Source organism: Paenibacillus sp. 598K (assembly GCF_003851045.1).
GTDB lineage: Bacteria > Bacillota > Bacilli > Paenibacillales > Paenibacillaceae > Paenibacillus_D.
The window spans coordinates 36,824-94,494 of sequence record NZ_BFBX01000001.1; the positions used below are offsets into that span (position 1 = coordinate 36,824).

Genomic DNA, 57,671 nt, shown 5'->3' on the forward strand with positions numbered 1-57,671 from the left:
GTGCACGACCAGCGACAGCCGCCGCTCGAGCAGCGGCAAGCGATCGAAGGCTTGCTCATCCACGGGAGAGACGACGAAGCCAAGCTCCAGCTGTCCGTTCTGCACGAGTCTTTCGATCGTTTTGGCGCCTTCCTCGACCATACGGATGTCTATACGCGGATATTGCTTCTGGAAGCCTGCGACCATCCGGGGGACGAACACCGAGCTGATGACAGGCGGCAGCCCGATGGTCAAGATTCCCGACTCCAGGTGCTCGAGCTCCTCCAGCTCGCGGCGCAGCTCGACCGCAGCCTCGACGATAATCTGAAATTGACGGACGGCAGCAAGCCCGCTGTCCGTCAATTTGAGCTGTTTTCTCGACCGATCGAATAGCGTAACGCCGAGCTCCTCCTCGACATTTTTGATGATTTTGCTGAGGGTAGGCTGCGACAGATGCAGATGCTCGGCGGCTTTGGTTATGTTTTGCTGCCGGGCGACCTCCAGTATATAATTCAGATTCCTCACATCCACCGGCAACGCTCCCCTAGTTAGGCAATATACAGCGTCATGACAGTATGGCATGGCTGGCATGTCGCATTTGAATTTTTCGTCCGGCCCGATTCCCTGTATCGTTAATATGGAAACGGTAACAATCCGTTGCGTGCTTGAAGCTTCGGATTCATTATACCATGACCAAGACAGGGAGTTGAGCAATTCATTATGGACAAACGATACCCTTCGGTTCGGGAAGCGGTGCAAGCCATCCGCGACGGCGATACGATCATCGTCGGCGGGTTCGGCCTGTGCGGCATCCCCGAGCATCTGATCCTCGCGCTGCGAGAGCATGGCGCCAGTCAGCTGACGGTCGTTAGCAACAATTGCGGCATCGACGACTGGGGACTGGGTCTACTGCTGGAGAGTCGGCAGATCAAGAAGATGATCTCCTCTTATGTTGGGGAGAACAAGACGTTCGAGGCGCAGTATTTGAGCGGCGAGCTCGAAGTCGAGCTTGTGCCCCAGGGCACGCTGGCCGAGCGCATCCGCGCAGGCGGAGCGGGCATCCCCGCCTTTTATACCGCTACAGGGGTAGGGACGTCGGTCGCCGAAGGCAAGCCCCATAGCGTATTCAACGGACGCATCTATGTGCTGGAGGAGGCGATCGTCAGCGATGTCGCGCTCGTCAAGGCATGGCAGGCTGACACGTCGGGCAATCTTCGCTACCGCAAAACGGCGCGCAACTTCAATCCGCTTGCCGCAGCCGCCGGCAGGCTGACGATCGTCGAGGCGGAGCACATCGTCGAGACAGGCGAGCTGGATCCGGACGAGATCCATACGCCGGGCATCTATGTGCAGCGCATCGTACAGGGCGGGGCGTATGAAAAACGGGTCGAGCGGCGCACCGTTCGGCAGCATGAGGAGGCAGGAGCATGAGCGAAGCGCGCACGCGTATTATCCATCGGGCCGTCCAGGAGATCGAGGACGGCATGTATGTTAATCTGGGCATCGGACTGCCGACGCTGATCGCCAACATCATCCCGGACACCTGTCAGGTGATGCTACAGTCCGAGAATGGCCTGCTCGGGATCGGTCCGTATCCCGCCGAGGAGGAGGTCGATGCCGATCTGATCAACGCCGGCAAGGAGACCGTCACCGCGATCGCTGGCGCTTCGTACTTCGATAGCGCCGAGTCGTTTGCCATGATCCGGGGCGGCCACATCGATCTGGCGATTCTGGGCGGCATGGAGGTGTCGGAGGACGGCGATCTGGCGAACTGGATGATCCCGGGCAAGATGGTCAAGGGGATGGGCGGCGCGATGGATCTCGTCAATGGCGCCCGGCGAATCGTCGTCATCATGGAGCATATGAACAAGCATGGCGAATCCAAGGTCAAACGCGCCTGCACGCTGCCGCTAACAGGCAAAGGTGTCGTTCACCGGCTCATTACCGACCTGGCCGTCTTCGACGTTACGCCTAGCGGCATGGTGCTGACAGAGCTGCAGCCCGGGGTGAGCCTCGATGAGGTGCAAGCGAGCACGGAGGCGACGTACAGCGTCAGCCCGGCACTGGCAGGTGAGCGGATATGAGCAGAGCAGCGGTTATCGTCAGCGCCGCCCGCACCGCGATCGGCAGCTTCCAAGGCGCCCTGTCCGGAGTGCCAGCGATCCGGCTCGGTAGCATCGTCATCCAGGAGGCGCTGCAGCGGGCCGGCGTAGCGGCGACGGCGGTCGACGAGGTGCTGATGGGCCATGTGCTGCAGGCAGGGCTGGGCCAAAATCCGGCTCGGCAGGCGTGGCTGAAGGCCGGGTACGCCGATGCGGTGCCGGCGACGACGATCAATAAGGTATGCGGCTCCGGTCTGTCGTCGGTCATGCTGGCGGCACAAGCGATCCGGGCGGGCGATGCAGATATCGTCGTCGCCGGCGGAATGGAAAATATGAGCCGGGCGCCGTATCTGCTGGAAGGCGCGCGTGCCGGACTGCGGATGGGCGACTCGCCGCTCGTCGATTCGATGCTGCGCGACGGGCTATGGTGCGCAACCTGCGATGTCGCAATGGGCGTGACGGCCGAGCAGATCGCGGACAAGTATCGATTGAGCCGCGAGGCGCAGGATCGCTTCGCCGCATGGAGTCAGCAGAAGGCGGAGCAGGCGATGGCCGCCGGACGCTTCGACGAGGAGATCGTGCCGGTGTCCATCCCCCAGAAGAAAGGAGCTGACCTGCTCGTCGATCGAGACGAGTATCCTCGGCCGGGGACAAGCGCGGAGACACTCGCGAGGCTGCGTCCGGCCTTCCGCGAGGACGGCACCGTGACGGCAGGCAACGCCTCCGGCATCAATGACGGGGCTGCCGCGCTGGTCGTCATGTCTGCCGACAAGGCGGAGGCGATGGGACTGCAGCCGCTTGCCACGATCCGCGGCTATGCCAGCACTGCCCTCCATCCGCAGTGGATGGGGCTCGGACCGATCGCCTCGATCCGTCAGTTGCTGCAGCGGACCGGTCTGTCGATCGCAGATATCGACCTGTTCGAGCTGAACGAGGCGTTCGCGGCTCAGGCGCTTGCCGTCAGTCTGGAGCTGGGCGTTCCGGATGACAGGCTTAACGTTAACGGCGGCGCGATCGCGCTCGGTCATCCGATCGGCGCCAGCGGAGCTCGCATACTCGTGACGCTGCTGCATGAGCTGGGCAGGCGGGACGGCCGCTACGGCATCGCTTCGCTCTGCGTGGGCGGCGGCCAAGGCGTGGCGCTGCTGATCGAGCGGGGCTGAGGGAGGGAGGCGATTGCTATGAGCAAGCTGCTTTTGGGGAAGACGGCCTTGATTACAGGCGCGAGCAGCGGGATCGGTCTGCAACTGGCACAGAGGTTCGCTCAGGAGGGGGCGGCCATCGTGGCAGCGGATATTACAGCGGCCAAGGCTCAGACAGCGGCAGCATCGATACAGGCAGCGGGAGGTGAGGCGATCGGCGTCGCCTGTGACGTCACCGACGAGGAGCAGGTCCGCATTGCGGTGGAAAGGGCTGTCGAAGCCTTCGGTACGGTTCATATTTTGGTCAATAATGCGGGGCTGCAGCATGTATCGCTCATCGAGAATTTTCCAGTCGAGCGCTTCGATTATATGCTGCGGGTGATGCTGATCGGCGCTTTTATTGGCATCAAGCACGTCATGCCGCTTATGAAGAGCCAGGGCTATGGCAGAATTATCAACATGGCCTCGATCAACGGCGTGGTCGGGTTTGCCGGGAAGTCGGCTTATAATAGCGCGAAGCACGGTCTGATCGGTTTGACGAAGGTGGCCGCATTGGAAGGAGCTATGGACGGAATTACGGTCAACGCGATTTGCCCTGGCTACGTCGATACGCCTCTCGTGCGGGGGCAACTCGAGGAGCTGGCGCGAACCCGTCAGGTATCGCTGGATCGGGTGCTGGAGGACGTGATCTTTCCGTTCGTACCCCAGAAGCGGCTGCTGGATGTGGAAGAGATTGCCGAGTTCGCAGCATTCATCGCCAGCGACAAGTCGAGAGGGATCACAGGGGCTTCCCTTTTGGTGGATGGTGGTTATACGGCGCAGTGAGGGTGAGGAGTTTCAGAGTTATCATAGGCCAGCAGGAACGACTTCGATTCGGAAGTCGTTTTGTCGATGGATTGACGTTCAGCAGAAAAGGGGATATCCTAAGCGACCGCATACGCCCGTCTGATTTCAGACGGGTCTTTTTTTGCAAGCTCGCACCGCAAATTCCAAGTATAATGGAGGTATGATGTCGATAGAGGGGGATACGAATGAGAGCGAGCAAGGATGTTCTGGATGTGTGGCGGAGGTTTGACGATTTCCCGATGGAGACGATCACGAAGGCCTGGTACAGCCAGGTGGATGCAGTGCCGAAGCAGAGGAGCATCGAGCTGATGCGGCTGCATCGGGAGCAGTACGGCACATCGGGCAATTGCTTTGATCTGGCGATCTGGCTGATCGATGAGTTCAGGCAGCAGGAGCTGCACAGCTACGCCATTCTGACGCCGCATTCGCATGTGGCTGTAGTCGCAGTAAGCGGAGAGGGCAAGAAGTATCTATGCGATCTGGGCGATCAATGGATCGAGCCGATACGAATTGACGCTGACGATGAGGCGTACACCGAGCAGTTTCTGGACGGATTCTTCCCGGGGGCTGCGGTTAAGCTGAACGTTCAGCCTGACCATCTGGAAGTGCACTACAAAAGGCCCAACGGGAAAACAAGCGGCCAAACCTTCTACCTGCGTCCGGCCTCAGAGGCCGAGCTGTTCGCTGCCGCAGAAAAAGCACAGCGGACGCTGAGGAGGCCGCTGGTCGAGAAGCGTTTGTTCCTACCTGAACAGGTCGCGCACTGGGAATTCGATGCGGACAAAAGCTTCGTCAGCTACCAGGATGGCAGAGAAGAGGAGAGTCAGTTGGACTCCATCGAGGCATGGGCAGAGCGGATCAGCGGCAGGAGCGGCATCGCTGAAGACGTCTTACGCCAGGCCTTGCGGATCTACGCAGAGAGGTCCCAATGATCCTGTACGGCGGAGACGAGCATCTGCTGGCGATCACACCCTCCATCGACGCGACCAGCCACAAGCACACCTTCCTGCAGCTGACGCTTGGCCTGGAGCAGCCTGTGAGGATGGGGATCGACGACGAGTTGGTCTCTGGGCACGGCTTCGTGCTTGGGTCGAACGTGACCCACAGCTTGTCCGGCGGTCCGGTGCTGCTCTTGCTAGCTGACCGGGCGTCGGTGCTGGGGGATATGCTGCGACGTTATGCGGCGGGGCAGTCGATGCGGCTGTTAGATGACAGCAGTGCAGCAGAGGCAGGGCGATACGTTGCCGAACACTACCCGCACGTGCGCGGGCCCGAGGACTACAGGACATTCCTGATCGAGCTGCTGCGGCGACTGGGCTTCAGCTATGAGATACCCCGGCTGATGGACGCGCGTATTGTCGCCACGCTGGATAGCTTAAGCCAATGCGGCCATAGCGAGCATCCGATCGATGAGCTGGCGCGAGCGGCGAGCTTGTCGAGCAGCAGGCTGTCGCATCTGTTCAAGGAACAGACCGGGATAGCGCTCGGCAGCTATCTGGTGCTGCACAAGCTGCAAAAAGCCTATTACAGCATCTTTGACGGGATCAGCATAACCGAGGCTGCGCTGGCAGCCGGCTTTGACAGTCCCTCGCACTTTGCCGCTGCCAGCAGACGTTTGCTCGGGATGAGCGCGGCGGATATTCGCAAGGATAGCGTCTTTTTGAAAGTTTCCCGTTTCATGTAGCCCTATACTGGAATCAGGAGGTGCTTCAACCATGAAACAGGACTACACAGCCGTTACAGCTTTGCTGGATTACGAGCATCCCGCTCTCCGCGCCTTGGCCGCTGCGAAGCGCTGGGACCGTCTGGACGAGCAGGGCAAAATATTGGCGATCTACAATTATGTGCGCGATGAGATCAGCTTTGGCTATAACAGTGGCGATGCCATCCCCGCATCGCAAGTATTAAAGGATGGCTACGGCCAATGCAATACGAAGGGCGTGCTGTTCATGGCGCTGCTGCGGGCGGTCGGCGTCCCTTGCCGAATGCATGGCTTCCGGATCAACAAGCTGCTGCAAAAGGGAGCGATAACCGGCATCTATTACCGTCTGTCGCCCGAAGAAATCCTGCACAGTTGGGTCGAGGTATACTATGAAGGCAGGTGGGTCAATCTGGAGGGCTTTATTCTGGATCAGCCCTATCTGACGCAGCTGCAGGCCAAGTTCCGCTCGTGTACCGGTTCGTTTTGCGGCTATGGGGCGGCTGTAGAGGACCTTCACAATCCGCCGATCTACTGGGAAGGCGGGGATACGTATATCCAAAAGGAAGGCATCGTCGCCGACCTCGGAATCTACGACGCTCCGGACGCGTTGTTCGCCGAGCATGAGCAGCAGCTCGGAGCCGTCAAGCAATGGCTGTACAAGCATGCGGTCCGGCATCTCATGAACCGCAATATTCGTCGCATCCGTGAAGCAAAGTAACATTACGAATCGGTGACTTTCATATATTCAAATGCGAACATTTGTGCTATAATTTAAAGAAATGAAGTCCTTTGAATAACCGCGACGATATAATAAAGAATAGAAACCGATGGGAGCGAAGCGTTTGAAGCCCGATGATCGCGAGGAAACGATACACCAGCGACATGATACATCGTATCGCTTTCTGCTTTCCAGCAAGAAACTATTTGTGGAATTACTCCTTTCTTTTGTCCATAAAGGATGGGTGCAAGATATCGACGAAACTAACGTGCAGGAGATTCCGCATTCCTTTGTCCTCCAGGACTTTAAGCGTCAGGAAGCCGATTTGGTTTACCGGGTCAATTTGAATGGCCAGGAAGTTGTGTTTTATTTACTGTTGGAGATGCAATCCAGCGTTGATTATCGGATGCCTTATCGTTTATTGCTTTATCAGGCGGAGATTTGGCGATACTTGTTAAATGATGACAAACAAGCTCTAGACAACCGAAAAACGTTCCGCCTGCCCCCCATTGTGCCGATTGTGCTGTATAATGGAAAGAAAAGATGGAGCGCTGCGCGGCAGTTCCGAAAATTGCTGAACCATGAACAGATGTTTGGTTCTGAATTATTGGATTTTGAATATTTACTTATTGATGTAGCTCGATATACCGAAGAAGAATTGCTGTCCTTGTCCAATACCATTGGTTCTGTTTTTTTACTCGATCAAACGGAAGATCAGGCTCAATTGTTGGAACGACTCGGCAAGCTGATGCATACGATTCAACAAATGCCGGAGGATAGCCAGCAGAAGTTTACGGCTTGGATGTCGAATGTTCTGAAACAACAGTTGCCTGAAGGCACATCATATATTGAAGAGCTTGTGAAAAACGGGAAGGGAGGCGCGGCTATTATGGGTTTGGAACAAACATTAAAAAAGATAATAAAGGAAGAAAGATACGTAGCCAAAACCGAGGGCAAAATCGAGGGCAAGATCGAAGGCAAGATCGAAGGCAAGATCGAAGGCAAGATCGAAGGCAAAGAAGAAGTAGCTAGACGTATGATTGATTTGGGAGTCGATGCCGCAGTCATCGTTGCTGCTACGGGCTTCTCTCCTGACAAAATCGATCAGTTACGGGAAAAGTCACATGGAGTGGAATGACGACCGTTCACACTGAGCGGTCTTTTTTGTTTGATTTAGGACAACCATAAAAGCCCTGTCGAATAGTGCTTGTCGAATCGTCTGTCGAACCGTATACTTGGTACACATATGGTTCTCCAATCAAAGGTGATCGACAGCCAGCGGGGGTGTAAGCGTGTTCAAAGGCATACTACAGAGCATACGCGCGAAGATGATCGCGAGCTTCCTCGCCGTCATTACGTTACCGCTGCTATTGTCCATTTTCATCTCCTACCGGAACTTTGCGTCGGAGTTGGAGCAGAGCTACATTGCTAATAATACGGTGATCCTGCAGCAGCTCGTCCATCGGCTCGACGATTATTTTGTTCAACTGGAAAACGACGGCCTCTCCTTTTACTCCGACCTGCTGTTCTCGCCCGAGTACCAGCTGGCGAATACCGAGTTCATCCAGCATAATATGAAGCTGCGCAAGCTGATGGGGCTGTATCTGGCGCACAAGGAGACGAACTCGGTGCTGTTCTATACGCCGCTCAATCAAGAGCTGTATGTGATCAACAAGGCGCTGAACAGCTCGTTCCCGGCGGCGCAGGCGATCGAGGGACGCGACTGGTATCGGCATGCGGTCGAAGCGCCTGATGAGCTGATCGTCGAGCCGCAGCATCGGCTGACCGACTACCCGGCAGAGTACAGGATCAGATCAAGTGTCCCCGTCTTCTCGCTCACCCGGCAGATCAAGGGCTATACGCCCGAGGTGGGCGTATTAACGATCAATTATGAGCTGACGCGGCTGCAGCGGATCAGCGAGGGCGGGATGAGCAATCCCGATGAGGAGATTGGTCTGTGGACGGCGGAGGGACAGCTGCTCTACAGCTCCAATCCGGAGACGACCGCACTTTCGCTCGAGCTACTGACCCGCATGCAAGCGGAGGACGAGGAGAGCGGTTCGTTCGAATACAGAGGGTCGGCGGGCGACGAGGCACAGCGCCTCGTCTATGCCCGCTCCAGTCATAATGGCCATCTGGTCGCCAAGCTAATCCCGGTCCATGTGATCGTTGCCCAAGCTGAGAAGACGCGTTTGATTAATCTGCTGATCGCCCTCGGCATCGTCCTGATCGTGATCGGTACAACAGCCTTCATCTCCATCCGCCTGACGGGTCCTCTGCTCAAGCTGAAGCGCCATATGGTGCGGGCGGGAGAGGGTAACTTCCAGATGCCGATCGCCGTCTCCCAGACCGATGAGATCGGCGAGATCTCGCGGGAGTACAACCGGATGATCCAGCAGATCGATGCGTTGATCACGGACAAGTACAAGCTCGGCATGGCCACCCGCGAGTCGCAGTGGAAGGCGCTGCAGGCGCAGATCAACCCGCACTTCATGTACAATACGCTGCAGACGCTCGGCAGCGTGGCGCTTGATGAGGGAATCGACGAGCTGGTGCGGATGACGCATGCGCTGTCGGATATGCTGCGCTACAGCTTGAAGGCAGGCGACCAGGCCAAGCTGGCGGACGAGCTGCGCAATGTGGAGGATTATCTGTTCATCCAGACCTGCCGATTCGAGGACAAGCTGACGACGCACATCGAGGTGCAGGACGAGGCTCGGCAGTGGATGGTGCCCAAGCTATGTTTGCAACCGCTCGTCGAGAATGCGATCCTCCACGGTCTGGAGCCGTCCAAGCTGCCGGGCGTGGTGAAGCTGCAGTGCAACGTGGAGGAGGACAAGTTGTATATACGGATCTCGGATAACGGAGTAGGCATTGCCCCTGAGCGTCTGGCAGAGCTGCAGGCTGCGCTGGAGGCGCCCGATATGCTCGAGCGGGGCCAGCAAGACCGGATCGGTCTGATCAATGTGCGCCAGCGGCTGCTGCTCATGCATGGGCTAGCGGCTGAGCTGCGGCTGCATAGTGTGGAAGGGCAAGGGACGCAGATCGAGCTCAGAATACCGGCAAGTCAGGTGGAGTCGGATAGGGATCCGTCGCAAGGAAGGAGGGGCGAGATAGATGGGTTATCGAGCGATCGTAGCGGATGATGAGCGGAGAGTGCGCAGCGCCATCATCAAGCAAGCCAACTGGGAAACGCATGGGATCACGCTGATCGGAGAGTGCCAGGATGGCGACGACTTGCTCGAGACGGTCGCACGCGAGCGTCCCGAGCTCGTCCTGACCGATATGCGCATGCCTGGGCTCAGCGGGGCGGAGCTGGTGCGGGAGCTGCGGGTGCTGTATCCGGAGATGCAGCTGATCGTCATCAGCGGCTATGACGACTTCGTCTACATGAAGCAAGCGATCGCCTCGCGCGTCGTCGATTATCTGCTCAAGCCTGTGCGCCGGGAGGTGCTCGATGAGGCGCTCGGACAGGCGGTACGGGAGCTGGAGGCGCGACAGCGCGAGCGGGAGCAGACGCTGGATGTGCGGCGCAGGCTCAATGAGAGCCTGCCGCTGCTCAGCGAAGATCTGTTCCATCAATGGATGACCGGCACGCGAGCCGACGAGGAGGCGCTGCTGCGCAGTCTGGACTTGCCCCATCTGCCAAGCGGAGCGGCGTACGCCGCTGTGGTCTGTACGATGGATAATCTCGCCGAGATTGCAGGCCGCCGCTTCGATGCCAATCCCCATCTGCTGCTGTATGCGATCGTCAATATCGTCAATGAACTATTCGATGGACAAGGTAAATGGTTCCGCAGTCGGCAACAGGAGAGCGAGCTGATCGCGGTGCTGTACCGTCCGCTTGACCGCGAGCTGCTCGCCAAGCTGCTGGAAGAGCTGGAGCGCCAGCTGCGGCAGCTGCTAGGAATTGCTGTGCGGATGGGCGTCGGGAATTGGAGGGCCAGCCCGCAACTGGTCCGCGACTCGCTCCATGAAGCGCGTGCCGCCTTGTCCTGGCTCCATGCGGGCGACCACCAGGCGCGTACAGCGTACTACGATCAACGGCAAGGTCTGACGCGTCCGGGCAAGGATCAGACCGGGGGGAGCGAGCGGCGGCTGGCGGCAGCGGTCGACTCCGGCAGCCTCACCGTCATCCGCCAGACGGTGGAGGCGGTGTACGCCGAGGCCGAGCAGTCGGAATATTTGAGCATCGCGAGTCTTCGCAAGCTTAACAGCGATCTGCTCTATCAGCTCGAGCGGCTCGTGGATCAGATGGAGGATCAGCGGACGTTTTTTGCCGAGCTGGCGTCGCTCAGACAGCAGGTTGTCGGCGAGTTGAGCCCGCCGTTTGTTCAGGCTTGCGCGATACAGTTTCTGGATTCGATCTCCAGGCTTGATCGCAAGCAGCGCAAGGAACGCAAGGTCATCTATGACATTCGCGATTACCTGGAGCGCGATTATCGACGCAAGCATTCGCTCAAGGAACTATCGGAGCGTTTTTACTTGAGCAAGGAGTATATTTCCAAGATGTTCAAGGAAGAATTCGGCGCCAATCTGTTCGAATATTTGGCTGAGCTGAAGATCGATCATGCCAAGCAGATGCTCATGAACCGCGACGTCAAGCTGCGCCAGATTGTGGACGAGCTAGGCTTCAACGACGAGAGCCATCTTAGCAAAGCGTTCAAGAAGCATACCGGCTGCTCGCCCAAAGCGTACCGGGAACAGATCGGTTCACGATAGCTTGGTACATCATAACCTGGTACAACCGTATAGCCGGATAGGAAAACGAATTAAGCTCCGCATGACGGAGCTTTTTGTCGTTTTTACAGTTTTTGTCGTGTAAACTGTTCAATACAGTACAAATGCAGCGCAAGATGGTACATGGTTAACCCTTATGAAAACGCGTACACTACCAATAAGAGCTGCTGGCGGTCAGCCCGACAACAGATTCTCATCTAAGTATGCAAAATGGGAGAGGGGTCTACAGGATGAAAAAGGGATTAAAGCCGGTCATACTCGTGTCAGTCGCATGCATGCTGCTATTATCCGCCTGCAGCTCGGGGGAGAAAGGGAGCAATGCCGGGGCTCCAGATGAGCAAGCGGCCGAGCCGGTCAAGTTGAAGTTCCTGACCCAGGTCGTCGACTATCCGAAGTATCAGGATGAGATCAATGCAGCGCTGCACAAGACGTATCCGAACATTACGGTGGAGTTCGACCATGTATTCGACAACTACGATTCGGTATTGAAGACGAAATTCGCTACGAAGGACGCGCCTGACCTGTTTAACTATGCCGGTTATCTGGCGATGAAGCCGTTCGCCGATGCGGATCAGTTGCTCGACCTGACGGCGGACAAGATCGAGGAGGCGATCCTGCCGAACTTCCGCGAGGGAGGCAAATACAACGGCAAGACGTATGCAGTCTCCACGCAGGTGCTGGGATACGGGTTGATCTATAACAAGGAGGCGTTCCAGGATGCGGGCATCGCGGCGCCGCCGAAGACGCTGAGCGAGATGAAGGAGGCGGTGGACAAGCTGAACCAGGCGGGCATCACGCCATTTGCCTCCGGCTTCAAGGATGTCTGGCTCAGCTACCATATGTTCTGGGCGATGCAAGGCGCGACGCTGGACGACTTTCAACAATTCTATGACGAGATGAACGCCGGGACCGTGAAGACCAAGACGGAGCGGCTAGATCAGGCCTTCGAGCTGTTCGATCTGTACAATGCCAACGATGGCGATAATCCGCTGTCGAGCGACTTTTCCAACATGAGCCACCTGGTCGGCACCAAAAAAGCGGCCATGGCGATCCAGGGCGTATGGTCCTATGAGGAGATGGTCAAGCTGGAGCCCGATGTCGAGCTTGGACTGGCGCCGATTCCGGTATCCGAGAACCCTGAGGATGCGACGATGCTGGCGGACGGGGACGGGTTTATCTATATCTCCAAGGATAGCAAGCATCCGGAGGAAGCGAAGCAATTCCTGAAGTGGATGGTATCCAAGGAAGGCGCGGAGGCGACCGTCGGCTCGATCCTGAAGCAGCAATCGACCTCGGCGAGCCATCCGGAGGCGGAGTTGAATGCCTTGAGCGCTGATGTCGCGCAGTATATCGCGGATGGCGGCAAAACGCGCGGCTTTGTGATCAACTTCTGGCCAAGCGGATTGGCCGATATTATCGGCAAGGAGATGCAGGATTATATCGGGAAGGTGAAGACGCGGGAGCAACTGTACGACAATATCGACGCCGCCTGGAAAAAGCTGTACAAGCCATAAGCAGTGGCGCGCCGTATAACATCTCTCGTATACAACGCACATAACCATCGTCAATCCGGGGCGGTGCGGGAGCAGACCCTGCCGCCCTTGCTTGACTCTGCTCGAAGGAGGACCTAACCGAGATGAACAGCATACGTCAGCGCAGCGGCAAGAGCACGGCTTCCTTGCTCTTGTTTACCGCGCCTTTTCTGCTTGTGTTCGCTGTCTTTTTCCTGTATCCGCTTGCTCGCGGCGTGTTGCTGTCGTTTACCGATTGGAACGGCATCCAGCGGACCGCCAGCTTCAACGGGCTTCACAACTACATCGAGCTTTTCACGGACGATCCGCGATTTCTTTATTCATTATGGATTACCTTTATCTTTACCGCATTGACGGTTATTGTATCCAACGCGCTGTCTCTGGTGCTCGCTGTGCTGATCGAGAGCGTCAAGCGTTTTAAAAACACCTTGCGGACGTTGTTTTTCCTGCCTTATGTATTCAGTCTGGTAGTAGTCGGTTTTACATGGAAGATTATGTATATCGAAGTACTTCCCGACATCGCCAAGCTTAGTCCGTTGCTGGAGTTTCTCAACCTCGACTATATCGGTCATCCGCAGCTGGCCTTATATGCGGTCATCGTGATGAATATTTGGTTCAGCCTCGGCTATTACATGATTATCTATCTGGCAGGCATCCAGACAATCGATGCGAGCGTCATGGAGGCGGCCTCCCTCGATGGAGCTACCGGCTGGACCCGCTTCCGCGCGATGACGGTGCCGCTTTTGATGCCGTCGATCTCAATTTGCATCTTCACCAGCATTACGAGCTCGCTCAAAATTTTCGACGCCATCTTTGTATTGACCGGCGGAGGTCCCGGCTACGCCACAGAGTCGATTGCGCTCAACATTTATTATGAGGCCTTCGGGACGGCCAATCGGTTCGGTTACGGCATGGCCAAGTCGGTGACGCTGGGCGTGATCGTATTGCTTGTCTCATATCTTCAGCTCAAGTTTTTCAAGTCAAGGGAGGTGGAGGCATGATGCGCACATCGAAGGCTTCGCCTCTGATCGGAATACTGCTGCTGCTCTTGCTGGTCGTGTATTTGTTCCCGGTCTACTTGATCGCCTTGAATTCCTTCAAGCCTTTCCGGGAAATTTTCGACTCGTTCCTGGCCTTGCCGCATGCGCTGTATGTCGACAATTACGTCCGGGCCTGGTCCTCGACCAACTTCGCCAAAGCCTTTGTGAATAATATCATCATTACGGCGACTTCTGTCGCAGGGGTCATCCTCGTGGCTGCGCTGGCGGGCTACAAGCTGTCGCGCGACCGGAGCCGTCTCAGTTGGCTCATCTATTTGCTGTGCACATTTCCGTTCATGATTCCGTTCTATACCTATATGATTCCGCTCGTCCAGCTGTCCAAGACGCTCCACATTACAAACAACCCATTGGCGTTGTCATTGATCTACATGTCGACAGGCAGCTTTGCGGTGTTTCTCATTCATGCCTTTGTCAAGAGCATCCCGCGCGAGCTGGACGAATCGGCATACATGGACGGCTGCTCCGAGCTCGGGTTTTTCTTCCGGATTATATTTCCGCTTCTGAAGCCGGCGATCAGCAGCGTTGCCATACTGTACGCGCTCTGGACTTGGAATGATTTCCTGCTGCCCTTCCTGTTGCTGACAGACAAGGAAGCGGCGACGCTGACGATCAACATCTACAAGCTGTTCGGGAAGTTCGGCAGCGACTGGGATATCATCACGGCGAGCCTGATTTTGTCCTCCTTGCCGATTGTAATCTTGTATATCGCCTTGCAAAAATATATTATTAGCGGTGTCGCGGCAGGTGCAGTCAAAGGATAAGTGGTGCGTCTAACGACACCTCTGACATTGTCTCAAGGAGGTAATTCGCATGTGGAGTCCAGATCAATTCCTGTCCAGCTTGTATGATCGAACGCTGAAGGAGAGTCTCAGTCGGCGCTTAAGCGAAGGTCAAGTAAAGAGAGGAAATCGCCCTACTCCAAGTCTGCCTGAAGGGCAAGGGCGATTGCGCGAAGCGGTGGTAGCTGCTACCGGCATGCGGAGCGAGCTGTTGGCTCAGGAGCGGGCGCCGCTCGAGCCGGAGCTGCTGGAGCGCACCGAGCAGGGAGACCTGATCGTCGAGAAGCTGGCTTATACGACCTATACCGGACTACGTGTCCCGACCTATGCGCTGTATCCTCGTGACCGGACAGACCGGCTGCCGGCGGTGCTCGCATGTCACGGCCACGGCATCGGGCAGCGCGCGGCGCTTGGCCTGGACGCTGCTGGAGCGGTAGCGGACGAGCCGGGCATTCATAACCGGTTTGCGATCGAGCTGGCGAGCCGCGGCCTGTTCGTGCTGGTGCCGGAGATTATCGGCTTTGGCGACCGCAGGCTGCAGGCCGATCTCGATGCGGACCCGTTGGCTTCGACTTATAGCTGTCTGCCGATCGCGCTCCAACTGCTGCTATGCGGTACGACGCTGGCGGGCCTCCGGATCAACGAAGCCGCGATCGCGCTCGATTACCTTGAGACGCGCGAGGAGGTCGATCATCGTCGGATCGGCGCCTTCGGCTTCTCCGGTGGCGGGCTGATCGCCTCCTTGACGGCTGCGGCGGACGCCCGGGTCCGTGCGGCTGTGCTGTGCGGCTACGCCAATACGTACAAGGGCAGCATCCTCGATCGACCGCATTGCGTAGACAATTACGTCCCGGGTATGCTGCAGCTGGCCGAGCAGCCGGATATCCTCGGTCTGATCGCGCCAAGACCGCTATTCATCGAGTCGGGCCTCAGCGACACCGTATTCCCGATCCAATCGACGCGCGAAGCGATCCTGCGGCTACAGACCATCTATGGCGAACATGGAGCAGAAGGGCTGCTCGACTACGATCTGTTCCCCGGCGGCCATGAGATCAGCGGCCGACGCTCGTATGACTGGCTGGCGAGCCGCCTGTGGGCGGCTGACGTATCCGATCTGCCGCCTCAGTCGATGTCGATCATCCCCTGATAAGCTCCGGGGAATGAATCGGGGATGACGGTCGCGCCTACCGCATGCTCGTAAAACGCCTGCGCGTCCTCGGCCCAGCCGATGATCGCGTAGGCGTAGCCATCGGCACGCATCGCGTGCAGACATTCCAGCAGCAGCGCCTTGCCGACCCCCAGACCGCGACAAGCGTCGGTGACCCCTGTCGGGCCGAAGAAATTGCGCACGACAACGTCGTAGCAAGCAAAGCCGATAATCTGTTTGTTCTGAACCGCCAGGAAGATTCCCGAGGGGAGGCGGGCGAACGCATTCTGACAGGAATTGCGCCAGCTCGCGTTGAAGTGCTCCTCCGCGAAGGAGACCGCACGATGCATATCCCCCGACATTCCCCGCTTGATCACGATGCCTTGCTGCGCCAGCCGTTCGATGAGCGGCTGCTTGTCCGGCAGCGTATACAGCTTCACCAGCATATCAGGCATGTTCATCCTCTCCTTCCCCGACCTGCAAGGTCGGCACGACCCCATCGACAATCTCCGACAGATGCTGCTCGTATAACTCGAACCGATAGAACCGCGACATCAGATAGACCTCTCTCATCTCGGGGATGAGCAGGGCGTCAAGCGCTGCCTTCATCCTCTGCTTCGCTGTCTTGAGCTGCGCATAGCCGGACCGATGACGCGCTCTCAGCCCCGTGGCGATCTCCTCGCTCCCACCCCCTTGCACCGCTCGGAACAACCAGGTATACAGCGGGAACTGACGGTATGCTGGCAGCTCGTAAGCGATCATGGCGGCGATCAGCTCGGCCGTCTCCCGATGGTCGCGCAGATGTGGGAGCAGTCCGGGCATCAGCTGATAGTAATCGCTGTTCGTATAGTCGCCCCAGCGATCCGGCGCGTCCTCCGGGCGCAGGCCGTGATAGTGCAGCAGGAAGCGCTGCAAATAGTCGGAGACGTCGCCCCGGCTGTTCCAGCTCCGGTCAGCGGAGTAGTAGGCGGGATAACGCGACGTCTCGAACAGCCCGTAGGGGCTGCCCAGCGCAAATGGACATGCCCAGTTGGTCGCGATGACGCCATCCAGCTGCTCCGTCAGCGCCAGCTCGCGCCAGGCCTCGATATTGGCGATCCGGTTGTGGATGACCGGATAATTCTGATCGCCGCTATCGTCCCAGCAGCGGACGGCGGAAGCGCCGAGCACCGCCACGCCTGCCTCCCGCAGCGAGCCGATCATGCGCCGGGCGTCGGCCTTCATTTGATGCCCGCCATACAGCCAGATGACGACGATAACCTCGGAATCAAGCGTCCGCAGCTCCTCCGGCGTCGCATGCATCAGCATGTCATGCCAGATCATCGGTCGCTTGCCGAGCGAGCGCACATGCCGGGCGAGCAGATTGACGAAGGCAATGAATGCCGCCTCGCGGCTCATGCCGGAGCGACGACAATCGTCGCATGTGCCGAGACTCCACACCTCGTCGCAGCCGATGTGCAGGTGTGTGCTGTCTGGGTGAAGCGCGGCGACCTCGATCAGTATGCCGGCCATCAGCTCGTAAGCGCCCGGTCGGTGCGGGCACAGCTCGCCGACGGTATCCGGCGTCTCGCGCAAGCCCAGATTGGCTGGATGCTTCAGAATGTACTCGAGATGACCGAACGACTGCTGCTTCGGGATGACGGAGATATAGTGGGCTTGCGCCGTCTCCAGCAGCTGGCGATGCTGCTGCTCGCTCAGACAGAGTCTCGGGTGACGCAGATAGGCAAGATCGCCTCGGAACGGCAGCTTGTCCTCGTATTCGATGATCAGCGTGTTGAGCTTATAGTCCGCCAACTCCGCGATATAGGCCAGCATATGCTCGAAGGTAGGATAGAGGGTGCGCAGATCGAGGTAATCGCTGCGCATCGGCACATCTGCCCAGTCCGCAATCGATAGCGCTGGCACATTAGCCCCGGCGCTGGTCGCCAGTAGACGCTCCAGCGTCTTGAGTCCGTAGTACAGACCGGGAGCGGTGCAGGCATAGAGTTCTACCTGCCCGCCGCCGGTGAGCAGGACATAGCCATCATGCCGACTGCGCACTCGCTCGGCGTGAGCGGGGTGGAGGGATGCGCCGCCAGCGGACAACGCATACACGTCATGCTCCCAAGTCTCGTCCTGTACGCTGCGGAACAGCCGAGCGGCTTGGCGGTTAAGTCTGTCGTCGCGCGTCGGGATCATGAGGGTTGCGTCCAGCTCTGCCAGCTTGACGGCGTCGCCTTGCCTGGCCTCGGCGTATTGGGGCTGCGGGATCAGATGTAGCTTCATCGCCTCTGTTCCTATAGCCATCGGACTCGCCCCTTGAACCGCTCGATGAATTGATTGTTCCACTCGTCGCCTCCCGGTACATTGCCGCTCCGCCATACCGGCGCCTCGACCCCTCGCTCCGCAAGCACGGCTGCTGTCGTCATCATAAGCGAGTTCAGCAGGAAGGCGTTGGCGAAGGTCGAGGTCGAGCCCATCTTCGGCTCGATGCCGTCGATCTGAATCGCTGCATCCCCCGGCTTAACTTTGGAATCCAGCACATAATCGCATAGCTCGTACAGGTTGCTGCCGGACGGATGCCTGGCAATATGCGATTTCGGCACGGCGTCCGCATGACCGACCGAGGTGACGGCGACCGTCGTCACGCCGCGGCGACGGGCCTCGAGAGCGGCGTCTACACAGGCGGTATTGATACCGTACGCATTGGCGATAATCAGGATATCGCCGCTCGCCAGCCGGTTATCCTCGATGACGAGCGCGCCGTAGCCGGGCGTACGCTCGACCGCCATGGAGCGCAGCGCGCCGTTGGAGATCATCGTCCCTTCATCCAGGATGGCGCTGATATGCATGAGACCGCCGGCGCGGAAGAACACCTCCGTTGCATTCATATTAGAGTGCCCGCCAGGACCATACAAATACACCAGCTTGTCCTCGGCGATATGATCGGCGAGCAGCGTCGCCACCTCCATCAGCGGCTCATGCGGACTGCTCTCGATCTCGTGCAGCAAGCCTGTGATATACATCAGATAACGCGACATGATTGATTTGTGATCATTCATTAATAAACCTCCAATCTGTAGATGGTTTGAAGGTAACAAAGTGGGCCGGGGCTGTAAATCAACTATTTTGTGCAATAAGACGCTCATTTTTACCTTGTCGAAAAAGAGTAAAAATAGTGTGCAAACAGGTCAGAATTGCGTCTTATGCGGGCTGTGAATGCTCCCTATAATGGGGGTAATCTCACATTCGCAAGTGACAAGGAGGCGAACCCCATTGAATTCCGCCCTTCATCGCGCAGAGCGAACGGCGCAGTCTCCAGCGCGGCGCGGCAGCCGGCTTAGGCGGAGGGAGACGGCGATGGGCCTGCTGTTTGTAGGTCCGATGCTGCTCGGCGTGATCGTGTTTCTGCTGATGCCGCTTATTTTTTCCTTCATCCTCAGCTTCAGCAACTGGTCGTTTGTAACCGGGTTCGACCGCATTACGTTTAACGGCCTGGACAATTATCGACAGCTGCTAAGCGACGAAGTGTTCGGCAAGTCGGTCGTCAACAACTTCGTCATGCTGCTCGCCGTTCCGATCGGCATGGCGATCGCGCTCGTGCTGGCGATCCTGATCAACAGCCGGGTGTATGCCTCAGGCGCCTTCAAGGTCATCTACTTTATGCCGCAGATCTCCAGCGTCGTTGCGGTTGCGGTCGTCTGGCAGGTGCTGTTTCACCCGTCCTTCGGACCGGTCAACTCGTTCCTGATGAATCTCGGGGTCGATAATCCGCCGCGCTGGCTCGCCGATACGACGTTTGCGCTGCCCTCGGTCATGATGCTGATGATCTGGATCGATCTTGGCGTCGCGCTCATTATTTATATCGCCGGACTGAAGAACATCCCGGCCGACCTGTATGAGGCCGCTCGGATCGACGGGGCATCGACATTTGTACAGTTTCGCTCGATTACGTTGCCGCTGCTGACGCCGACCACCTTTTTCCTGCTGATCACCGGGTTTATGGGCAACTTCAAGTCGTTTGCCTTGATCAAGGTGCTGACCGACGGCGGACCTGCCAACTCGACGTCCGTCATCGTGTACGACATGTATCAGACGGCGTTTACGGAGCTGCAGACCGGCTATGCGTCGGCGATGGTCGTCGTATTGTTCGTCATCCTGCTCGCGATCACCGCGATTCAGTGGTTCGGGCAGAAGTACTGGGTGAAATATTGAATCGGAGGAAAGGAGGGGACGACAAGTGCTCCTGTTCAAACGTATCGATTGGCTCAAGGCGCTCACGACAGTGCTCATGGCAGCGGTCGGCATCATCTTCCTGCTGCCGTTCGTGTGGATGGTGTCGGCATCGCTGAAGCCGGAGACGGAGGTGTTCAACTATCCGGTGGAATGGATTCCGACCAGTTGGCGGGCAGGCTTCAATTACAGCTCCGTCTGGTTCGGACAAGCTAACTTCGGGCTGTACTATTGGAATTCGGTGAAGGTCGCGCTGCTGACGACCGGGCTGTCGGTGCTCGTATCGAGCATGGCTGCTTACGGGTTTACGAAGATTCGCTTCAAGGGACGCAATGGGATGTTCCTGCTCGTGTTGGCCACCTACATGATTCCGGTCGAGGCGACCTTGGTGCCGTTGTTCATTTTGTTTCGGTTGCTTGGGCTGTACGACACGCATACCGGTCTTGTTTTGCTGGGCGGCTTCAGTGTCCTTGGCACCTTTTTGCTGCGGCAGTTTTTCGCCTCCGTCTCCGATGAATTTATCGAGTCGGCGCAGATCGACGGAGCCGGCCATATCCGGATCTTTGCCTCGATTATGCTGCCGTTGGCGCGTCCGGCGATTGCCACCTATGCGATTTTGCGTTTTATCTGGACGTGGAACGACTTCCAGACGCCGTTTATTTTCCTAAGCGACAAGGCGCGCTTTACGCTGCAGCTCGGCATGAACGCCTTTGCCGATCGCAACGGCGCCTTCTACTCCCTGATCATGGCTGCTTCGGTATCGGCTATCGTGCCGCTCCTGATCGTCTTCATCCTCGGTCAGAAGCATGTCATCGAGGGCATCTCCGTAGGGGGGGTGAAGGGCTAAGAGACGATACGCAAATGATGGATGGCTGCAACCGGTCGCAACAAAAATGAAGTACACTATGTCCAAGGGGTGGTTAACGAATGAAGAAGAAACTAGGTTCGGTGCTCGTCGGAATGTCGCTGCTGGCAGGTCTGATGGCAGGGTGCGGCTCATCCACAGACAACAATCCTGCTCCATCGCCGACTCCCTCTGAAGGGAACGGTAACGGAGCGGCGCCAGTCGAGGAGGTTGTGCTGCGGGTAGCGCATTGGCTGCCGTCAAGCGAGATGTCCCCGATCATCGATGCTTATGAGAAAAGTCATGCCGGCGTAAAGATCGACTATGTCGAGCTGTCGGATAGCGGCGACTCGGTCGCAGGCATGCAAAAGCTCGACTTGCTGGTCGCCTCTGGCGAAAAGCTGGATGTCACCTTCATGCCGGGCGCGACCGATTATTCGCAACGGGCAGGCCTCGGCTTGCTGGCGTCGCTTAATGAGATGATCGCAGCCGAAGGTATCGATCTGAACGGCACCTACTTGCTCGATCCGTCCATCGACGGCACCGTGTACGCGCTGCCGGATACGCTGGAAAATTATTTCGTCCTGCTCAACAAGGATATGCTGGATGCGGCGGGGCTTGAGGTGCCGACCGACTGGACGTGGGACGAGTATCTGGACTATGCTCAGAAGCTGACGACCGGTACGGGCGCAGCGAAGGTTTACGGCACTTATTTCCATACCTGGCCGATGTACTGGCAGCTCGCTCAGATCAATCAGATGAAAGCGAACAATCTGTACACCGACGGCAAACAGAATGTCGACTCTCCCGAGATCCGGCTCTCCTTGGAATTGCGCTCGAAGGGGGAAAAGGCGGGCACGGCGACGCCTTATGCCGATACGATCTCGCAGAAGCTCGCGTATCGGTCGGAATTTTTCTCCAAGCGCGCCGCGATGATCGTCACAGGCAACTGGATGATCAAGGAAGCGGGCGGCTCCGAGCAATTCCCGGCGAGCTTCACGACGGCGTTCGCGCCGATGCCTTCCAACGGCGAAGGCCAGCCGTCCGGGGTTAGCATCGCCAACGGCAACTTCGCGGCGATCCTCGACAAATCGGCGAACAAGCAGGCTGCGTACGACTTTATCCGCTGGCACTCGACGGAGGGCGGCGAGCTCAAAAACGTATACTCCGCCTGGAAAGAGCAGGATGCGGATCAGTATATCAACGGCGTCAAGTCGCATGCGCTCAGCCCGGATCTGATCGACGAAGCCTCGCTCACCTATGTGATGAAGCACTTCCAGGCAGCGCCGCTGAATGTGCCGCCAGCCTATCAGGCCCAGCTGGAGCAAGCCTACACGGCGCAGACGGAGCTGTTCATCCTCGGCCAGCAGGACCTCGAGACGACGATCACCAAGACGACGACAGAGGTGCAGGCGATTGTCGACGCCAACCAATAATAGGGACTCACAAAGCGGGATGAAATCGGTATAATAAGATTATCAGGATCATAAGACTGTCAAGGCATAGCACAGAAGGAGGATCGATGGATGTCGACACGTTGGCGGCTCGGATTTCGCAACAAGCTGCTGCTCGCTTCTGTGCTATGCCTATTCGTCCCGGCGGCCGTCACGCTGTACATCTCCAACTCCAACACCGAGCAGGTCGTGCAGCAGCAAGTGATCGACAACGAACGGCGCTTGCTCGAGCGCGAGGGCAGCTATGTATCCAACCTGATCAGTACGATGGTGCTGGTGGCGAATTATATCCAGTTCGATCCGGGTATCAACCGCGCGCTCAATCAGAACTGGCAGCGCACCCGGCTGAATCAGACCGATGAATTTACCAACCTGCTCGACTTCAAGGAAATTACGGACAAGCTACAAAGCGTCACGACGATGATGCCCAAAACGTTCGTCACGATTGTGATGGAGGACGGGCAGTCCTTTACCAATTATCCGTACAACGGATTCCGGGCGGGAGAGCTGTACGAGCAGCCTTGGATGCAGGAGGTGCTGGCGCGGCCGGCGTTCGAGCTATACTGGGCCGGCACGCTAGACAACTACATCCCCTCCCTCGTCTCTGCGAGCCCGCTGGTGCTGACGATCGCCCGCAACCTGCGCACCTCTGTGCATGCATCCTATGCGATCATCCTCGTCAGTATGGACGAGCAACAAATCAGCGAGAACTTCGGTCCAGGCGATAACGGGCAGATGACGCTGCTGCTCGCGCCCGACGGCACCGTCGCTGCTGCCCGGGACAAGGCGCAGATCGGACAGGCGTTCTCCTTTGCCGATCGGCTGGGGGCCTCCGGCGAGTCGGTGTTCGTCGAGCATAAGGACAAGACGTATCTGCTGACGTCGCAAGAGATCCCTTATGGCGGCTACCGGCTCGTCAGTCTGTCTCAGTACGACCAGGCGGTCGGGCAGGTGAGCAGCACGCACCGCTGGAGCGTCGCGATCCAGATGCTGACGGCGTTGTTTTTCCTGCTCGTCATGATCGTACTGGTGCGGCAGGTGACCAAGCCGATCGTCCATCTTGGCGGCGTCGCCGCCAAGGTCGAGCGGGAGGAGCTGAGCATCCGCTCCGGCATCCGGGGCTCGGACGAGATCGGCAAGCTCGGACGGTCATTCGACCATATGCTCGATCGACTCGAGCAGACGATCGGCCAGATCAAGGCGGAGCAGGAGCAAAAGCGGCTGGCGGAGCTGGCGATGCTGCAATCGCAGATCAATCCGCACTTCCTGTTCAATATCCTCAATTCGATCCGCCTCCGCTTGCTCATGAAGGGAGACGCCGAGCATGCGGAGCTGCTCCAGACGCTGTCCGGCCTGCTGCGCATGACGATCCAGCAGCGGCAGGAGTTCACGACGCTGCAGGATGAGCTGCATGTCATCCGCAGCTACGTGGAGCTGCTCAATTTCCGGCAGGGCGATCAAGTGCTGCTGCTTATCCACTGTCCCGCCGAGCATCTGGATGCTAGGCTGCCGCGCTTCCTGCTGCAGCCGATCATCGAGAACGCTTATATTCACGGCTTGCGGCAGGAGGGCGGGACGATCGCGATCCGTGTCGATCGGATGGATGGACGGCTGCTCATCGAGATCGAGGATGACGGTGCCGGCATGACGGAGGAGGAGCTTGCGCGCTTGCGCTCCCGGCTCAGCCGGGATGCTGCCTGGACGCCGGCGCAGCCGCGACGCGGCAATCTGGCGTCGATCGGATTGTCCAATGTATGCGAGCGATTGTATTTGACCTTCGGGTCCGATTATGATTTGTCTGTGGAGAGCGTTCCCGACGAAGGGACGCTTTTCCGTCTTAATCTTCCGGATCATCAGTCCGCAGCCATCGAGGAGAGGGAGAGGTGACGTTCGATGTATCGTGTCATGCTGGTCGACGACGATCTGCCTGTGCTGGAATTTCTGAGCAGTGCCATCCCGTGGGCGGAGTTCGGCATGGAGGTGCGACATTGCTGCAAGAACGGCGCGATCGCCCTGGAGCGGGCCATCGAAGAGATGCCTGATCTGGTCATTACTGACATTGGCATGCCAGTGATGGACGGGCTGGAGCTGCTGCGGGAGCTGAGGAGCCGCGATGCGCGCATCCGTGCAGTGGTGCTGTCCTGCATGAATGAATTCAGCTATGCCCAGCAGGCGATCAAGCTCCAGGTCGTCGATTATCTGCTGAAGGAGACGATGACCGTCCCGACGATCGTCGAGCTGCTCGGGCGTGTCGCCGCCGATCTGGCTCAGGAGCGCCAGGAGGCTGTAAGGAGCGAGACCTTGGCGAGTCTGCACGGACTTGGCGCCTCGCTCCGCAAGCGCAGCTTCCTGGAGAACGCAGCTCGCGATGGACGGGAGGACAATGGTTGGGAGCAGGAGGCCGTTGCGCTCGGCTTGCCGGAGCAGGGCGAGATGGCTGTCGCGCTCTGTCGCCTCGACGGACCGGAGACGGCGGACCGGCAGTGGCCCGAACGACTGGAAGCTGCAGCGAGCGATGCGTCTCTGCTCTGTCTGCCGCGCGACGAACAGACCTGTGTGCTGATTGCTTGGGGAGATGCTACTGGCGTACTGACGGCGGCTCGGCTGCATCCGCTGCGGGAGCGACTGGAGCAGGCCGTCGGCGAGCCGGTATCGTTGCTCTCGATCGACGGGATTCATGGCATCGGGCCGTTGCGCCCCGCGCTGGCCAAGCTGCTGGCGAGCGGCCTGGATTACGCCTTTTACCTACCGGATCGCTCGGCGGCGGATCTGAGTGCGTTGCCTCCGTTTGCGAGTGAGGATGTGGTGCTGCTGTGCACCGATCTGGCGCGTCAGATGCGCGAGGCATTCCTCCAGGAAGATGAGGAACGGATCACGCTGCTGTTGCAGGAGTGGATGACGCTGGCCCGCGACCAGCGTATCCTACCTGGCACCGTCAGAGAGTGGACCTTCAAGATGCTGTATGACAACCAAGCGTCGCTGCTGGCCCGCGCGCCGTTTCCGTCGCGATTTTCGCTGGAGATGCTATACGCCTCATTGTCCGCGATTGGCCGGGTCGAGGAGCTGGCGGCTTGGACACGACTGCGCTTCCTCGAGCGGCTGGAGGCGGTGCGCGGCCTCGCCGGCGGATCGGGGCGTCAGGAGATCCTCCAGGCCAAGCGGTATGTCGACCGCCATGTGCATAGCCGGATTACGCTGGAGGAGGCAGCCGGACATATCTCGCTTAATCCCAGCTATTTTAGCCGCCTCTTCAAGAAGGAGACCGGCATGAGCTTCATCCACTATGTGACGCTCGTCAAGATGGAGCGGGCCAAGGAGATGCTCAGCCAATCGTCGGACAGTGTCGAACGGGTATCGGAGCAGCTCGGCTATGAGAACAAGAGTTACTTTGCCAAGGTATTCAAGATGCATACGGGAAAAGCGCCCGGCGAATATCGCCGGGCGTAAAGTACCTGAGGGAAGGTAAAAAGGAGAATCATGAACGTGAATCTAAAGCGAGTAGAGAAGGAATTTGCTCAGGTGCCCATGACGGTATACGGCGTGCATCTGCTCGTGCTGCAGCCCGCAACCGTAACTCATGAGCATCGGGAGCGAGCCACCGAACACTGCGGACTGATTTTTGCTCTGCGCGGAGAAGTCAGTATTCGGGTCAACGGCGCGCGATATAGACTGACAGCAGGCCAAGCGATACATTGCTCGTATGGACAGTACGTGGAGATGAATGTAGGAGCAGAAGAATTTGAAGGTATTCTTGTTCAATACTTGCCGGATGAAGGACCTGGCCTGCTAGCCGGGCTTCAGTATATGTCGCGTTCCTTTTCATTGCAGCCAGGCATAGATGAGGGACTGTTTGAGTTGTTGCGGACACTTTGTCTGATCTCCAGGCAACGGATGCCGGACGCTGCTTTTCGAGTCAAGCCTCTGCTTGAACGGGTGCTTCGAGCGTGTTTTCATCTATGCCGTCGCGAGTCCAAACGGAGCTATGGGGCGGATGTTGGCAGAGTGGGAGAGGATCGTCTTGTTCATGCGCTGGCCGATTTTTTTAATCGGAGCGCCTTTCTGGTTGAGGATGTCATACGACTGGCTGTACGGCCGGGTCAAACGATCGCGCATGGTTCGCTTCCCAAAAGCGGATTTTTGTTTGCTTTTGAGGGGGAAGCATCGATTGCGCTCGACGGGACCGAATATAGATTGCATCCCGGAGAAGTTTGCCACGGCTCCGAAGGAGAGAGACTGGTATTGACTCCCTGCGGCGAGGATCGTTTCGAGTATGTCCTGATTCATTATAGAGTATGCTATTGGCCAGAGAGGGATGGGGAGGCTTTTCCTCGCCATTTTGTATTATGTCCTGGCGAGCGGCCGCGGATCGCCGAACTGGTGGAGCAGCTCCATCAGATTGCGGTTATTCCTGGCAAGCTGACCGCCTTTCGCAAAAAGGAGTTATTTATGTCTGTACTCTATGAGCTATTGTCGGCCTCTCAACATTCCTCGTGGGGCGCAAGTCATCTGGAGGCGATTGAAAGGACCATTTTGTATATTCATGCTCACTATGCCGAGCCGCTCTCCCTCGATCAGCTCGCGCGCTTGCAAGGAATCACCGTCCGCCAGCTCTCCTATTGGTTCTACAAAATAATCGGCATCCGGCCAATCGATTATGTCATTCAATATCGGATTAACAAGGCAAGCGAGATGCTGACGATGAGCCATACGCCAATTGGCGAAATTGCCGCGAGCGTCGGGTACGACGACCCTCAATATTTTAGTCGTGTTTACAGGCGGCATACGGGCTTGTCACCAAGAGAAGCGCGCAGCAAATCCCACCCCGCTCGGGATTAAATAATCGTCCACCTTTAGCGAATTATTGTGTACTCCTATAGAGGCGTATACTTGCTACAATCATTGTTGAGAATGAAATTCATTCTCTATATATGAGGGGGTGGCACATATCCGTCAAAAAGATGCTCGCCCGTCAGCTGATATTTACAGTGGCGGGCTCTATGCTGTTCGCAGGCTGGCAGCATGGATGTCGCGCAGATGGCTTTTGGTCGTCGCTTCCGTTATGCTGTCCATCGTGTCGGCAGTTCTGGGAACAGCTCCTTTTGTACTCGTATATGTGGTCATACAGCGTATACTGGAGCCGTCAGGTGCAGGAGATGCCGTACCGGCCATCCTGTTGGGAGGCGCCGCTATCGCAGCGATTGCGCTCAAGGCACTGACGATGCTTGCTGCTCACAGTCTGGCGCATCGCATCGCCTATGATTTGCTGTACGATCTGCGGCTCAGGTTGGCTCGCAAGCTGACGCGTCTGCCGCTGGGGTATTTTCAGAGGCGGGATACGGGGCGTATCAAGCATACGATGCATGAGCAAGTGGAGCGGATCGAGGAGGGGGTAGCTCACTTAATACCTGATACGGCCTCGGCGCTCGCCATTCCGCTTGTCGCGTATAGCGCTATGTTTGCTCTTGATTGGCGTTTGGCGTCGGCCGCCCTATTGGCCGTCCCGCTCCTGTTTTTGATGTATCGCACCGTACAGCGCAAGATTGGCGTCCACCGCGTTCAGTATGGCGAGGCACAGGCTCTGCTATCGTCTGCGGTGCTTCGGTATGTGCATGGCATGAAGGTGATCAAAGCGTTCGCGTACGCAGATCAGGCTTATGCGACATTCGCCAAGGCGGTATCTGCGAGTGAACGCATGACAGCAGAGCTGCAACTGCACACCTTGCCGTACAAGGCCGCTACCGTCACGCTCTCCAGAGCGCCGCTACTGCTGGTTCTGCCGCTCAGCACTTTAATGTATGCGTACGGCGAGGCGTCATTGGCTAAGCTGGTGTTTTTTATGCTCGTCACGATGGGGATTGGCAAGCCGCTGCTTAAGTTGATGGGAACTGGCGGCATGGTCAGCTTCCGAATCGCTGCTGCTGTGCGCGAGGTAAGCGAGTTGCTCGATGAGGAAGAACTGCCTGAGCCAGCGGAGCCGAGCGCCCCGACAGGTCATTCAATTGTATTGGACGGGGTGTCGTTTGGCTATGGTGACAGGGTGGTCCTACAGAATGTGCACATGCATGTGCCGGAAGGTAAGCTGACTGCCATTGTAGGGCCGTCCGGTGCAGGGAAGACGACGGTTGCCAAGCTGATCGCTCGCTTCTGGGATGTCAATGAAGGGCAGGTGACCATCGGCGGGACAGATGTGCGGCAGATGACGTCCGAGGACCGGATGTCCCGACTGTCGTACGTGCTTCAAGACGAGTTCCTGTTCGAGGAACCAATCATGGAAAATATCCGCAAAGGCCGCGCGGATGCCAGCGATGAGGAGGTTATAGCTGCAGCGGAGAAGGCAGGCTGCGATGGTTTTATCCGACAGCTGCCTGAAGGCTACCAGACTGTGATCAAGCCAGGAAGCACGCTGAGCGGTGGCCAGCGGCAAATGATCGCGATCGCCCGGGCGATCGTCAAGGATTCGTCGATCGTCATCTTGGATGAGGCGACGGCGTTCGTCGATCCCGAGAATGAAGCGAAATTGCGCGGAGCGCTGGCAAGCCTGATGAATGGAGAGCGCCGTATCGGCAGCGGCAAGACCATCCTGATGATCGCGCACCGTCTGTCCAGCATCGTCCATGCCGATCAGATCGTCGTGATGTCCGAAGGGACGGTCCAAGCAACAGGCACCCACGCACAGCTCCTGCAAGCGAGCGAGCTGTATCGTCAGATGTGGGAAGCCTATAACTCCAGTCCGGCGATCGCTTCCTCATCCAGTGAACAGAGGCTTGATGAAGCTATCACATTCAATATGGAGCATGAAGATCGGTTGACAGAGCCTGCTGCAGATGATTGCACGCCGGATGCAGATGACCACGACGGCCTCGATCCGCTCAGCCTTCCGTCCGGCTGGCATCCAGTAGCATGGTGGCGAGCGATGAAGCGGCTTGCTGCCGGCGCGCGCCTTCATTTATTAGGCAGCATGAGATTCGCTATCGGCGAGAGTGTATTCGTCGCCGCATCGCCACTGTCGGCAGCGGCTGCCCTCTACGGCCTGTGGACGGCGGAGCTGTCGATGGCTTGGTGGGGAAGCGGCTTGCTGGCACTGTCCTTGCTGGGGCAAGGGATGTTGTTCTACTTCGGGCACCGTCACACCCTGTGTCTCGAAGGGGAGACTCGGACCCGGCTGCGCGTTTTGCTCGCTCGTCACCTGCGCAAGCTGCCGCTCGGCTTCTATGACAGCTATCCCGCTTCCGTCATTGAGAGTCGGATGCGCGTAGATACACACAACAGCGCTTTGTTTCATTTGGTTGCAATTTCGTCTGTACGCGGGCTGTTGGCCATGCTTTTTGTTTCCGGTATGTTGTTTGCACTGGATTGGCGGCTTGCTTGTATTGCTTTGACTGGAGTTCCGCTCTCACTTGTTGTGACGGCGGTAGCCAACCGCAGATTCGCTGCGCTGCTGGAGAGCCAGGACGAGCCGCGCAAGGAGGCCAACAGGCGAATCACGGAGTACATCTACGGCGTGCCAGTCATCCAGGCGTTTGCTCTCAAGCGCGACCAGCTGAGACCTTTCATGGAAGCGATGAAGGTCTACCGGGATCGCAGTATCGCTTATAATCGTAAGCTGGCCGGTTATATTGCACTGGACAGCGTCATGTTCGAGCTGGGCTTCGCCGCAGTGTTGGCAGCAGGGACCGCCATGTATGCGCATGGTGCGGTCAGTCCTGTCACGCTGGGTTTGATTCTGGTGTTGACGCTCGGGTTGTATGAACCGCTCCCGTTGCTCGAGCTGGCTGGCTTTAGACGGATGCTGCAACGGTCGTTGTGGAACTTGCGAGAGATTTTTGGGGCGGAGCCGCTTCCAGAGCCTCGCGCGGCCGAGGCATTGACTCCGCAAGGTCATGCGATCTGCTTGGACCGTCTTTCTTTTGCCTATGGTGATCGGCAGGTCCTGCACGATATCTCGCTGCGCCTGCCTGAGCGCAGTACGACTGCGGTCGTCGGGCCGTCGGGAAGCGGCAAGACGACATTGCTGCATCTGATTGCCCGCTTCTGGGAGGTACAGCAGGGCAGCATTGCGGTGGGCGGCGCAGATGTGCGTCGTATCCCCTCGGATCTTCTCATGTCGCAGCTGTCGATAGTTTTTCAGGATGTCTATTTGTTTCAGGATACAGTGATGAATAATATCCGATTTGGTCGACCCTCGGCCACGGATGAGCAAGTTTTCGCCGCTGCTCGGGCAGCCCGGTGCGATGAGTTTATTCGTCAGCTTCCGGCTGGTTACGAGACGATTGTCGGCGAAGGCGGCGGCGGATTATCGGGCGGCGAGAAGCAACGGGTTGCTGTGGCCCGAGCCTTGCTGAAGGCGTCGCCGATTTTGTTACTGGATGAAGCGACGGCCAGTATGGACCCGGACAATGAGCAACTCGTCACCCAGGCCCTTCAAAGGCTCGCACTTGGCAAGACGGTCGTCGTCATCGCCCATCGGCTTCATACGATACGAAACGCCGACCAGATCGTCGTAATGGAGCAAGGACGGGTCGCCGATGTCGGCAGGCACGAGGATCTGCTGCAGCGTTGCAGTGTGTACAAGCGACTATGGCATGATCGTCTGCAAGCCGAGATGACGACATGGAATGAATCTGCTACTACCTATTCACCAAAGGAGCCACTACAAACATGAAAATTGCAAAACATCTATCTACGGCTTTAACAATTGTTATACTCGCATCCATGGCGGTTGCTTGCGCACAAAACGAGCCATCCCCTTCTGGAGCTGCAGCTACCGACAGCAACCTGTCGGATCAGGTCGAGACAATCGAGCAAGAGGCTTTATATCCGCGAACGATTACCGACTTCAAAAATAATCGCGTACTGTTAAAAGAGGAGCCAAAACGGGTGGCTGTCACGGACTATGTCATCTTTAGCCATCTTGTCTCGCTGGATTATTACCCTATGGCAGCCAATATGTATCATTCCTACATCTCGATCATGGAGTCGATGAAGCAGACATTAAGCGGCCACAAAATCGAGGACATCGGAGAGTGGGACGCCATCAACCTGGAAAAAACAGCTTCTCTGGATCCGGACTTGATTTTGTCCAGCACTTCAGATGCGGACAAGGTGTATGAGCACTTGAACACGATTGCGCCGGTCATATTTTATGATCCTGCCAAGATGGGCAATTCGGAAACGGACTGGAAGTGGGGACTGCGAGAGGTCGCTAGCGTCATTGCGAGGGAGGATCAGGCGGAGCAGGTCATCCAATCCACAGAGCAGCTATTAGCAGAAAAGAAGGAAGCGTTGGCTGCCTATCAGGACAAAACGGTAGCATTCTTTTTTTATTCGAAGGGGCGTGGAGGGTTTACATCGCAAGCCTACTCGGCACTGTCGGTATACTATGAATTGTTGGGCTTGACGCCTGCGTTTCACAATGAAGGAGTCGAGACGATCACGCTGGAAGGGTTGGTCGAAGTAAACCCGGATTATATTTTTATTTTTGATACAGACGGTACCACGGCCAAGGAGTTGGCTGAGATGGAGCATGATAAAGTATGGCAGCAACTGAACGCAGTCAAAAACAATCATGTCTTCTTGGCTAACTTCTCTATGGCGATTATGTCGCCGATCAATATCAAGTACGGCGCGGAGGTCATCGACAAAGCCTTAAACGGCTAGACGTTGAAAGGATTAGTAACCATGCCGTATCCGTCTCCGATGCCAGGATTGCTCTTGCCTCGGAGACGTACGGGCCTTTGAGAAACGACAATCTCGCGCTACGTCCTTGTAGCAGGGAACGGCCCAGCCTCAATGCTGTCCATCTCAAAGGGAGAGAAGGGGGACGTATAAGCTTCCTCTGGCGTTGCCTCGCGGACGGGCTCCGGACCTGCGATAGCGCGTACCCAGGCCGCGTACCAGCGGCCGAGTCCTCTGAGCATGAGCGGCAGCAGCAGCGTCAGGATGACGCCGACTCCGCCGGCAATCCAGGAGCGATGGGCAGAGGTTAACGACCAGTCTCCCAGCTGATTCAGCCCCCAGCTGTCGGGGAACAGATTGAACTCGAACCATCGCATGCTCACCTCGTAGGCAAGCGGCGAGAGCAGCACAGAGAAGGCGACCACTGGCAGAACGATGGCCATGGTGAAGGCCAGGATGCCAATCGGCAGTTCCAGGAAGCCGAACCCAATCGCCCGATACGATCGACGATCCTTCAGTACGGACAGCACCCACGTCTTCCAGCCTTGCTGGGACGGGGCAGCTGTCTCCTCAGGGAGTGCAGGATATTCCTTGCCCTGCAGCCAGCCCTCCGCCAACCTCGCTTCATCCACCATCATCTTCCGGGCCAGCGACAGCATGCCCGCGAGCAACGGCACGCCGATCAACACGATGGTCAAGGGCAGCCCCGCCGCCAACCCCACCACGACTATGACCAAAGCTCCGATTCCCTTCGGGAGAGCCAGGACAAGCATTTTCCACGCCAATAAAGCACTTGGTTTCCTCATCGTTATCCCACACTTTGCTATATATTGTTGTGTTCATTGTACCCCGCGACACCTGAGCGGATCATCCTCCCGACGGATGAAAAGGGAGCCCGACCCGAGTCCAGGTCGGCACTGGACCTCCAGTTATTCACTTTACTTAATCCAAGTGCAGCTGTTCCGTTACTTCTTGGTATGCAATCGGACAGTTGTTCATCAGCAAACGATTGGCGTATAATAGACACATTTAGAGAAAATGATGGTGACAACAGCGGTCGGAAGAACGATCCCGTGGCCGTAGACTCCGTTTTGAAGGTAGCCTGAAAAATCGCACAAGTAGGGACGCTAACCGCCAGCCGGCCCTGATCTGTGCGATAAATCGCACAAGTAGGGGCGCTAACCGCCCAACCGGCCCTGATTATTGCAATTGAGCCAGCCTAGGCCCACCTTACATCGCAACCTCAACATAAAGGAGAACAATGATGACAACTATAACTCCCTATACTAAAGAAATGCACGAAGCCTTGGTGGACATCTGGGAGAGAGCGGTACGTCAGACGCACCACTTCCTGACGGAGGCAGACATTGCTTTCTTCCGAACGATGGTTCGGGATCAAGCCTTGACCTCCTGTCCAGTGTGGGTCGCTTCGGACGAGGCCGGACGGCCTGTCGGCTTCATCGGCAAGAGCGACAACCGCAACATCGAGATGCTGTTCGTCGACCCCGACCATCATGGCAAGGGGATAGGCAGGCAATTGATGGCCTATGCAATGGCTGATGCGGATTACCCGGTCGCTGTCGATGTCAATGAGCAAAATAGCGGAGCCGTCAGCTTCTATCAGCGACTCGGCTTTCAGACCATCGGCCGATCCGAGCGAGACGGCACGGGCAAGCCATTTCCATTGCTACACCTGGAGAAGAGGCAAAGGGAAGGAGACGAATCGTGAGCCGAGGACAAGTGTTTTTTTGATCTGCCGGGCCCGCAACATCGCCCGCGGCGACCGGGGCGAGACGCAGTCGGAGGAGCAGAGCCGCATGATGGCTGCGGATATACAGTACGCCTATCGCGTAGATACGAGTGTGCATACCCCTGAGCAATGCGCAGCATTGATTATCGAGGCGCTTTTCCAGAGGCAAGGCGCCAAGCTGTAATAATCTTTAATATAGCAATCGATAATAAATCCAGGTCCGCAAAGTCTGTTAGGATAAATGTAAAGGAGCTGATTATTCATGACCATTAAACTAACCCCATACTTGACACTGGAAGCTAAATCGAAGGAAGCGATCGCCTTTTACGAGCAGGCGCTGGGGGCGGAGCTGCTGTACATTGTTACGTATGGAGATATGCCGGACATTCCCGACTCGTCCCCCGATGCTTTGAAAAGTCTGGTGGCCCACGCCAAGCTGCGCGTAGGCGGCTCAGAGCTGATGTTGTCCGACGCGCCGTTAGGAAACGCGATTCCTCAAGGAAAGCAGGTCACCATCTGTATCACCACAGAGGATGCGGAGGAAGGCAAGCGCATTTTCGAAGCCTTGGCGCAAGACGGGAAAGTTAACATGCCTTTTGAGCAAACCTCGTTCAGCCCAGGCTTTGGCGATCTGACGGATCGTTTTGGCGTGACGTTTCAGATCAGTACGGAGGTTAAGGCTTAAGCCTAAATCGTTTGTGCAATCAAGCTGACTTTTTTGGTTTCGATTGCAGCGGGCAAAGCAAAGTCCCGGTGGCGCCTAATGTGGCCATCGGGTTTTTTGTTGAAACGAACGATGAAGCGTGGGTGCCCAGAATAAAATTGACATTTGCATCTGATCATACTACTATGTGTAGTATGGTGGTGAGTCAGGCATGCAAATTAAAAAAATGAATATTGGCGGCGAGGGGCTGAACCGGTTTTTTGGCCCACTGGAGGCCCGGATTATGGATATTCTCTGGACTTCTGAAGGCTTAAGCATTAAGGAAGTGCAAACGATTCTGAAACAGGAAAGTCAGATTTCTATTAATACCGTGATGACGATTATGAATCGTCTGCTGGACAAGGGTCATTTGACCAAGTTCATTACGGGAAGCGGACGGATGAGGGCAGCCAAGTTCAGCCCGATTCTCTCCAAAGAGCAGTTTTTGTCTGAGCAAACGAAACAGGTGTCGCAAGGACTTATCCAGGAATACGGAACCCTGGTCGTAAATCACATGATCGATGCGCTTGATGAGGTTGATCCTGAAGTGATCCAGAGACTCGAACAGAAGCTCAATGATCTCAAGAGCAGGAAAAAGACATGAGCCCGATAACGAGGCTGAGAGCGTCTTATGCGCTAATGATCATAATAATTACAACTGTCCTTATACAAGTGGGATGCAGTCTCGCCAACCAACTCCATGACGGTGCGTTTCAAGGCTCTATTTTTAACTATGCCTTCCTCGTATTATTCGTTTACATGCTTGGCAGGCTGGCGTGGGGGATTGCCCGGCAGCTTTATTTATCGCAACGATGGATGCAACACTTTCGGACCCTCCAAAATCATGAACGCACGAAGCGGCTGCAGCGCTTATACCGTGATTGGGGAACGGAAATTATCGTCGTGCAGGACGAATCCTTTGTTGCGCTTACCATTGGGCTGATTCGACCAAGGATCGTCATCTCCACCATGGTATTGGATACGTTTAGCCCAATGCGGCATTAACTTCCACCATTCGGAGCTCGCTCCTAACGATGTCAAGCTCTTCCCAACGCAAATAATGGAAAGCTTGCTTGGTTTTTCACTCTTCTTTGTGCTGATATACATAGCCCGCAACTTCCGGCTGCCTCGTGGAGGAATTGCAGGTTTGTATCTATTGATTTATAGCGTAGGTCGATTTGGGATCGAGTTTTATAGAGGCGATCTCATTCGCGGGCAGTTGGGCGGTTTTGCGACCTCGCAATGGATCGCTATCGGAGTGGTTTTGATCACTGGTCTTGCGTTTGTCATACAGGCTAGAAAAACAGGCGAATGAAACGAGAGGACATCCTGGGACACGGTACCGTCTCCCAGGATTAGTTGTTATCCGACAGGGGCTTAGTCCGACCTTACCGGTTGTCCGTCTACGGGCGCGGGCTAGGGGAGAGTCCATGCATCAGCAGGTCAATCGTGCAATCGATCTCCTCATCTTCGTCCGTAGGTTCGTCGGGCAACAGGAGCAACCGTGTGACGACCATGCCGACAAACAAGCTGACTGCGGTCCGCAGCACCCGCCAGGGAGGCGCTTCGATAATTTGACCTTGCTGCTGAAAATGGTAAATTATTTTCTCCATGCGTTGAAACACAATGTCCTTGAATACGGTCTGCACCTGCATCAGAAGCTCCGGCTGAAAGGCTATTTCATGAATCAGGATGCGCAGCAGCTTTTCATGCTGCTTGGCGAATGCCAGCCGATCTTTGGCAATGGTCCGGAACAACTCCTCGACGCGCTCGTGGCGGGTGTCCAGCACTTTGGCGGCAAACTCGCGCATAATGAAGGGCGCGGCCAGCTTCGCCGCGATCGGTGCGGCTATAGATAGCAGCAGATCTTTTTTTGTTTTGTAATGTCTGAATATCGTGCCTTCTGCGACGCCTGCTTTTTGAGCGATTTCGCTTGTGGAGGCCGCTGCGAATCCTTTCTCGGCAAAAATCTCGATCGCCGCGTCCAGTATGCGAGCTTGCTTCTCGGTTTTTTTGCCATTCTCGCCTTCCGCAAGTCGCAGCATATCCGATATCCATTGCTCGTTATGATCTGCCACGAAAGAACCTCCACTTCTAAATTTCCATTATCCTAACAGCGTACTATATTTTCCGATGCTTGCGCAACGCCAGCACATTGGCCGACATGAATAGCAGCGATAGTCCGATCAGGATATAGATATCGCCTTGTATCGCATGCCAGCCTTCGCCGCGGATCATCACGCTGCGCAGAGCGTCGGCCCCATACTTGATGGGCATAAGATGGGCTAGCCATCGCAGCCAAGAGGACATCGTCTCCAGGTCGAACAGTCCGGAGAAAAACACCTGCGGGACGATGACGAGCGGGATGAACTGAATCATCTGAAACTCCGAATTGGCAAACGTGGACATCAGCGTTCCGAAGCTAAGCGCAGTCAGTGACAGCAGAAGCGTAATAAGCAGTACATACCAGATGGACCCAGTCATCATCAGCCCTAGCACCTGGATCGAATACTCTGCAATCAGAATCGTCTGAATGCCGGTGAAGAGGCCAAAGCCGAGAATGTAGCCGACGACAACCTCCCAACGTCTCAAAGGGGTGGCAAGAAGACGTTCGAGCGTACCGCTCGTTCGTTCCTTCAGGAAGGAAACGCCGGCGATGAGGAAGACGAAGAAAAAGGCGAACACCCCGATGAGTACGGGCCCAAGGCTATCAAAGGTCGTCATGTCGGCGCCGCCGTGCAAGTACTCGGTTACGGGAGCTGCCGCATTGGCGGCGTCAGCGTCACGGGTGCCGCTATCGGCAGAGGCTGTTGTATTCGACCAAGCGCCGCCTTGCCCGGCCGCTTCGGAGAGGATCATCATAATGGCCTGATTGTGGGAAGGGTTGCTGCCTTCAAGTCTGATGATCGGGACGCCGTCCCGAAGCGCGAGATAGGCGTCGATATGGCGTGCCAGCAACGCTTGCTCCGCCTCTTGTGATGAGCCGTAGACGTGAAGCTCGGCGTCCTTACGCTCCAGTTGCTGCTGGAGGCCGCTTGGGATCTGAACGGTTCCCAGCTTGGGCCGATACGTATCGCCGTTAAAGACAAGGTACATGAGCGACAGGACGAGCAGCGGAGCGAGGATCAGCAGCGCGAGCGTCCGGCGATCTCGCAAAAATTGCTTTACGATACGGATGAAAAGCGCTCTTGTCCTCATTTGCTCACACCTCCATAGTAGAGAAATGCTTGTTCAATGGTGGAGCTGTCCGTTTTCTGCTTCAGCGCTTCGGGCGAGCCGACGGCAATCAAGCGACCGTCGCGGATCATGCCGAGCCGATGGCATTTGTCAGCCTCATCCATGACATGCGTGGTGACGATCAGCGTCGTGCCTTGACGACTAAGCGCGTGCAGCTCGTTCCAGATCGATTGGCGCAATACAGGATCGATGCCGACGGTAGGCTCATCAAGGATAAGCACCTCGGGCTCGTGCAGGAGTGCGATAGCAAGGGATAGACGGCGCTTCATGCCGCCGGAGTAGGAGGTGACGGGTTTGTTCATGTCTTCGGTCAATCCGACCAACGTCATCGTCTGTTGAATTCTTGTATTCAGTCTGTTGCCCTGGAGGCCAAAGAGCTTGCCGAAGAACACCAGATTTTCCTTGGCTGACAGCTCCGCGTACAGCGCGTCGGACTGGGCCATATACCCGATCCGGCCCATCATCGACAGATGGGGCAAGCGTCTTCCCAGCAACGTAACGACACCTTCATTCGCTTCGTCGATGCCGGCCATCAGCTTGATGAGCGTCGTTTTGCCGGAGCCGGAGGGGCCGAGCAGGCCGAAGATTTCATGCCGTCGAACCTGCAACCCGATTCGGTGCAGCGCCTCTTTTTTGCCAAAGCTTCGACTGACCTCCTGCACGTCGATAGCGATACGTTCACTTTGATCCATACTCAGCACCTCATTTGAGAGTGAGTGATCACTCATTTTTTTATACAGCGTATCTGCTTGCGTTTATTTTGTCAAGTGAGTAATCACTTCAAAAGGGGCGGATGGTTTTCGGGTGTTGACTCATATTTGTATATAGTGTTAATATAGTATATATACATTAGGTTAGGCTTGGTGAGCTTAGCAACTAAATAACCGATGATGAGGTAGTGACATGCAAATAATAATATCCAACCATTCCAAGGAGCCGATCTACGAGCAGATAATCCAGCAGGTCAAAGCGATGATCCTGACAGGAGAGCTAGTGGAGGGAGCGCCAATTCCTTCGATGCGCAATCTGGCCAAGGACCTGCAGATCAGCGTCATTACGACGAAGCGGGCCTATGAGGAGCTGGAGAAGGAAGGGTTCATCTACTCCATCGTAGGCAAAGGCTCGTATGTCGCGGAGCAGAATCTGGAGATGATCAAGGAGAAAAAGCAAAAGGTGATCGAGGAGCAACTGGCCACAGTCATCGCGAACAGCAAGGAAATCGGACTGTCTCTGTCTGACCTGCAGCAATTGATCAAAATACTGTATGAGGAGTAATCGCAATGGACTATATCGTGGAAATGAACAACGTATCGAAGGCTTTTAAGGGTTTCTCGGTATCCAATATGAGCTTGAAAATACCGCAAGGGTACGTGACCGGCTTTATCGGCGCCAATGGGGCAGGCAAGTCGACAACGATCAAGATGATGATGAATTTGCTGAAGCCTGATTCGGGGAGCGTTCGCTTGTTCGGCCAATCCTATGATCAGCACGAGAAGGCGATCAAGCAACGCATCGGCTTTGTATATGACGGAAATGTGTTTTTCGAAGGGTTGAATGTAAAGGATATTAAACGAATCGTCGCACCGGCCTACAAGCAATGGGATGATGCGCAATTCAAACGTTATATCGAGCAATTCGAGCTGCCGTGGGACAAACCGGTCAAAACCTTCTCCAAAGGCATGAAAATGAAGGCTTCGCTCGCGATTGCCTTGTCCCATCATGCCGAGCTAATCATCATGGATGAGCCGACAGCGGGCCTCGACCCGGTATTCCGGCGCGAGCTGCTCGACCTGCTGCACGATATTATGGCCGACGGCAAGCGGACGTTGTTTTTCTCGACGCATATTACGACGGACCTGGATCGAATCGCCGATTACATCGCCTTTATCCGCAAAGGCCAGCTCATCTTTAATCAGACGATCCACGAGGTCGCTGACAGCTATGCGCTCGTCAAGGGTCGCAATGATCTGCTGGATCGCGACACGGAGCAGCTATTCCTGCATATCCGGCGCTCCTCGACAGGATTTGAAGCGTTGACGAGTCAGCGCTCGGCGGTGCAAAAGCTGTTCGGCGATCAAGCGGTCATCGACACCGCTTCGCTGGAGGACATCATGTATCATCTAAAGGAGGAGGCGCAGCATGCTTAACCTGATCCGACGGGATTTGATCCTGCAGAAGAAGCAGCTTTATATATTCATCCCTTACGTTTTAGTTTTTGTTTACATGGGTTTTCCGGCGTTTCTGACTTGCCTGATCGCATCGATATTCATTCCATTTAATGCCTTTACTTACGACGAAAAGGCCGAAACGAACATTTTGTTAAATTCCTTGCCCTATACGAGAGGCGAAATTATCGCTGCGAAATATATAGGGGCGATTGTTTACATGCTATTATCCATTGCTCTTAGCAGCGTTATGATGCTAGTGTTCGGCAAGAGCTTTGTCTGGACAGATCTGGCGATTGCCAGCGGCCTGTTTATGCTGATGGCGGCCTTTACGTTCCCGCTGTTTCAGATTCTCAAGCCAGGCTACATTGGACTGACCATTGTGATTGGATTCGTATCGACCGTATTGTTGTCCAGATTCGTGTTCGAATCCTACTCCGAAAATGTCAAAGCTGTCCTGTCGTTTTTCGATCGATATCCGTTTTCCACTTTGTTTACCGTATCGACCATCATCGTCTTGTGCTTGTATGCCTTGTCCTGGATTCTGTCGACCACGATTTACAGGCGGAAGGCTTTTTAGACCTTTGCGATAACGATAAAAAGAGCGCTCGTGCAGAATGAATCCGCACGAGCGTTTGAATCGCATTAATCCACCAGCAATTCGTACTTGCCAGTATGCGTCAACGCTACCTTGACGTTGACCGCGCCCAGCGATTGTGGGGTGAGCCGCAGCCCTCCCTGTTGCTCCCGCTCGCGCCATAGCTGATTTTGCTGCCGGTACAGCTCATGCTCCAGGTTGCACATGTCGATATTCTTCTCGAGTCCCTCCGCATAGCTGCGCCGAATATCGCTGGCAACGGCCTCTGCCGCAGCTGCCTCTATCTCTTCTACAGTCATCGGTTCAATCAATTCCAGCAGATTGGCTTGCAACTGGACAGCAATGTCGAACACCGGCTCTCCGCGTGGCCCCACCTTCGCCGTAATGCTAGGCTTCGGTCTTCCGCCTGCCAGCATCGCCCTAACACGATTCCCTTCCTTTAAGGTAATGGGGGAACGGACCGTCGACTTTTCCAGCCATCGCAAGCCAGTAGTCTGAGCCCGGGAGAAGCTGGCGCTTTGCTTATGCGGGCCAATAGCAGTTATGCCGTCGATCTCCAGCATTGGCTTGGGCTTGCCGTCCTCCAGCCATTGTCGCTTGTTGGCTGACAGCCGCGGAATCATCACGGTGGCGCCTTCATCCTTGTAGAGCCTGATGAAGTATTGGAAATCAATGGGCTTAATATAGGAAGCCTGCATGTAATTGCTGATCGGATAATGCATGACAGAGTCCATGGGCGACTGGTTAAAAAACGGCTTGAGCTTCAGCAGCTCCGGGAACTTCTCCCTTGTACTGTAAAGCCACAGCCCATAGCGCAGCTCCCGGTAGCGATTGAGCACCTCGATTACCGGATCTATTCCTTTGTGCACCAAGGCTTCGCTGAACACGATCCCTGTCACATGTCCCCAAAAAATCCGCTTTTCCGAAGTGTTGTATAAGTCATGAAATGCCCCGTTCAGCGTTGGCCCTTGGCCGATGCCAACCCAGACGGCAGTTGGTGGCATTGGCGATCCGTTCGAGGTTGACAAGGTAGAGAAATCAACCATCTGGGCGTAGACAACATACTGCCTGTCTTCGTAATCGATGCCAATGGCGGAGATGAAGTTCATGTCCTTAATGTTGCGAAAATCCCAGCAGCCCCCGAGCAGCCAGGGCAGCACACAGGCTGCAAGCATCATGACAGCTGCACGTTTCATTCGCTCCGCTCTCCTTGCCTCGTGTTGTCGATCGGCTTCAGCAGCCGCGAGCGCTGATTCATCTTCTTCCATGGCAGCCGCAGCATGGCGGTCAGCAGTCCCTTAAATGACAGCGGAGAGATCGGTGCCAGATACGGCATCCCGAAGGAACGCAAATTCGCCAAATAAAGGAGGATGAGAAACAGCGATCCCAAAAATCCATACATGCCCATCAAGGAAGCGCCAGCCAGTACAAAAATTCTTAGCAAGGCTACTGCGCCGCTTAAGGACTGATTAACTAAAATAAAGGTGGATAGCGTCGAAATCGCAGCAATAACAACGAGCGCAGGCGAGGTCAAGCCCGCCCGAATAGCCGATTCTCCGATGATTAGCCCTCCGACAACTGCGAGGGTTTGCCCGATCGCCTTGGGCAAGCGCGCACCTGCCTCTCGCAAGATCTCGAACAGAGCCAAAATCATGAAAGCTTCTGTTGGCACCGACATCGGCACCCCTTGCCTGGACACGATGACGGTCGACAGCAGGCTCAACGGGAATTGCTCCTGATGATAATTAAGCAGCGCTACCCAGAAGCCAATGAGGAAGATCGACACAAGCAGCCCGAACAGGCGGGCAATCCGCTCGAAGGCAACAAATACATACGGTGCGTGGGCATCCTCCGATGACTTGAGCAGCAGAGAAAAGTTGGCTGGTGCGATGATCGCATTCGCCGAGCCATCCACAAGCAAGGCAATCCGCCCGCGCACGAGGCAATCCACAACGAAGTCGGGACGTCCGCTGTAATCGAGCAACGGAAACATCGAATAGGGCCTGTCGGAAATAAGCTCCTCCAATTGCGCGCCGCTGATCAAGGCATCGATCTTGATGTCTCTGATGCGTTCCCTCGCTTCATGGACCAGCTCCGGATTGGCAATATCCTTGATGTACAGCAGCGTGACTCGAGTGTGGCTGCGCTGGCCCAGCTCGAACTGCTCCATGCATAGCGAGGTGGAGCGCATTCTCCTGCGGACGAGCGCGGCATTGACGCCGATATCTTCGACGAAGCCGTCACGCGGCCCTCGGATCGAAGCCTCTGTATTCGTCTCATCAGGCGACCGCTTCGGGAGGCAGGCAAGGTCCATACGGTATAGCAATTGCCGCTGCTCCACGAACAGGATCGCTTGGCCGGAGAATACTAGGTCGGCGATCAGCGCTTCCTTTTCCTCTCCCTGCTCTGTTATTTCAACTGGCTGCATAAGCGGCAACAGCGGCAGCGCGGTAACCGACGCATCTTCATCGTGGATTGTGAGCAGACGGTTCAAGGCGGCGTTGTCAATCATCCCCGGACTGAATAGCAGCAGCGCCTCGAACGAATCTTCACCGTTCTGCAATGTGCAGGCCTGCACCTCTACATCAGCATTCAATTGGAACCAGCGGAGCAGCCGATCATTGGTGAGCTTGTCTTTGCTAGTTTTGTTTGGCATATTTCTTACCTCCCCGCCTCGCCCAACTCAGTAGGGCGACGCAGCAGATTGTAGCTACCACGACAATCAGCGAGCCCGGAAATAGATATCGAGTGGCAAAGTTGAAGTATTGGACATCCGAATAGGGCTTCCACAAGACGGCTCCCCCTACCGTAAGGCAGCAGACGAGCTGCGTAATCGTCAGCCGCTTGCCGGAGTGGGCCCCCAGCAACTCTCCCAACAAGCACAGTGTTAAGGCCAGTCGAATGAAGGAGCTCGCCAGCCATTGGTAGACAGCCAGAAAATCCAGATGCTCAATGAATTTATCGATGCGGACGAGCCGCCACTCTTCAAAAAAGACGTAGAGCTGCTTGGCAGCCTCATCAGGGCCAAATAATGCGACGGCCTGGATCGTGATGCCGGACAGGCTCACTGCAAGGATAAGGACGATGCCCGCCATATGTCTGGCTCGCAGCGGTCCCTTCATATGATGGGCCAGCAGCAGGAGGATAGTGGCGTCAACAAATCCCGAGGCCCCCATCAGGGCGCCGCGCCACACAGGTGACATACCGAATTCCAACATCGGCGCCAAATAGCGAAAGTCGCTATTGGACATATTTATGATTAACAGTCCTAAGCTCAGCAACAGCGAGAGCGGCAACAGTATTCCTGCCGTAATAGCGATTGCTTGAACGCCGCAATACGCTGCGGCAAAGGCAAATATCAAATACATAGCGACGATTGCCCATGCTGGCGTCATCGGCATATAGACAGCTTTGGCCCAGCCGACGGATGTCTTCAAGACATGGATGGCCAGGAGGCTCAGATAGAGGCCCAGAGGTACACAGATAGCCGCCGCCACTATGCGCCCGTATCGATCAGCCAGCCACTGCTTCAGACTCGCTTGCCCCAATCGCCTCATAATAAAACCAATCAGGGCCAGCCATACCGCCAAAAAAACGGATGCGACCAACGCACTTATCCACACATCTCGTTTGGCTGAATTGACCATCGCATTAAGCACCATAATTTGCCCTGCCAAACCAGAGAACATTATATATAGCATGGCTGCCTGCAACGGGCCTATTCGTCTTGCTGCCTTCATATCGCACATCCATTCTCAACTTCATGATTCTTATATAATTTGCCATTAGGACCAATAGTATGCGATGTGAATGGCGATAGAGATCGTGGGGGAGGAGGGAGATCAGGCCCTTGCCGTGTACAGCCATTTCTTACGAAATAGATGTATTTGTTTATGATGTCCTGGTGAAAAGCGAAAAGACACGTCGCTCCGATTCTATCAAATGTTGCAGCTTCATCATTGAAAAGTGCATGTCCTGGCGGTAACAGGCTGTGATAAATTAGGAGACGTACTTGACCTTTGTCGATATGATAACGGTTACAAAAAAGTGAGGAGGCTTCAAAGTGAGAAAATGGACGGTTAAAATTGGCTTGATCGTCATGTCCGCCATGCTGGCCATAGGCGTGCTGCCGCCCTTCGGGCTGCCGCAGGCGGCTGCGGATGCGACCACAGTGGAGGTGCGGCTGGACGGCAACGACATCCCGGCTGACAGTGTCAATGGCCATACCTTCAAGGGCTTCGGCGTCCTGAGCGCGAACAGCACAAGCGCTCTGCTGATGGACTACAAATCGGAGCAGCCGGAGGCGTATGCCCAGATGCTGCGCATCCTGTTCGGCGGGGATCATCCGATCATGACGCATGTCAAGATCGAGATGGGCAACGACCGCAACAACTCGACCGGCCCCGATCCGGCTACGATGCGCACGGCAGACGAGGAGGCCAATGTCGCCAGACACCCGGGCTTCCAGCTTGCCGCCGATGCCAAAAGGATCAATCCCGACCTGAAGGTGAGCATCCTGCGCTGGAGCGCGCCGGCATGGGCGGATAACAACAACGACATGATCTACACCTGGTACAAACAGACGATTCTGGCCGCCTATCGTGAATACGGTTACATGGCGGACTACGTCAACCCGCATATTAACGAGCATGCGCCGGATTTGGCCTGGAGCAAGCAATATGCTGCGCGGGTCAAGTCGGACAATACGGGGTTTGCAAACGAGCTGGAGCAGACGCTGTACAACCGGATCCAGACGGTCATCTCGGACGAGGTGGGGACAGGCTCGTTCGGCGCTGCGATGGTGAGCGATGCTTCCTTGCGGGAGGCGGTGCCGATCGCGGCATTCCACTACAATACCGACGACGATCGCGAGGGCAACTTCAAGCGGCTGGCGGATCAGTACGACATTGAGGTGTGGAACAGTGAAGCGCAGGCAACCTTTAGCAACAGCGCCTTCCGTCCGAACAACAACACCAAGGACCCTTCGGTAGAGGGCACCGGTATCGGCGGGACGGGCAGCGCGTTGGAGATGGGCAACACGATTATCAAAGGCTTCGTCAACTCGCGTCGCACGCACTTCATCTATCAGCCGGCGATCGGCTCCTTCTACGAGGGCGGCCAATATTCCTTCAAGGAGCTGCTAAGCGCCCGCGATCCATGGTCGGGCTGGGTACATTACGATGCCGGGCTGGATGTGCTGCGTCATTTCAGCTCCTTTGCCCGGATCGGCTGGGAGAATGAAGACAACACGGCAGGCATCTGGCGGACCGTGACGGCGGCCAGCTCCACTGGCGCGACAGGCACCAATCCGGTCAATGGCCGCAATGGGCTGCCGAACTATATGACTCTGGCGGCTCCGGACAAGAGCGACTTCTCGACCGTCATCGTCAATGATAGCGAATATCCAAGAACGTACAAAATTCAAGCAGTCAATATGACCTATGAGGGCACGCCGTCGCTAGCCGTATGGGAGACGCGCGCGGCGGACGAGGGCCAGGCCTTCAATCGCAATTATTTGACCTACCTCGGACAGACTGACGCAGATGGAGATGGTGTCTATACGGTACAGATCAAGCCGTACTCGATCGCAACCGTGACGACGCTCGCGCAGGACGCGATCGAGGCGGAGCCGCTCCCTGTAGAGGGCGAGCGCATCGTGCTCGATACGGACGAGACGGGAGCTGTTCGCGATACGACGGACAACATCCTGTATGCCGATGATTTCGACTATCGCGGCCAGACTGTGCCAGTCATCGGGCCAGACGGGCAGATCGTCGGCCAGCAGGATTATGTCGCCTCGCGCGGCGGCTCCCAGAGCGTCATCCCGCGCTATACGCATGATCGCAACGGGGCCTTCGAAGCCTATCTCGACGAACAGACGCAGAACTACGTGCTCCGGCAGCAGCTCGATCGGGATAAGATGAGTCTGGGCGGCACCTGGAACGGCGGCGATCCCGTGACGGCGATCGGCGACAACCGCTGGACGAACTACCGAGCGAGCGTCGATGTCTCGTTCGAGACGAACAACACCTATGGCGGCAACAATTACGCCGCGATCGGCGCCCGCTATCAGGGGGGCGGCAGCTCGCACCAGCTTGGCGGTACGCCTTATGTGCTCAAGTTCTGGTTCGACGGGGGCTGGCAGCTGCTGATCAATGGCGCTGCGGCGGCCAGCGGCAACGTAGCAAGCGGAACGGGCGGCGTCAAGATCGATAGCTTCGATACAGCATACGACGCTTGGCATAACCTTGCCATCCAGGTCGCAGGCAACCGCATCACGGCGTATGTGGATGACGTCCAAGTAGCCAGCTATACGGACGCCAGTCCCAAGCTGTCCGGTCGCGTCGATCTGGGGAGCGGTTACTATCATGTCCGCTTCGACAATCTGCGGGTGGAGAAGGTCGATGGCTATATTCCGTACTATACGGAGCTGCTCGACGATCTCGAGATGTATGACTTGACAGCATCGCGCGCGACCAAGCTGGTATACAACGATCAGTGGGATCGTCGCAACGGACAAGGGATGTATCATTACCAGCGGTCGCTGTCGACGAGCCAGGGCGCTGGTGCGACGCTGCAGTATACATTCGCTGGCACGGGCCTGGATATCCTCGGTCCGAATAGCGGCACTGCCGTGCTGGAGGCAACAGTAGACGGAGAGATCGTCGTCATGTCCGCCCCGACGCTCGCCTCAAGAGAGCTGTATCAGACCTACGCCTTGCGCGGTCTGGCGGATAGAGAACATACAGTCCAGATCCGTGTCGTTAGCGGCACGCTCGTGGTGGATGCGATCGGCATCGTGTCTGGTCATGCGACAGGGACGCCGGAGCTGGGCAAGCTGCAGGCGGCGCTGACCGAGGCGCAGGACGTCGAGATCGAGGAGGAGTATCTCGCGAGCGACTGGGCGATGTTCGTAGCAGCCAGAGCGGCTGTGCGCGAGGCGCTGGACGATCCGGCCGCTTATGGACTGGATCAGGAGGGTAGCGATCAGCTGGCTGCGCGGCTGACTGCCGCACAGGCTCAGTTGGCGATGGGAGATATACGCTCGCTGGCCTCGCCGCATTATGCGGCGGCCTATGTCGGAGACTCGCCGAATCTGCCGACGCAGGTCGAGGCGACGCATGAGGACGGTACGACCTCGATGGTGGGCGTCAACTGGGAGCTGAGCGATGTCAGCTTGGATACGCCTTACCAGACCGTCACGGTTACCGGTACGTACGGCAACTTGCAGACGACCGCCTATATCGAGGTGGTACCCAAGGATATTCGGTATTTCGTAGACGTCAACGGCACCGCACAGGCGCTCGGGTCCGTCTCGCCGGCCTATCGCTCGGTGGCGGCGCTGGCTGAGGCGTCGGGCAAGCCGTTGCTCAACGATGCGCCAGACCGGGTCTACGACGCCGACGCAGGCTGGGGCCATAGCGCTATCAGCGCGAGCGGCGCTGCCCAGACTGTATCCTACAAGGGGATCGTCGCCGGACCGTACAGCAAGCAGACGACGACAGGCATCTATACCAACAATGCCAACGGCTCCACGCTGGTGTACACCTTTGGCGACCTGCCCGCCGGCCACTATACGCTGACGCTCGGCACCTACAGCTGGTGGACGAGCAACGCGCGGACGGAGCAAGTATATCTGGAGGTTGACGGACGGAGCGAGCTGGTGGACACCATTGTGCTGAACACCGCTTCCTATGATGTCGTCAAGGGCTATACGTTTACGCTGGATCAGGCAGGGGAGGTCAAGCTGAAGCTGGTCGCCACATCACAGGCTCAGTCGCCGATGCTGTCCTTTGTCGGCGTGGCGAGGATCGCGGAAGACGAGGAGCCTGACGCGCAACCGCTGTATTTGTCGGGACCCGAGAGCGCGCTGGCCAACGAGATCTTTGACGCGACGCTTGGTCTGAATGCAGGGACGGCGCGTCCATACGGACTGGACTTTACGATTCATTATGATCCGGAGCATATCGACTATGTGTCCTCCGAGGTGCTCAAGGCGGGCTTCACGCTGGTGGATCAGTCGCCCGCGCCTGGCAAGCTGCGGGTGCTGGCTGTCGATCTTGAGCCAGGGGAGGCCGATGCGGCATTGACTGCGCTATTGCAGCTCCAGTTTCAGGCAAAGGCGCGCTCGGAGTCGGTCATTAGCCATATCTCCGTATCCGACATCGTCATTGCGGATGCCGCAGGCACAGAGAGAGAGGTGGCGGAGCCGCTGACGCACAGTATTGAGCTCCTCGCGCATGCCCCTGGGGATCTGAACGGCGACGGCAAGCTCGGGATCGGCGACCTCGCGCTGATGGCGTCCGTCTATTATGGCAAGACGTCGGCCGACGCCGATTGGCAGACCTACCGAAGAGCCGATCTCACCGGCGACGGCAAGATCGACATCGAGGACCTGCGCAAGCTTGCGCAGATGATATTGAGCACGTAGCCGGCAATAGAGCCGAATAAGGATGTCCGAGGGCACGCTAGAGGCTGCCCTCGGACATTTCCGCTTCGACGCGCTGGAGAAATTCTCGCGGAGACACGCCTTCCACCTTTTTGAACACCTTGCTGAAATAAAATGCGCTGTCGTAGCCAAGCTTTTGCGAGATTTCGTAAATGCGGCCTTCGCCTCGCAGCATCATTTCCTTGGCTGCGGCCATTTTGGTCTCGGTGATATATTCCACAAAATTTATTTTGGCCACCTTCGAGAAGAGATGGCTCAAGTAATTGGGACTGAAGTTGAAGACGTCGGCCACATGGTTCAGCGTTAATTTGACGTTCAGATTGCGCTTGATATATTCCTGCACATGGCTTACGACCTGGGTCTTGTAGCTCTGCTTGCGGGTGGATAGCATCGCGCAGCAGCCATCCCGGAGTCGGGTCAGCCAGGCGATGACGTCCTCGATCGCATGCATCTGATAGATGCCGCGATAGCTCTCCGGTTCGCTGGCGAAGATCTGCTCGACGATGTCCTTGCCGTCCGCCAGCAGAGAGGTAGCCATAAACAGCACGCTGCATGCGGCGTCGATCGCCGGTACGAGCGCATCCTGCCGTCCTTCGAACGTATCGATCAGCTTCGTGATGAGGGTATGAAGCGCCCGGATATCGATCTCCTCGAACGCGCGGCGCATCTCCTGACGCATCGCGGAGAAGTCGAACAGCGTCTCGGCAGCCGTCGCTTCGTTGCGCGAATAAAATACGAACGCTTGCTGACGGACTGCCTCGGGCAACGCTTGACGCGCGACCTGGTAGCTGTCCCGGATGAGATAAGGGTCCTCAACGGCGTAGCCGATGGAGCCCATGATCGTCACATTAAAGTAGTTGCGCAGGATAAGGGCCATATGCTCCAGCAGCTTGCCAATATCGGGCACCCAGACGTTCGCATCGGTCGTAGGAACGGGCAACGTGACGGCGAAGTTGCGCAAATCCAGGCTGGTCACGAAGCAAGGTCTGTCGGTCTGCAGCGTGCTTTTGGCCATTTGCAGCGTGCTGCTGCAGAAGGCAACCAGCTTGTCTCCCTGGGGAGGCACGCTGCTCGGTTCGACGATCCGGCAAATGCACACCGCATACGCGGGCTCCGACAAGTCGATCGAAAGGTCGTTCTTATGAAGATTGTATTGATGTTGATTTTCGAACAGGTTATGGAACAGTCGGATGAAAAATTTGTCGCGTTGCGCATTCAAATTGCTCCGGTAATCCAGCGATGGATGTTGCTCCAACGCACGGTAATCGTCCAGCATGGCAGATGCCTTGACGATCGAATCGGCGAGCGCCTGCGGCGTCAGCTCCAGCTTGATCAGATAGTCGGCCGCTTGCACCTCTACGGCGGCGCGGGCGTATTCGAATTCCTCATAGCTGGTCAGGATGATGAAAAACGGGATTCGACCGTGTTTTTTGCGAACGCTCCCTGCAACCTCCAATCCGCTTTTGACCGGCATCTTAATATCCGTAATGACGATATCGGGCTGCAGCGTGTCGATCATTTCCTCCGCCTGGCCGCCGTTTTGCGCGGTGCCGACAATTTCAATATTGTATTGCTCCCATTTGAGCATCGATTGCAGGCCGATGCATACCAACGGCTCGTCATCGGCAATCAATAGTTTGATCATGATTTTTCCCCCTGCACAGGCAATAGAATGAACATTTTTGTGTAATGCGAAACTTCGCTTGCAATGGATAAGCCATATTTGTCGCCAAACGCGAGCCGCAGACGCTCGTGTACGCTGCGCAAGCCAGTATGGGCGAGGATGCCGGAGGCGTCGGCAGGCTGCTCCGACAGGATAGCATCGATTTTGTCCTGCGCGATGCCGATCCCGTTATCCTCTACCGTAATGAGCAGATCTAATGCGCCGCTTCGTTCGATACGTATGTTGATGCGACCGCTGCTCCCTTTGGGCTCGATCCCGTGGAAGATAGCGTTCTCGACGATCGGCTGCAGGGTGAAGCGCGGGATGAGGCAGACTAGCATATCCTGAGAGACACTCATCTGCTCCATCGCAATCATGCTGCCGTAGCGGTATTTCTGGATCAGGAAATAATCGTCCAGCAAAGCCAACTCCTCCTCGAGCGGAACCAGATTGCGACTGTCCTTGGCAATGTTGCGCAGCAGTCGGGACAACGAAGTCGTCATCTCCGCGATCCCGGAGGCGTTCTGGATCGTCGCCATCCATTTGATGGAGTTCAGCGTATTGTAGAGGAAATGCGGGTTAATCTGACTTTGCAGCATCCGGTATTCGAGCTCTTGCTTCTGCTTCTCGTCCGCTACCCGCGTCTCCATGAGCGCGACGATGTCCTGCGACAGCCGATTGATGCCTCGGCCCACGTCGCCCAATTCGTTGTCCCATTCGATCATGCGGTCGACAAAAAAATGGCCCTGGGCGATTTTATCCATTCGCTTCTTGAGCTTCTCCACCGGATTGCTGATCGTGCGGGTCAAATAAACGGTGATCATGCCACCCGCGGCGAGAACGAGGCAGGCTACGCCGAGCATGAGCAAAATCCATACATTGGATAACGAGATCAACTCCTCTGTCGCCAGCGTCTGCGTCAGCGCTACGTCGCCTATGACTGGATAGGATACGGCGATCCGGCTTGCTCCGTCCCCAGTCTCCATCCGGGACACCACAGTGTTGGAGCCCGTAGAATAATCATTGATGAAAGCGGTGTCAATGTTATCAAAAACAACCGCCTCGATCTCGTCTCCGTTAATCGCATAATGCGTGCCGCCGAGCGTCAGCAGCAGCTGCGAGCCGGAGGGCAGAGCGTAGCCGTACAGCTTATCTGTAATAACCGAAGTGCTGGCAAGCAGATACACGGTCCCTACGGAGGAGGCCTTGTCATAGATCGGGAAGATGACGGGGATAACCTTGGCATTGGAGAACGGGTCCTGGATAATCCGTCCCCATTGCTCCGTCGCATCCTTATGGATGTCTGCCAGCAGAGGCAAGCTGTGAATGTTCAAAGGCCGCGACGTACTGCTCGCAAGATTGTCCACCTGCAGAAATTTGCTGCCGTTATCCGTTGCGATCAGTCGACGTACATAACTGTTGGAGAGGTTGGCGCGGAAGTCCTCCTGCATGGACGCGTACACGCGGATCGCATCCATCGCGCTTGCGCTCTCCGATGTGAAGTAATCGACTAACAGCGTATTGGTGGCAGAGTTGGCGCTGTTCTTCATCACATGGGCGGACAGATTGATAAGATCCTTTTCGATAATATGAGCCACGAGCTGAAGATTGAACTCTGCCGCCTGCACCGCTGTCTTGCGCTGAAAATACGAGATCATCTCGTAGCTGAAGATCGACAGGAGCGAAGCCGTCAACAGGGCAAATACGGTCATAATCAATATAATGCGGCGTTTAATCGTTGCATGTCTAAGCTTCCTCAAGCGTAAGCACTCCTTTGTATACGTTAACAATACCATAATTAGCGCTGCTGCAAGAAGCAGACGAATAAAAAACAAACGATAGTGCATGTTTTGAATATAATTTTGCAGGAAGCAATCTGAAAACGCTTCAAAAGATGAAGAAAGTGAAGGATTAGCCGTTAAAATTGTATCCCCTTCCATCGAATTATGCACTAAACTTTATTGTAGATTCACAAATCGCCAGGAAAAGGGGACTGTAACATGAGATTCAAAAAGACATGGGGAATGGGACTGACCGTAATGCTCGCAGCGGGGATGCTGGCAGGATGCGGCGGCAACAATAACGGCGGAACGCCGGCGCCGGAGAAGACGCCGGCAAACTCCACAAATACGGCTAACGCCCCGGCGGAGAAAGGCGATGAGCCTGTTACCTTGAAGTGGGCGCTCTGGGATTGGGAAGCAACCGCTTACTATGAGCCGCTGATCAAAGCGTATACCGATGCGAATCCTCACGTCACGATTGAATATGTCGATCTGGGCTCCACGGATTACATGACGATGCTCAGCACGCAGTTGTCCGGCGGAGCCGACCTGGACGTGCTGACGATCAAGGATATTCCCGGCTACGCCAACCTGGTCAAGCAAAATCACCTGGAGCCGCTGAACGGCTTTATCGGCGACAGCGGCATCGACAAAGCCGCCTATGGCGGTACGGTAGAGCAGATTCAGGTCAATGACGAAGTGTACGCGCTCCCGTTCCGCAGCGATTTCTGGCTGATCTATTACAACAAGGATCTGTTCGACAAGGCTGGCGTGCCTTATCCGACCAATGATATGACCTTCGACCAATACGAAGAGATCGCCAGAAGCGTCACTTCGGGCTCAGGCGCTGAGAAAGTATACGGCGCCCATCATCACACCTGGCGCAGCGCCGTGCAGTTGTTCGGCATTTTGGACGGACAGCACTCGGTCGTTGACGGCAATTACGATTTCCTGAAGCCGACCTACGAGCGCGCGCTCAAGATGCAGGATGACGGCATCATTATGGACTACGCCACGCTCAAAACGTCCAGCACCCATTACTCTGGCGTATTCTACAACAACTCCGTCGCCACGCTCAACATGGGCAGCTGGTTTATCGCAACGCAGATCGAGAAGGTCAAAAGCGGCGAATCCGCTGCCGTGAACTGGGGCATCGTGAAGTATCCGCATCCGGACGGCGTGGAGCCGGGGACGACGCTGGGTACGATTACGTCGCTGGCAGTGAATCAGAAATCCGCCAAAAAAGAAGCGGCGCTTGACTTCCTGAAGTTCGTAACAGGCGACGAGGGCGCAGCGGTCATCGCTTCGACCGGTACGATTCCGGCGATCAAAAATGCTGAGGTTCTCGATTCGATCGCCAGCATCGACGGCTTCCCGACGGACGAGAACAGCAAGGAAGCGCTGAACACGGCCAAAACGTACCTGGAAATGCCGATCCATGAGAAAAGCGCGGATATCGAAGTCATTCTGAACGAAAACCACGACAACATCATGACCAAAAACACAAGCATCGACCAAGGGCTGGCGGACATGAACAAACGCGTAGAGCTCATACTGGGCAACTAAATTTTTGCGGGGCGGGCGTCAGCCCGCCTCTTTCAAAAGAAAAAGAGCAAGCGGGATGCGTACGAGAAGGTTTGGAGGGAAAAGCATGCAGACAGAAACGAAGCCGGTTACGCAGAAAGTCGGCAAACCGCGGCTATCGAAGGGAATCAGGGATCATCTGGTGGCGTACAGCTTTATTGCGCCTAACTTTATCGGCTTTGCCTTGTTTACGCTAGTGCCGATGATTTTTGCGGTTATTCTTGCATTTGTGAAATGGGACGGTTCCAATCCGATGAACTTTGTCGGTATTGATAATTTTATACGGCTTGTGAAGGATACGACCTTTCATAAAGCGCTCTGGAACACGGTCGTTTACACGGTTGGCGTCGTGCCGCTGACGATGGCGTGCGCGCTTGGGCTGGCGATTTTGCTTAATCAGAAGCTCTTCGGGCGGAATTTTATGCGCACGGCGTTTTTCTTCCCGTACGTCGCTTCGCTGGTCGCCGTAGCAGCGGTGTGGAACTTTATCTTCAGTCCGACGATGGGGCCGCTCAACAACCTGCTCCATCTGCTGACCGGCATCCCGATCGAGGATCTGCCGCGCTGGGCGGCCGACAAGGACTGGGCGATGTTCACCGTTGTCTTGTTCACGGTATGGAAAAACATGGGCTACTACATGGTCATCTACCTCGCCGGACTGCAAGGCGTCAATCCCGAGCTGTACGAGGCTGCCGAGCTTGACGGGGCAGGGGGCTGGAAGCGATTCGTCAATGTGACGATCCCGCAGCTCGCGCCGACGACCTTCTTTGTCCTGATGATCCTGGTCATCAATTCGTTCAAGGTATACGACATCTTCATCAACCTGTTTGCCGGTGCGGATAACCAGCTGAATGACTCGACAAGGGTGTTGGTGTATCAGATCTATAATACCGCCTTCCGATCGCTGGATTACGGTTACGCCAATGCCATGGCCATCGTGTTGTTCCTGATCGTCATGGGCATCACGATCATCCAGTTCCGCGGCGAAAAAAGATACGGTCAATAGGAGGAGACAGAAGATGGTTGGACCCCAAAAGAAATTCCGCGCAGGCTGGAAGATGCTTGCATACCTTGCGCTGATCGCGGTGTCGATCGGCATGATCGTCCCGTATATCTGGATGCTGTCGTCGTCGTTCAAGTTGAATAAGGATGTCTTCGCCTTTCCGATGGTGTGGATCCCGGACAATATCCGCTGGCAAAACTATGTCGACATCTGGACGCGGATTCCGCTAGGCACCTTTATCTACAATACAGCCAAGCTATCGGTTATCGTCACCTTGCTGCAATTGCTCACCTCCAGCTTCGCCGCCTATGCCTTCGCCAAGCTGCGATTCAGAGGGAGGAACCTGTTGTTCCTCGCCTATATCGCCACGATCGCAATTCCGTGGCAGGCCTATATGGTGCCGCAATTCATCCTGATGCGCGAGCTTGGCCTCAACAACACGCATCTGGCGATTATTTTCCTGCAGGCGTTCTCGGCCTTTGGCGTGTTCCTGATGCGCCAGTTTTACCAAGGCATCCCGGATGAGCTATGCGAGGCCGCGCGGATCGACGGCTTGAGCGAGTACGGCATCTGGGCGCGTCTGATGCTGCCGCTCTCCAAGCCGGCGTTGTCGACGCTGACGATCTTTACATTCGTGTCGACCTGGAACGACTTCCTCGGACCGATGATCTATCTGACCAAGACGGAGCTGAAGACGATCCAGATCGGCTTGCGGATGTTCATCTCGCAATATTCGGCGGAATACGGACTCATCATGGCGGCCAGCGTCGTCTCGATCATCCCGGTGTTGATCATCTTCCTGGCGCTCCAAAAAAACTTCGTGCAAGGCGTCGCTTCTTCAGGTATAAAAGGATAGAATACAAGCGTGTAAGGCTGGATGGGCTGCGTCATGCGGCCGATCCATTCCTGCGCGTATCCGTATTGAAGCTTTGTGTATGCGCTTACAAAATTTTGAAATTACTTGATGAGGAAGTGAACTTCATTGACAACGCTCAAAAAATTCACGGCAGCATGGACCGCCATCTGTATGGCGCTCATCCTGCTCGCATCGCTTGCTCCTGCCGGTTCCGGCGGTATCGCCCATGCGGAAGAGAGCACCAGCACGGTATTGTTCCAGGATGATTTCTCCGCTGCGGCCCTTTCTTCGAGCTGGAGCGTGCTGACCGGTACATATGGCGTTCAGAGCGGGATCCTGAATGCGACGAGCACAGACGCCGTCATCCTGGCTGGCGAGTCGTCATGGCGGGATTACGCAGCGGAGGCTCAGGTGCGGATCCATGCCAACGGCGGCTACGCCGGCATCGTATTCCGGGCGCTGGACAATCGGAACAACTACTGGCTAAGACTGTACAGACCCGCCTCGGGCTCGACTCAGGTGCAGCTCATCCGGCGGGTCAACGGATCGGCTACCGTCCTGGCCTCCGCTAACCAGACGTTGTCGATCAACCAATGGTATGATCTCAAGGTCGTGGCGATCGGCAGTCAACTCCAGGGCTACCTGAACAATGTCAAGGTGATCGACCATACGGATACGCAGTATGCGTCGGGCAAGGTCGGCCTGCAAAATCTGACGCAAACGATGTCGGCGGACAATGTCGTCGTGACCGAAATCAAGGCGACGCTCGAGGATGGCACGAAGCTGCCGGCTTCATACGACCCGGTTGTGGTCGCGACCTTGACGGGGCAGCAGCCGGCGATGCCGCAGACGATCAGCGGCGTAGCGTATGACAATTCAACAATCGATGAGATTCATGTCGACTGGAGCATGCCGGCGGAGGCCGATTATTCGCAAGTGTTGGCCCCTGCGATCGAGGTGACGGGGACCGCATATTTGAAGGTGGGGGCCGAGCAGACGAGACATGAGCTGGCCGAGCCGGTGCATGCCTATGTAGAGGTGGTGCCTCCCGATCTGAGATACTTTATCGATGCGGGCGCCGGCGCGCCGCATATCTATCAAGCGGTCAAGGCGCTTGCGGGCGACGAATTGCTCAACGCCTCCGCCAATGCGGCGTACGATGCGTCGTCGGGGTGGGGCTATGTCGCGCGGACCAGCGCGGGCGCGAACAGCGCCATCATCAACAAGTCGGAGCAGTCCGACCTCGACAAAAACGCGACCGGCATCATGATCGACGGCGGCGACCCGCTGTCCACGCTCTCCTACAAGCTCGATGGGCTGGAGGGCGGCAAAAGCTACCGATTCAGCTCCTATCATCGTCTGTGGTGGAGCAATGAGATGCCGATCAAAATCGCCATCGACTACATGCTCGGCGGCAAAAAGGTGTCCCATATCGTCAATCGTCTCCATCTGGATCATGCCGGACATTCCCGGCTCGTCACCTACGATCTCGAGCTGCCCGAGGGCGCAACCGACGTGACCTACGTCCTGACCAACGCGGGCTCTTATACGGACGGCCCGGGGTCAGGCAAGACGAACAAAAACGCAGCGATCAGCTGGTTGGCCGTGCAGGAGCTGGCAGGTGCGGCGCAGCCGATGACGTATGCCTCGCTAGGCGGCTTGGCCGGTCAAAATACCGATGTCTGGTTCGACACGAGCGGCGTCCCGATCCAAGCGCATGGCGGACAGGTCGTCTGGGTGGAGCATGTATCCTGGAACGGCAATGTACCGGCCTATACGGATAGCCCGTCGGACGAGGACGGCGCCTGGCTATGGGTGGGGGAGGACAAGACCTACGGGGGACGGCCAATCGGCGGCATCCACACCTATGTGTCCAAGGATCTCTACAATTGGGTGGACATGGGCATCGCGTTGTACCCGCATCGCGTATTCCCGATGGAGAAAACAGC

At 56.3% G+C, this 57,671-nt stretch carries 48 protein-coding genes (1 of these 48 cut by a window edge); 35 read left to right on the forward strand and 13 right to left on the reverse strand.

Features of this window, described 5'->3' with window-relative positions:
* A partial coding sequence (locus tag PA598K_RS37635; RefSeq protein WP_260405194.1) for a LysR family transcriptional regulator occupies positions 1-510 on the reverse strand: 510 nt, incomplete at its 3' end.
* Between the two features lie 189 nt (positions 511-699).
* Here PA598K_RS37635 and PA598K_RS00135 point away from each other — a divergent pair.
* The 14 genes from PA598K_RS00135 (at position 700) to PA598K_RS00200 (ending at position 15,748) form a co-directional block, all read left to right on the forward strand.
* Positions 700-1,410 carry a CoA transferase subunit A gene (locus PA598K_RS00135; RefSeq protein WP_128654900.1) on the forward strand — a complete coding sequence of 237 codons (711 nt, stop codon included), beginning with the start codon at positions 700-702 and terminating at the stop codon, positions 1,408-1,410.
* Complete coding sequence (locus PA598K_RS00140) at positions 1,407-2,063, forward strand: 3-oxoacid CoA-transferase subunit B (protein ID WP_128654901.1); 657 nt, start codon at positions 1,407-1,409, stop codon at positions 2,061-2,063. The genes PA598K_RS00135 and PA598K_RS00140 overlap by 4 nt, the downstream gene beginning before the upstream one ends.
* Positions 2,060-3,244, forward strand: a complete 1,185-nt coding sequence (locus PA598K_RS00145; RefSeq protein ID WP_128654902.1) for an acetyl-CoA C-acetyltransferase — start codon at positions 2,060-2,062, stop codon at positions 3,242-3,244. Before PA598K_RS00140 ends, PA598K_RS00145 begins: the two co-directional genes overlap by 4 nt.
* A gap of 18 nt (positions 3,245-3,262) precedes the next feature.
* Entirely contained in the window at positions 3,263-4,048 is a 786-nt protein-coding gene (locus tag PA598K_RS00150; RefSeq protein WP_128654903.1) for a 3-hydroxybutyrate dehydrogenase, read from the forward strand.
* A 206-nt stretch (positions 4,049-4,254) separates the two neighbouring features.
* A complete protein-coding gene (locus PA598K_RS00155) occupies positions 4,255-5,001 on the forward strand; it encodes a hypothetical protein (protein WP_128654904.1) in 747 nt (248 codons plus the stop codon).
* Complete coding sequence (locus PA598K_RS00160; RefSeq protein WP_128654905.1) at positions 4,998-5,753, forward strand: helix-turn-helix domain-containing protein; 756 nt, start codon at positions 4,998-5,000, stop codon at positions 5,751-5,753. Before PA598K_RS00155 ends, PA598K_RS00160 begins: the two co-directional genes overlap by 4 nt.
* A gap of 31 nt (positions 5,754-5,784) precedes the next feature.
* Positions 5,785-6,489: a transglutaminase-like domain-containing protein gene (locus tag PA598K_RS00165; RefSeq protein ID WP_128654906.1), complete on the forward strand. Its 705-nt coding sequence runs from the start codon at positions 5,785-5,787 to the stop codon at positions 6,487-6,489.
* 124 nt (positions 6,490-6,613) lie between these two features.
* Entirely contained in the window at positions 6,614-7,627 is a 1,014-nt protein-coding gene (locus PA598K_RS00170) for an Rpn family recombination-promoting nuclease/putative transposase (RefSeq protein ID WP_260405195.1), read from the forward strand.
* A gap of 154 nt (positions 7,628-7,781) precedes the next feature.
* Positions 7,782-9,635 carry a cache domain-containing sensor histidine kinase gene (locus tag PA598K_RS00175; RefSeq protein WP_128654908.1) on the forward strand — a complete coding sequence of 618 codons (1,854 nt, stop codon included), beginning with the start codon at positions 7,782-7,784 and terminating at the stop codon, positions 9,633-9,635.
* Positions 9,607-11,211, forward strand: a complete 1,605-nt coding sequence (locus PA598K_RS00180) for a helix-turn-helix domain-containing protein (protein WP_128654909.1) — start codon at positions 9,607-9,609, stop codon at positions 11,209-11,211. The genes PA598K_RS00175 and PA598K_RS00180 overlap by 29 nt, the downstream gene beginning before the upstream one ends.
* A 248-nt stretch (positions 11,212-11,459) precedes the next feature.
* The gene (locus PA598K_RS00185) at positions 11,460-12,743 is read left to right on the forward strand and encodes an ABC transporter substrate-binding protein (RefSeq protein ID WP_185601345.1); all 1,284 of its coding nucleotides are present in this window, start codon (positions 11,460-11,462) and stop codon (positions 12,741-12,743) included.
* Between the two features lie 122 nt (positions 12,744-12,865).
* The gene (locus tag PA598K_RS00190; protein WP_128654911.1) at positions 12,866-13,762 is read left to right on the forward strand and encodes a carbohydrate ABC transporter permease; all 897 of its coding nucleotides are present in this window, start codon (positions 12,866-12,868) and stop codon (positions 13,760-13,762) included.
* The gene (locus PA598K_RS00195; RefSeq protein ID WP_128654912.1) at positions 13,759-14,583 is read left to right on the forward strand and encodes a carbohydrate ABC transporter permease; all 825 of its coding nucleotides are present in this window, start codon (positions 13,759-13,761) and stop codon (positions 14,581-14,583) included. The genes PA598K_RS00190 and PA598K_RS00195 overlap by 4 nt, the downstream gene beginning before the upstream one ends.
* A gap of 49 nt (positions 14,584-14,632) precedes the next feature.
* On the forward strand, positions 14,633-15,748 hold the full coding sequence (locus tag PA598K_RS00200; RefSeq protein ID WP_128654913.1) for an alpha/beta hydrolase family protein: 1,116 nt from the start codon (positions 14,633-14,635) through the stop codon (positions 15,746-15,748).
* Here the strand turns inward: PA598K_RS00200 and PA598K_RS00205 are convergent.
* Genes PA598K_RS00205 through PA598K_RS00215 form a run of 3 tightly spaced genes read right to left on the reverse strand, consistent with a single transcriptional unit; the run spans position 15,724 to position 18,789 of the window.
* Complete coding sequence (locus PA598K_RS00205) at positions 15,724-16,203, reverse strand: GNAT family N-acetyltransferase (RefSeq protein ID WP_128654914.1); 480 nt, start codon at positions 16,201-16,203, stop codon at positions 15,724-15,726. The two genes, PA598K_RS00200 and PA598K_RS00205, sit on opposite strands and share 25 nt — an antisense overlap.
* Positions 16,196-18,034 carry a family 20 glycosylhydrolase gene (locus PA598K_RS00210; protein WP_185601347.1) on the reverse strand — a complete coding sequence of 613 codons (1,839 nt, stop codon included), beginning with the start codon at positions 18,032-18,034 and terminating at the stop codon, positions 16,196-16,198. The genes PA598K_RS00205 and PA598K_RS00210 overlap by 8 nt, the downstream gene beginning before the upstream one ends.
* Positions 18,025-18,789, reverse strand: coding sequence for a sugar isomerase domain-containing protein (locus PA598K_RS00215; protein WP_128654916.1), 765 nt, complete (start codon positions 18,787-18,789; stop codon positions 18,025-18,027). The genes PA598K_RS00210 and PA598K_RS00215 overlap by 10 nt, the downstream gene beginning before the upstream one ends.
* Before the next feature lie 298 nt (positions 18,790-19,087).
* Here PA598K_RS00215 and PA598K_RS00220 point away from each other — a divergent pair, with 298 nt between their 5' ends.
* The 8 genes from PA598K_RS00220 to PA598K_RS00255 all read left to right on the forward strand — a co-directional run bounded on the left by PA598K_RS00220 (position 19,088) and on the right by PA598K_RS00255 (position 31,915).
* On the forward strand, positions 19,088-19,942 hold the full coding sequence (locus PA598K_RS00220; RefSeq protein ID WP_128654995.1) for a carbohydrate ABC transporter permease: 855 nt from the start codon (positions 19,088-19,090) through the stop codon (positions 19,940-19,942).
* Between the two features lie 25 nt (positions 19,943-19,967).
* Complete coding sequence (locus PA598K_RS00225) at positions 19,968-20,807, forward strand: carbohydrate ABC transporter permease (protein WP_260405196.1); 840 nt, start codon at positions 19,968-19,970, stop codon at positions 20,805-20,807.
* 80 nt (positions 20,808-20,887) lie between these two features.
* A complete protein-coding gene (locus PA598K_RS00230; protein ID WP_128654917.1) occupies positions 20,888-22,240 on the forward strand; it encodes an ABC transporter substrate-binding protein in 1,353 nt (450 codons plus the stop codon).
* A 90-nt stretch (positions 22,241-22,330) separates the two neighbouring features.
* Positions 22,331-24,145, forward strand: coding sequence for a sensor histidine kinase (locus tag PA598K_RS00235; RefSeq protein WP_128654918.1), 1,815 nt, complete (start codon positions 22,331-22,333; stop codon positions 24,143-24,145).
* Between the two features lie 6 nt (positions 24,146-24,151).
* A complete protein-coding gene (locus tag PA598K_RS00240; RefSeq protein ID WP_128654919.1) occupies positions 24,152-25,705 on the forward strand; it encodes a helix-turn-helix domain-containing protein in 1,554 nt (517 codons plus the stop codon).
* A 36-nt stretch (positions 25,706-25,741) separates the two neighbouring features.
* Positions 25,742-27,094, forward strand: a complete 1,353-nt coding sequence (locus PA598K_RS00245; RefSeq protein ID WP_185601349.1) for a helix-turn-helix domain-containing protein — start codon at positions 25,742-25,744, stop codon at positions 27,092-27,094.
* Between the two features lie 187 nt (positions 27,095-27,281).
* Positions 27,282-30,920 carry an ABC transporter ATP-binding protein gene (locus tag PA598K_RS00250; protein WP_128654921.1) on the forward strand — a complete coding sequence of 1,213 codons (3,639 nt, stop codon included), beginning with the start codon at positions 27,282-27,284 and terminating at the stop codon, positions 30,918-30,920.
* Positions 30,917-31,915: an ABC transporter substrate-binding protein gene (locus PA598K_RS00255; protein ID WP_128654922.1), complete on the forward strand. Its 999-nt coding sequence runs from the start codon at positions 30,917-30,919 to the stop codon at positions 31,913-31,915. Before PA598K_RS00250 ends, PA598K_RS00255 begins: the two co-directional genes overlap by 4 nt.
* 98 nt (positions 31,916-32,013) lie before the next feature.
* Here the strand turns inward: PA598K_RS00255 and PA598K_RS00260 are convergent, their stop codons facing one another.
* Entirely contained in the window at positions 32,014-32,739 is a 726-nt protein-coding gene (locus PA598K_RS00260; protein ID WP_128654923.1) for a sensor domain-containing protein, read from the reverse strand.
* A gap of 458 nt (positions 32,740-33,197) precedes the next feature.
* On the opposite strand from PA598K_RS00260, the gene PA598K_RS00265 reads away from it, so the two are divergent.
* The 5 genes from PA598K_RS00265 (at position 33,198) to PA598K_RS00285 (ending at position 35,701) form a co-directional block, all read left to right on the forward strand.
* Entirely contained in the window at positions 33,198-33,662 is a 465-nt protein-coding gene (locus PA598K_RS00265) for an acetyltransferase (RefSeq protein WP_260405197.1), read from the forward strand.
* Between the two features lie 19 nt (positions 33,663-33,681).
* Positions 33,682-33,867, forward strand: coding sequence for a chloramphenicol phosphotransferase CPT family protein (locus PA598K_RS37640; RefSeq protein ID WP_260405198.1), 186 nt, complete (start codon positions 33,682-33,684; stop codon positions 33,865-33,867).
* Positions 33,868-33,945: 78 nt separating this feature from the next.
* Entirely contained in the window at positions 33,946-34,368 is a 423-nt protein-coding gene (locus PA598K_RS00275; RefSeq protein ID WP_128654926.1) for a VOC family protein, read from the forward strand.
* 190 nt (positions 34,369-34,558) lie between these two features.
* The gene (locus PA598K_RS00280; RefSeq protein WP_128654927.1) at positions 34,559-34,990 is read left to right on the forward strand and encodes a BlaI/MecI/CopY family transcriptional regulator; all 432 of its coding nucleotides are present in this window, start codon (positions 34,559-34,561) and stop codon (positions 34,988-34,990) included.
* Positions 34,991-35,386: 396 nt separating this feature from the next.
* Positions 35,387-35,701 carry a prolipoprotein diacylglyceryl transferase gene (locus tag PA598K_RS00285; RefSeq protein WP_260405206.1) on the forward strand — a complete coding sequence of 105 codons (315 nt, stop codon included), beginning with the start codon at positions 35,387-35,389 and terminating at the stop codon, positions 35,699-35,701.
* Between the two features lie 88 nt (positions 35,702-35,789).
* Here PA598K_RS00285 and PA598K_RS00290 read toward each other — a convergent pair whose 3' ends face one another.
* The 3 genes from PA598K_RS00290 to PA598K_RS00300 are packed head-to-tail and all read right to left on the reverse strand — an operon-like array spanning position 35,790 to position 38,315.
* Positions 35,790-36,464 (reverse strand): TetR/AcrR family transcriptional regulator, encoded by a 675-nt coding sequence (locus tag PA598K_RS00290; RefSeq protein ID WP_260405199.1) that lies wholly within the window; start codon positions 36,462-36,464, stop codon positions 35,790-35,792.
* A 43-nt stretch (positions 36,465-36,507) separates the two neighbouring features.
* Positions 36,508-37,584 carry an ABC transporter permease gene (locus PA598K_RS00295; protein ID WP_128654929.1) on the reverse strand — a complete coding sequence of 359 codons (1,077 nt, stop codon included), beginning with the start codon at positions 37,582-37,584 and terminating at the stop codon, positions 36,508-36,510.
* Positions 37,581-38,315 (reverse strand): ABC transporter ATP-binding protein, encoded by a 735-nt coding sequence (locus tag PA598K_RS00300; protein ID WP_128654930.1) that lies wholly within the window; start codon positions 38,313-38,315, stop codon positions 37,581-37,583. The genes PA598K_RS00295 and PA598K_RS00300 overlap by 4 nt, the downstream gene beginning before the upstream one ends.
* A gap of 211 nt (positions 38,316-38,526) precedes the next feature.
* Between PA598K_RS00300 and PA598K_RS00305 the strand changes: the two genes are divergently transcribed.
* Genes PA598K_RS00305 through PA598K_RS00315 form a run of 3 tightly spaced genes read left to right on the forward strand, consistent with a single transcriptional unit; the run spans position 38,527 to position 40,368 of the window.
* Positions 38,527-38,898 (forward strand): GntR family transcriptional regulator, encoded by a 372-nt coding sequence (locus PA598K_RS00305; protein WP_128654931.1) that lies wholly within the window; start codon positions 38,527-38,529, stop codon positions 38,896-38,898.
* A gap of 5 nt (positions 38,899-38,903) precedes the next feature.
* Positions 38,904-39,770 carry an ABC transporter ATP-binding protein gene (locus tag PA598K_RS00310; protein WP_128654932.1) on the forward strand — a complete coding sequence of 289 codons (867 nt, stop codon included), beginning with the start codon at positions 38,904-38,906 and terminating at the stop codon, positions 39,768-39,770.
* Positions 39,763-40,368, forward strand: a complete 606-nt coding sequence (locus tag PA598K_RS00315) for an ABC-2 transporter permease (protein ID WP_128654933.1) — start codon at positions 39,763-39,765, stop codon at positions 40,366-40,368. The genes PA598K_RS00310 and PA598K_RS00315 overlap by 8 nt, the downstream gene beginning before the upstream one ends.
* A gap of 65 nt (positions 40,369-40,433) precedes the next feature.
* Here PA598K_RS00315 and PA598K_RS00320 read toward each other — a convergent pair whose 3' ends face one another.
* From PA598K_RS00320 to PA598K_RS00330, 3 genes are read right to left on the reverse strand one after another with little or no spacing between them, the layout of a single operon-like run.
* Positions 40,434-41,582, reverse strand: coding sequence for a Ger(x)C family spore germination protein (locus PA598K_RS00320; RefSeq protein WP_185601354.1), 1,149 nt, complete (start codon positions 41,580-41,582; stop codon positions 40,434-40,436).
* Complete coding sequence (locus PA598K_RS00325) at positions 41,579-43,042, reverse strand: spore germination protein (RefSeq protein WP_128654935.1); 1,464 nt, start codon at positions 43,040-43,042, stop codon at positions 41,579-41,581. Before PA598K_RS00325 ends, PA598K_RS00320 begins: the two co-directional genes overlap by 4 nt.
* On the reverse strand, positions 43,026-44,126 hold the full coding sequence (locus tag PA598K_RS00330; protein WP_185601355.1) for a GerAB/ArcD/ProY family transporter: 1,101 nt from the start codon (positions 44,124-44,126) through the stop codon (positions 43,026-43,028). Before PA598K_RS00330 ends, PA598K_RS00325 begins: the two co-directional genes overlap by 17 nt.
* Positions 44,127-44,449: 323 nt before the next feature.
* Here PA598K_RS00330 and PA598K_RS00335 point away from each other — a divergent pair, with 323 nt between their 5' ends.
* On the forward strand, positions 44,450-48,817 hold the full coding sequence (locus PA598K_RS00335; protein ID WP_128654937.1) for an Ig-like domain-containing protein: 4,368 nt from the start codon (positions 44,450-44,452) through the stop codon (positions 48,815-48,817).
* Between the two features lie 37 nt (positions 48,818-48,854).
* Here PA598K_RS00335 and PA598K_RS00340 read toward each other — a convergent pair whose 3' ends face one another.
* A complete protein-coding gene (locus tag PA598K_RS00340; protein WP_128654938.1) occupies positions 48,855-50,480 on the reverse strand; it encodes a response regulator transcription factor in 1,626 nt (541 codons plus the stop codon).
* A complete protein-coding gene (locus PA598K_RS00345; protein ID WP_260405200.1) occupies positions 50,477-52,258 on the reverse strand; it encodes a sensor histidine kinase in 1,782 nt (593 codons plus the stop codon). Before PA598K_RS00345 ends, PA598K_RS00340 begins: the two co-directional genes overlap by 4 nt.
* Positions 52,259-52,498: 240 nt before the next feature.
* Here PA598K_RS00345 and PA598K_RS00350 point away from each other — a divergent pair, with 240 nt between their 5' ends.
* The 4 genes from PA598K_RS00350 to PA598K_RS00365 all read left to right on the forward strand — a co-directional run.
* Positions 52,499-53,845 carry an ABC transporter substrate-binding protein gene (locus PA598K_RS00350; RefSeq protein ID WP_128654940.1) on the forward strand — a complete coding sequence of 449 codons (1,347 nt, stop codon included), beginning with the start codon at positions 52,499-52,501 and terminating at the stop codon, positions 53,843-53,845.
* A gap of 85 nt (positions 53,846-53,930) precedes the next feature.
* Positions 53,931-54,869, forward strand: coding sequence for a carbohydrate ABC transporter permease (locus tag PA598K_RS00355; RefSeq protein WP_128654941.1), 939 nt, complete (start codon positions 53,931-53,933; stop codon positions 54,867-54,869).
* A 13-nt stretch (positions 54,870-54,882) separates the two neighbouring features.
* Positions 54,883-55,722: a carbohydrate ABC transporter permease gene (locus PA598K_RS00360; RefSeq protein ID WP_128654942.1), complete on the forward strand. Its 840-nt coding sequence runs from the start codon at positions 54,883-54,885 to the stop codon at positions 55,720-55,722.
* Positions 55,723-55,848: 126 nt separating this feature from the next.
* Positions 55,849-57,671, forward strand: partial view of a family 16 glycoside hydrolase gene (locus PA598K_RS00365; protein WP_128654943.1) — the 5' end (the start) only. Its footprint extends 2,926 nt past the window's final position; the window shows 1,823 of its 4,749 coding nt (coding positions 1-1,823); the start codon lies at positions 55,849-55,851; its stop codon lies beyond the right edge, outside the window.

What these genes read in the sequence shown, in the direction of transcription:
- PA598K_RS00135 (WP_128654900.1), top strand. Translation starts at nt 700, where the DNA reads ATGGACAAACGATACCCTTCGGTTCGGGAAGCGGTGCAAGCCATCCGC.
- PA598K_RS00140 (WP_128654901.1), top strand. Translation starts at nt 1,407, where the DNA reads ATGAGCGAAGCGCGCACGCGTATTATCCATCGGGCCGTCCAGGAGATC.
- PA598K_RS00145 (WP_128654902.1), top strand. Translation starts at nt 2,060, where the DNA reads ATGAGCAGAGCAGCGGTTATCGTCAGCGCCGCCCGCACCGCGATCGGC.
- PA598K_RS00150 (WP_128654903.1), top strand. Translation starts at nt 3,263, where the DNA reads ATGAGCAAGCTGCTTTTGGGGAAGACGGCCTTGATTACAGGCGCGAGC.
- PA598K_RS00155 (WP_128654904.1), top strand. Translation starts at nt 4,255, where the DNA reads ATGAGAGCGAGCAAGGATGTTCTGGATGTGTGGCGGAGGTTTGACGAT.
- PA598K_RS00160 (WP_128654905.1), top strand. Translation starts at nt 4,998, where the DNA reads ATGATCCTGTACGGCGGAGACGAGCATCTGCTGGCGATCACACCCTCC.
- PA598K_RS00165 (WP_128654906.1), top strand. Translation starts at nt 5,785, where the DNA reads ATGAAACAGGACTACACAGCCGTTACAGCTTTGCTGGATTACGAGCAT.
- PA598K_RS00180 (WP_128654909.1), top strand. Translation starts at nt 9,607, where the DNA reads ATGGGTTATCGAGCGATCGTAGCGGATGATGAGCGGAGAGTGCGCAGC.
- PA598K_RS00185 (WP_185601345.1), top strand. Translation starts at nt 11,460, where the DNA reads ATGAAAAAGGGATTAAAGCCGGTCATACTCGTGTCAGTCGCATGCATG.
- PA598K_RS00190 (WP_128654911.1), top strand. Translation starts at nt 12,866, where the DNA reads ATGAACAGCATACGTCAGCGCAGCGGCAAGAGCACGGCTTCCTTGCTC.
- PA598K_RS00195 (WP_128654912.1), top strand. Translation starts at nt 13,759, where the DNA reads ATGATGCGCACATCGAAGGCTTCGCCTCTGATCGGAATACTGCTGCTG.
- PA598K_RS00200 (WP_128654913.1), top strand. Translation starts at nt 14,633, where the DNA reads ATGTGGAGTCCAGATCAATTCCTGTCCAGCTTGTATGATCGAACGCTG.
- PA598K_RS00205 (WP_128654914.1), bottom strand. Translation starts at nt 16,203, where the DNA reads ATGCCTGATATGCTGGTGAAGCTGTATACGCTGCCGGACAAGCAGCCG.
- PA598K_RS00210 (WP_185601347.1), bottom strand. Translation starts at nt 18,034, where the DNA reads ATGGCTATAGGAACAGAGGCGATGAAGCTACATCTGATCCCGCAGCCC.
- PA598K_RS00215 (WP_128654916.1), bottom strand. Translation starts at nt 18,789, where the DNA reads ATGAATGATCACAAATCAATCATGTCGCGTTATCTGATGTATATCACA.
- PA598K_RS00220 (WP_128654995.1), top strand. Translation starts at nt 19,088, where the DNA reads ATGGGCCTGCTGTTTGTAGGTCCGATGCTGCTCGGCGTGATCGTGTTT.
- PA598K_RS00230 (WP_128654917.1), top strand. Translation starts at nt 20,888, where the DNA reads ATGAAGAAGAAACTAGGTTCGGTGCTCGTCGGAATGTCGCTGCTGGCA.
- PA598K_RS00235 (WP_128654918.1), top strand. Translation starts at nt 22,331, where the DNA reads ATGTCGACACGTTGGCGGCTCGGATTTCGCAACAAGCTGCTGCTCGCT.
- PA598K_RS00240 (WP_128654919.1), top strand. Translation starts at nt 24,152, where the DNA reads ATGTATCGTGTCATGCTGGTCGACGACGATCTGCCTGTGCTGGAATTT.
- PA598K_RS00250 (WP_128654921.1), top strand. Translation starts at nt 27,282, where the DNA reads ATGTCGCGCAGATGGCTTTTGGTCGTCGCTTCCGTTATGCTGTCCATC.
- PA598K_RS00255 (WP_128654922.1), top strand. Translation starts at nt 30,917, where the DNA reads ATGAAAATTGCAAAACATCTATCTACGGCTTTAACAATTGTTATACTC.
- PA598K_RS00260 (WP_128654923.1), bottom strand. Translation starts at nt 32,739, where the DNA reads ATGAGGAAACCAAGTGCTTTATTGGCGTGGAAAATGCTTGTCCTGGCT.
- PA598K_RS00265 (WP_260405197.1), top strand. Translation starts at nt 33,198, where the DNA reads ATGACAACTATAACTCCCTATACTAAAGAAATGCACGAAGCCTTGGTG.
- PA598K_RS00275 (WP_128654926.1), top strand. Translation starts at nt 33,946, where the DNA reads ATGACCATTAAACTAACCCCATACTTGACACTGGAAGCTAAATCGAAG.
- PA598K_RS00280 (WP_128654927.1), top strand. Translation starts at nt 34,559, where the DNA reads ATGCAAATTAAAAAAATGAATATTGGCGGCGAGGGGCTGAACCGGTTT.
- PA598K_RS00295 (WP_128654929.1), bottom strand. Translation starts at nt 37,584, where the DNA reads ATGAGGACAAGAGCGCTTTTCATCCGTATCGTAAAGCAATTTTTGCGA.
- PA598K_RS00300 (WP_128654930.1), bottom strand. Translation starts at nt 38,315, where the DNA reads ATGGATCAAAGTGAACGTATCGCTATCGACGTGCAGGAGGTCAGTCGA.
- PA598K_RS00305 (WP_128654931.1), top strand. Translation starts at nt 38,527, where the DNA reads ATGCAAATAATAATATCCAACCATTCCAAGGAGCCGATCTACGAGCAG.
- PA598K_RS00310 (WP_128654932.1), top strand. Translation starts at nt 38,904, where the DNA reads ATGGACTATATCGTGGAAATGAACAACGTATCGAAGGCTTTTAAGGGT.
- PA598K_RS00315 (WP_128654933.1), top strand. Translation starts at nt 39,763, where the DNA reads ATGCTTAACCTGATCCGACGGGATTTGATCCTGCAGAAGAAGCAGCTT.
- PA598K_RS00320 (WP_185601354.1), bottom strand. Translation starts at nt 41,582, where the DNA reads ATGAAACGTGCAGCTGTCATGATGCTTGCAGCCTGTGTGCTGCCCTGG.
- PA598K_RS00325 (WP_128654935.1), bottom strand. Translation starts at nt 43,042, where the DNA reads ATGCCAAACAAAACTAGCAAAGACAAGCTCACCAATGATCGGCTGCTC.
- PA598K_RS00330 (WP_185601355.1), bottom strand. Translation starts at nt 44,126, where the DNA reads ATGAAGGCAGCAAGACGAATAGGCCCGTTGCAGGCAGCCATGCTATAT.
- PA598K_RS00340 (WP_128654938.1), bottom strand. Translation starts at nt 50,480, where the DNA reads ATGATCAAACTATTGATTGCCGATGACGAGCCGTTGGTATGCATCGGC.
- PA598K_RS00350 (WP_128654940.1), top strand. Translation starts at nt 52,499, where the DNA reads ATGAGATTCAAAAAGACATGGGGAATGGGACTGACCGTAATGCTCGCA.
- PA598K_RS00355 (WP_128654941.1), top strand. Translation starts at nt 53,931, where the DNA reads ATGCAGACAGAAACGAAGCCGGTTACGCAGAAAGTCGGCAAACCGCGG.
- PA598K_RS00360 (WP_128654942.1), top strand. Translation starts at nt 54,883, where the DNA reads ATGGTTGGACCCCAAAAGAAATTCCGCGCAGGCTGGAAGATGCTTGCA.